We start from the raw sequence: 57,191 nt of genomic DNA on the forward strand, positions 1-57,191 counted from the left end.
CAGGAGGCACACTGAACCCATGCCCCAGGACGTGTTTCTGCCGAACGGTAAGCCGACGCTGCGGCAGGGGATGCTCACGCGGCTGATGTTCGAGGTGCTCGCCGAGGCGGCCGCGCCCATCAAGGCCGGGGCTGCCGTGAAGCGCATCGGCGCCCGTTTCGACCCCACGCCGCACGAGGCGTCGCTCAACAAGACCGGCGTCCCCCGCTGGGAGACCTACGTGCGGTGGACGAGCAGCTGGGCCAAGTCGATCGGGTGGATCGACAAGGGCACCGGTTTCTGGTCCCTCACCGACGCCGGACGTGCGGCCGCCGACGACTATCCCGGCGACGCTCTCGACACAGAGATCGGAGCGCGGTACGCCGCCCTGCGGGCCGCCGCGAAGGCCTCGGCCGCCGATGCGGGCCCGGCCCCCCTGATGGAACGCGCTCTCGACGCACTCGGCCCCGGCTCGTGGACGACGTACGGTGACCTGGCCCAGCTCACCGGCTACGCCAACCAAGGCGTCGGAACGGCAATGAAAGCCACGGCCCACGAGGCCGCCCACCGCGTGCTGCAGAGCGACGGCACACTGTCGCCGTCGTTCACCTGGTCCACCGACCGAGACGACGACCCCCGTGCCGTTCTCGAGGAGGAGGGCCTGGAGTTCGACGAGGACGGCCACGCCGACCTCGGCAGCCGCCTCACCGTCGACGACTTCCGCGAACTCCTCGGAGTCGAGACGCCTGCACGGGCCTGGCTCATCCGGGGCAGCGTCAACGGCGTCAACCTCGTCCCGACCTGGCTGAGGCACGATTTCTGCTCCCTGCCCGCGGGGCAGGCCACCCAGGTCACCGCCGACATGGACCGCACCGCGCTCAGCGCCCTCGTCGAGCGCGAGTACTCCGACAAGTCCTACGCCGCCCGTTCCGACAAGGTGACGGAACTCGACGCGTTCCTCAACCGGATGCAGATCGACGACGTCATCGCCACCGTCAACGACGGCGAGTGCTACCTGGGCCGGATCACCGGCCACCCCGACATCCACCCGGACGCCGACGACCGATCGAACCTGCGCCGGAGCGTCACCTGGGTCAACGCTGCCGAGCCGGTCGACTACGCCGACCTGCCCAAGGCCCTCACCGCCAAACTCTCGCAGCAACGCACGATCGTCGACCTCACGAGTGAGCGGCGCACGCTCGAGGGCTACTTCCCGACCCGCTCCGACGACCCCGCACCGACGCCGGCGGTCCCCCACCTGGAGGGGGTCAGCCCCGCCACCCCCGAGCTCGCGACGGCGAACCACGTGGACCAGGCCTGGCTGCAGGAAGTGATCGACCTGCTGTGGGACCGGCGGCAACTCATCTTCTACGGGCCGCCCGGCACCGGTAAGACGTACCTGGCTCGCGCGATCGCCCACCACCTCACCGACGCCCAGAACGTCAAGCTCGTGCAGTTCCACCCGTCGTACAGCTACGAGGACTTCTTCGAGGGGTATCGTCCCGGCGCGCCCACCGAGGACGGGCGGGTGTCGTTCACCCTCACCCCCGGGCCGTTCCGCCGCCTCGTCGACGTCGCCCGCGAAGACCCCGGCACGCCGTACGTGCTCATCATCGACGAGATCAACCGCGCCAACCTCGCCAAGGTGTTCGGCGAGCTCTACTTCCTCCTCGAATACCGCGACGAGAGCGTCGACCTCCTCTACGCCGCCGGCGACGACAGCGGCTTCTCCCTGCCCGACAACGTCTTCCTCATCGGCACCATGAACACCGCCGACCGGTCCATCGCCCTCGTCGACGCGGCGATGCGCCGCCGCTTCGCGTTCGTGCACCTCCACCCCGCAGAACCCCCGACCTCCGGCATCCTGCGCCGGTGGCTCTCAGCCGAAGGCAAGGACGCCGGCATCGCCGATCTGCACGACGCCCTCAACACCCGGATCGAGGACCCCGATTTCAAGATCGGCCCCTCCTACTTCATGCGACCCGAGGTGCACCGCACGCCCGCGGGCATCGAGCGCATGTGGCGCACGGCGATCCTTCCGCTGCTCGAAGAGCATCACTACGGTGAGGGCCTCGGCGTCGCCGCCTACTACGACCTCGACACCATTCGCCGAACCGTCCGCTCGGGGGCGGTCATCGCACCCGGCGAGAACGAGGGCACCACCCCGAATCACCCCACCGCGCCGCGGAAGACCGAGAACCTGCCGACCGAGACGGGTGATCCGTCGACGCCGTCCTCATGAACTCCACCCGGGACGAGCGGCTGCGGATCGAGCTCGTCGAGAACGACCCGGCGGCAGAAGTGGCGCTGACCCCCCGGCAGGCTCAGCACCTCGGAGACAGCGGGGTCATCACTGCCACCCCCACCCTCCGTCCCGGTCGATGGATGGTGGCACCGGACCGCTACGTCGGGATAGCGACACTCGGCGACGTCGAGGTGTCAATCCGACCCAAGCTGCCCATCCGACGCCTCATGTTCCTCCTCGGCTACGCCTACGACCTCACCGCGTGGCGCGACGACCCCGTCGGCGCCGCCGCCGACGACGACCTGCTGTCCGCGGTGGCCACGGCCTTCGCTCGGCAGGCCCAGCGTGCCGTGGAGCAAGGGCTCCTCCAGGGGTACCGCGACACGGAGGAAGCGGCAGTGGTCCTCCGCGGCCGGCTTCGCACCGACGACCAACTCCGCGGGCATTTCGGCCTCCCGATCCCGTTGGAGATCCGCTATGACGACTACACCGTCGACATCGCTGAGAACCGCATCCTGCGCACGGCCGCCGAACGCCTCCTGCGTCTTCCGCGACTCCACGCCACCACTCGCCGCACGCTGCTCCGACTCGTCCGCACCCTCGCCGACACGCAGCCCCTCCCCCGCGGGAGCGGAATCCCCGCCTGGCAGCCCTCTCGACTCAACGCGCGTTACCACCCGGCCCTGCGGCTCGGGGAGCTCGTCCTGCGCGGAGGGTCGTTCGAGCATGCCGACGGGCACACCATCGTCGACGGCTTCCTCGTCGACATGGCCCGACTCTTCGAGCAGTTCCTCACCGTCGCGCTCCGCGAGGCGCTCGCCGGCCGCGGCGGCACCGTCGACGGGCAGAACACGCTCCGACTCGACACCGAGGGCGCCATCACCATCCGACCGGACATCCTCTGGCGCAAGAACGGCGCGGTCGCGGCCGTCGTCGACGCCAAATACAAGGCCGGGAAGTCGAACGCGTACCCCAACGCGGACGTGTATCAGATGCTCACGTACTGCACGCGCCTTGGCCTCGCCACGGGCCACCTCGTCTACGCGAAGGGCGAATCCGTGCCCGGACGAGCCCGGATCCTCGGCACAGACCTCGTACTGGTCCGCCACGCCCTCGATCTCGACACCACCCCCGATGCTCTCCTCAGCCAGATTGTCGACCTCGCGGCAGCCATCGCAGCCGATGCACATCTCCCCAGCCGTCGCTCTCCCGCCACGGGGCCCAACCACCATCTGAGGAATTGAGTCCACGGGCATGCCCGTGCGCAGCCCCCGAGCGGGGGAAGAGCCGTCGGGGGCCGGGCCGGAAGGGACGGCGTCCCGCGACGCCTACCACTTCGACGGTCGCCCCTCGACCACCTCGAAGTTCGAGAAGCGCGAGACGGGCTCGCATCGTGCAGGTCGGTGCAGCAGCCACGCGGCGGCGAGGGTCGTGACGACTCCCCACGCCACCCACAGGGCAGGGCCGTTGCCGACACCGCACCAGAGGGTGAGGATCGTCACCGCGACGTGGAATCCGCCGTGGACGCCGATCGCCGCGCACAGCGACCCCGTGCGGAGGACGAGCGCGCCGGCGAGCAGACCGAACCCGAACGGCACCGCGAGGTAGAGCACCCGCTCGACGGCGTTCTCCTGCCCGCCCTGTGAGGAGAGGTGCAGCAGCGCGAACACTCCGGCCGACACGTACGCCGAGACGACGGGCGGAGTGCGGAGGGTCTGCATGACGTACCCGCGCCAGATCAGCTCCTCGGGGATGCCCTGCAGGAGGAACGCCCGGGCGAGGGCGACGACGATCACTGCCCACAGCGGCCACCCGCCGGTGAGCGCTTGCGGGTCGATGGGGCGGGTCGGCGCGACCGCCTCGACGAGCAGGCCCGTGACGACGACGAGCACGACGATCACCGCCATGCCGAGGAGCAGCGCGCGCGCCGACCGGTGGGTCCACGCCCACCCGGTCTCCCCCATCGGGCGTCGGTCGACCCACCGCATGAGGGCCCGGACGAGCAGCCACGCCACGAGCGTCGGCAGGGTGTACACCGTCACGATCACCGCGACGCCCGCGGGGAGGGGCCAGGCGTCGAGGCGTGCGTCCACGTCGGGCACGAGAGCGAGGACGGCGGGCGAGGACGACGCCGCGAACAGCGCCACGACGGCGAGGACGACCCGGGCCCAGCCCGGCAGGCGGCGCGGAGGACGATCGGCCTCGGACTCGGGGCCGACGCGGACCTCCCCACGTGGCACGTCGCCGAGGGTGGTCGCGCTGGTGGAGGCGGTGTCGGTGTCGTGAGACGTCATGTCCTCGACGCTACGAACGCGACTCGCACGCCGCGTGACCCGACGGTCATGTTCCCGCGGCCGCCATGGTGACCGCGGACGTGACGACCCATGACCCCGGTCACGGGCACACGCCGCGCGCCGTTCCTACGCTGGGGTCATGCCCCCAGCGAGCCGCGCGACGCCGACCGCTCTCCTGCCGACCATGCTCCTGCCTGCCCGGTTGCTCGACGCGCTCTTCGCCGTGTCCCTGGTGGGCGTTCTCCTCACCGCGGTGAGCCTCCCGCTCTACGACGCGCCCGCGGCGGGCCCGCGGGCGATGCTGTGCGTCGCGGGCACGATCGTCCTCGGCGGGCTGTGGTGGTGGCGTCGCCGCGTCACGGGGCAGGCACGGGTCGCGACGACGATCGCGTTCACCCTCGCCGCGGTCGGCGTGTCGTACGCGGGCGACGTCATCCTCGCGATGTTGCCCGTCTTCTGCGCCCTCCTCGTGCTCGCGCTCGACATCGCGCCGTTGGCCGCGACCGTGCTCGTCGTCGTCCTCGTCGCGCTGCAGGGGACCCGCATGGTGCTGGCGGGCCGCGGCGTCGAGGCGTTCGACCAGTCCGTCGGAACGGGCGCGGTGCTCGCGTTCATCCTCGCGTTCGCGTTGCTGCTGCGACGCACCGCGGGCGATGCCGCCGAACGCCTCGCGCTCCTCACCGAACGCGACGAGGCCAACGCCCGCCTCACGGAGGCCAACGCACGCCTGCAGGGCAGCATCGAGACGGAGAAGGAACTCGTCCTCGCCCGCGAACGCTCCCGCGCCGCACGGGATCTTCACGACGGTCTGGGGCACCGACTCACGCTCGTGACGATGTCGCTCGACTTCGCCCTCCGCGCCCGCGACCGCACGCCGGACCGCGCGTGGGAGGAGGTCGCCACCGCCCGCGCCACCACCGGGGAGGCGATCGACGAGATGCGCCTGTGGGTGCGGGCGCTCAGCCCCGTCGCCGTCGAAGGACTCCAGGGTGCGGCGGCGCTCGACGCCGTCGCCGAGGCGTTCCGCGGCACGGGCGTCGACGTCACGGTCTCGACGCTCGGCGAGGAACGCCCCCTCCCCGACGACGTCGTCCTCTTCCTCCACCGGTTCGTCCAGGAGGGCCTCACCAACGCCCTGCGCCACGCCCGCGCCCGACGGGTCACCATCGACCTCGCCTACGGCACCGACGACGTGACGATCACGTCGACGGACGACGGTCGCACGCACGACGACGGCAGGGACGCCGGTGGCGACACGGGATCCGCGAGCGCCGCGGGCGCCGACGGCGTCGCCGCCACCACGGACGCAACGGACATCGAGGACGCCGACGTCGTCCCCGGTTTCGGTCTGAGGTCGCTCTCGGAGCGCGCCTCGGCCCTCGGCGGGGAGGTGGCCACCCACCGTGGCGAGGACGGCCTCGTCCTCACCGCCCGGATACCGGCACCGAGAGCTGCCGACACCCCCGCCGTGCCGTCCGCCTCGGCCGTCGCCGCCCTCGTGAGCGAGGTGGCCCCGTGATCCGTCTCGTCCTCGTCGACGATCAGCAACTTATCCGCCGCGGCCTCGGGCTGCTCTTCGAGACCCTGGAGGGGGTCGAGGTCGTGGGCGAGGCGGCGAACGGGGACGAGGCGCTCGCTGTCATCGCCAAGGTCTCCCCCGACGTCGTCCTCAGCGATGCGCGGATGCCGGTGATGGACGGGGTCGCCCTCGTCGCGGCGTGCGCGGAACGGCATCCGGGCCTGCCGGTCCTCGTCCTCACGACGTTCGACGACGCCGACCTCGTGCGGGCGGCGATCGGTGCCGGCGCGGCGGGGTTCCTCCTCAAGGACTCCTCCCCCGAGGCGCTCGCCGACGCGATCGTCGCCGCCCACGACGGCGGGCTCGTCATCGACCCCCGGGTCACGCGGGCGGCGATGCGTCCCGCGCGCGGCCGCGACGAGGGCGCGAGCCCGCTCGCCGTGCTCACCCCGGCGGAGCGTGCCGTCGCCGCGCGCGTCGCCCTGGGAGAGACGAACACCGAGATCGCCGCAGCCCTCGTCCTCGCCGAGGGGACGGTGAAGAACCACGTCTCCGCGCTCCTGCGCAAGCTCGACCAGCGGGACCGCACCGGCCTCGCGCTCTTCCTCCACCGCACTCTCGACAGGTGAGGCCCGGGCGGGACGACGCCGAACGACCCGCCCCCTCGAGGGGACGGGCCGTCGAAGACGCGAAGGTCAGGAGCGAGCGATGAGCCGCTGGTCGACGTTCTTCTTCACGCCCCAGGCGTGGCGGTGTTCGCGCCACGTCCGAGCTCTCACGCGACGACGTCGGCGCTTCGTGCATGCCGACGACAGCGTGGACGTCGTCCGCACGTCACCGATGTTGTGGGCCGTCTTCGCATTGATCGCCCGCACGAGCTGCGCGTCGCCTCCCACGCGTTCGCCGCCCGGTCGTGGTTCGAAGGTCGCTTCGCCGGACGGTCCCAGGTCTCCACCTGCGGAACGCTTCGATGCCCCGACCCCTCCCGCCGGAGGCCTCACCCCACGCGGGTGGGGGCTCCGCGGCATCCTCGTGGCCGCCCCTCGCGCAGGTGCGCCGCCTCGCCCCGGGCTCGCACGCGCCCTCCGCACGACGACGACACGGCCACCTCACCCCACCCGGCCGACCGAGCCCCACTCGGGACGGTCGGTGCCCGGCCTGCCGGAACGCCACTCACGCTGCCAAGATGAACCCATGACCGACTCACGCGCAGGACAGCCCGCACAGCCCGGCGACCTCGTCGACGTCGCCCACCTCGTCACCGCGTACTACACGTTCCGACCCGATCCGGAGAACGTCGACCAGCAGGTCGTCTTCGGCACGTCGGGGCATCGCGGGTCGAGCCTCAAGACGTCGTTCAACGAGGACCACATCCTCGCCACGACGCAGGCGATCGTCGACTACCGTCGCGAGCAGGGATTCGACGGCCCCCTGTTCATCGGGCGCGACACGCACGGCCTGTCCGAGCCCGCGTGGGCGAGCGCGATCGAGGTCCTCATCGCCAACGACGTGCATGTCCTCGTCGACGCCGAGGACCGCTACACGCCCACCCCCGCGGTGAGCCACGCGATCCTCCGCGCCAACAAGGGCAAGATCTCCGGCGTCGACGACCTCCCCGCGAACGTCGGCCTCGCCGACGGCATCGTCGTCACCCCGAGCCACAACCCGCCCACCGACGGCGGATTCAAGTACAACCCGCCGCACGGCGGCCCCGCCGACACCGACGCCACGACGTGGATCGCCGACCGCGCCAACGAGTACATCCGCGGCGACCTCGAGGGCGTCACCCGCATCCCGTTCCACGAGGCCCGGCCCCGGTGCGAGAGCTACGAGTTCAAGCGCATCTACGTCGAGGACCTCAAGAACGTCATCGACATGGCGGCCATCGAGGACGCGGGCGTGAAGATCGGCGCCGACCCGCTCGGCGGCGCGTCCGTCGATTACTGGCAGGCCATCGCCGACCACTACGGCCTCGACCTCACGGTCGTGAACCCGCTCGTCGACCCGACGTGGCGGTTCATGACGTTGGACTGGGACGAGAAGATCCGCATGGACTGCTCCTCCCCCTCGGCCATGGCGAGCCTCATCGGCGAGAAGGACTCCTACGACATCGCCACCGGCAACGACGCCGACTCCGACCGGCACGGCATCGTCACGCCCGACGGCGGCCTCATGAACCCCAACCACTACCTGGCCGTCGCGATCCGGTACCTGTTCGGCGGCGCGCGCCCGCAGTGGCCGGCCGACGGGTTCATCGGCAAGACGCTCGTGAGCAGCTCGATGATCGACCGCGTCGCCGAGGACCTGGGTCGTAACCTCGTCGAGGTGCCGGTCGGCTTCAAGTGGTTCGTGCCCGGCCTGCTCGACGGGTCCGGCCCGTTCGGTGGCGAGGAGTCCGCGGGCGCGAGCTTCCTCCGCTTCGACGGCTCCGTGTGGAGCACCGACAAGGACGGCATCATCCTCGCCCTGCTCGCGAGCGAGATCCAGGCCAGGACGGGCAAGTCGCCGTCGCGGCACTACGACGAGCTCGTCGCCCAGCACGGCGACCCGGCGTACGCCCGCGTCGACGCCCCCGCCGACCGCGAGCAGAAGGCCAAGCTCAAGAAACTCTCCCCCGAGGCGGTCACGGCCGACACCCTCGCCGGCGAGCCCATCACGGCCAAGCTCACCGAGGCGCCCGGCAACGGCGCGGCCATCGGCGGCCTCAAGGTGACGACCGAGTCCGCATGGTTCGCGGCCCGCCCGTCCGGCACCGAGGACGTCTACAAGATCTATGCCGAGTCCTTCAAGGGCGCCGAGCACCTCTCCCAGGTACAGAAGGAGGCCAAGGAGGTCGTCTCCGCCGCGCTCGACGGCTGACACCCCGGACGCACCCCGCCACCCGGCCGGTGGCACACCGACGGCCGCTCCCCACCAGGGGGGGCGGCCGTCGGCCTGCGTCCGGCCCGTCCCCGGCGGTACCGCGCACCGAATCGGCCCAGGCATGCCGCGCGACCCGCCGCGCGATCCCACCCCACCGGCCCGTCCCCCACCGACGTGACGCCATCTCGACGGACTCGACACTGCGCAGACATCGAGGTTGCCGCGACACCGCAGATCAGAGGCCTGCGCCCTCCCTCCTGTGCGCGTCAGGTCGGCTCCCATGGCGTGACGCCGCGGACATCGGCCGCGCAGACGCGCGACGAGACCGCCCCATGGACTTGACCCTCACGCGACGTGACCGGTCAGGCTCGTGTCATGACCGAGACGGAGCACGAGTTCGACGAACCGATGACCGTGGGGCAGGTGGCGCAGCGGCTGGGGATCACCCGGCGCACGTTGCACCACTACGACGAGATCGGTCTCGTCACCCCGAGCGTGCGCAGTCACGCCGGGTACCGGCTCTACACCGACGGCGACCTCACGCGTCTGCAGCACGTGGTGGTCTACCGGCGGCTCGGGTTCGGGCTCGAGGAGATCGCCGATCTCCTCGACCGGCCCGACGGCCTCGTCGAGCACCTGCACCGTCAACGCGCCTCGGTCATGTCCCGCCTGGACGAGCTGCGCGGGCTCGTCACGGCACTCGACCACGCATTGGAGAACGCCATGACGGACACACCCATGACGGACGACGAGAAGCGCGAGCTGTTCGGCGACGCGTTAGGCGAGGAGTACGTCGCCGAGGCCGAGCAGCGTTGGGGTGACACCGACGCCTGGGCGCAGAGCCGCCGGCGCACCGCCGGGTTCACGAAGGCCGACTGGGAGCGGATCAAGGCCGAGGGTGACGCGGTGAACGCCGAGTTCGCGCGCCTGCTCGCGGCCGGGGCCCCGGTCGACTCGGACGAGGCCGCGGCCGCCGCCGAGGCCCACCGCCGCAGCATCGAGTCGCACTTCGACTGCACCCACGAGATGCAGGCGCAGATCGCATCGATGTACGTGGGCGACCCCCGGTTCACCGCCCAGTACGAGGCGATCGCCCCGGGGCTGGCGCAGTACGTGTACGACGCGGTGCGCGCCAACGCCGAACGGCACCGCACCTGAGCAGGAGCGGGGCCGAGCACGGCGCGTGCCCGGCCCCGCGCTCGCCTGCCCGGCTGCACGATCCTGGCGGCGGCCGATGCGTCGACGCCACCGTCGATCCCGTCGCCGAGGACGAGCGGTTCACGTGACGGACGGGCTCTTTCCACGTCTCGAGACGTGAGGCTAGTCTCCCCTGACCCGATCGCCCCGCCGGACGAGGAGATTCCCGTGCTCGACGCCACCCACCGCAGCACCGTCGCCGATGTGCTTCACCGGAGCGCGAGACGCGTCCCCGGGCGTCCCGCGCTCGTGTTCGCCGAGCGCACGTGGACGTACGCCGACCTCGACGACGCCGTCTCCCGCGTCGCCGTGCACCTCCTCGACCTCGGCCTCGCCAAGGGCGACCGCGTGGCCGCGTTCGGCAAGAACTCCGACGCCTACGTCATCGGGTTCCTCGCGTGCTGCCGGGCCGGCCTCGTCCACGTCCCGATGAACAACCAGTTCACCGCACGGGAGGCGGGCCACGTCCTCCGCCAGTCGGAGGCGCGGGTGACGCTCGTCGATCCGTCGATGCGCGCGATCGTCGAGGAGGCCGAGGGCTGCCCCGCGACGATCCTCCCGTTGCGCGACGCCGAGGGGAGCCTCCTCGACGTCGCCCGCAGCGGCGAGGTGCCCGAGGTTGCCGTCGAGGTCACCGACTCCGACCTCGCGCAGCTCCTTTACACGTCCGGGACGACGTCGGCGCCGAAGGGCGCGATGATGTCGCACCGCGCGCTCGTCCACGAGTACGTGTCGGCGGTCGTCGCCCTCGATGTGACCGAGGACGACGCGCCCCTGCACGTCATGCCGCTGTACCACTCGGCGCAGATGCACGTGTTCCTCCTGCCGTGGCTCGCGGTCGGCGCGACCAACACACTCCTCGAGACCCCGGACCCGACGGAGATCCTCCGCCGACTCGAGGCCGGCTCGCACGGCGCGTTCTTCGCCGCGCCCACCCTGTGGGTGGCGCTCGCGAACCACCCCGACCTGGAGACGCGCGACCTGTCGGCGCTGCGCAAGGCGTACTACGGGGCGGCGATCATGCCCGGCCCGGTGCTCACGCGCCTGCAGGAGACGCTGCCCGACCTGGGGTTCTACAACTGCTTCGGCCAGTCGGAGATCGCGCCGCTCGCCACCGTCCTCCGCCCGGAGGAGCATGCCGCGCGGCCGTCGTCGACGGGTCGGCCCGTCCTCTTCGTCGAGCTCCGCGTCGTCGACATCCAGGGCCGGGACGTCGCGCCGGGCGAGCGCGGGGAGGTCGTCTACCGTAGCCCGCAACTCTGCGACGGGTACTGGGGTCGCCCCGAGGAGACGGACGCGGCGTTCCGCGACGGGTGGTTCCACTCCGGCGACCTCGCGGTCCAGGACGAGGAGGGGTACCTCACGATCGTCGACCGGGTGCGCGACGTCATCAACACCGGCGGCGTCCTCGTCGCCCCGCGGGAGGTCGAGGACGTGCTCTACGCCCACCCGGCCGTCGCGGAGGTCGCCGTCGTCGGCATCCCCGACGACAAGTGGGGCGAGGCCGTGTACGCCTTCGTCGTCCCCCGCCCGGGCAGCGACGTCGACGAGGACACGCTGCGGGAGCACGCCCGCGCGAACCTCGCGACGTTCAAGATCCCCAAGCAGATCCGCCTCCTCGATGCGCTCCCCCGCAACGCCTCCGGCAAGATCCTCAAGCGGGAGCTCCGCGAGGGGTGACGGTGGTCGGCGCCCCCCGGTGGCATGGCCCGGCGAGTACCGTCGTCGTCCGTGACGAACGCACACGACCCCGCGAGCCGCGCCCCTGGCGCGTCCGACGACACCCTCACCCCGCTCACCGCGAACGAGGCGCGAGACGCCCCGCCCTCCGGGTCGGTCTCCGCCACCGGCGGATCCGCAGATCGCCCCTCGGACGACTCCGCGGGCGGCGGCAGCATCCTCACCGTGCTGGTCGCCCTCGGCGCCAACGCCCTCATCGCCGCCGCGAAGACGGCCGCGGCCGTGCTCTCCGGCTCCGCGTCGATGGTCGCGGAGGCCACGCACAGCTGGGCCGACACCGGCAACGAGCTCTTCCTCCTCGTCGCCGAACGTCGCTCGGCCGAGGCCGCCGACGAGACCCACCCCCTCGGGTACGGCCGCGCCGCGTACGTGTGGTCGATGATCGCCGCGTTCGGTCTCTTCGTCGCCGGGTCGATCCTCTCCATCACGCACGGCGTCTCCGAGCTCGGCGCCGAGGGCGAGGGTGGCGACTACCTGCTCAGCTACGTCGTCCTCGCCGTCTCGTTCGTCCTCGAGGGCATCTCGTTCCTTCAGGCGCTGCGTCAGACCCGCGCCTCCGCCCGGCAGCTGCAGCTGCGACCGATGCGGTACATCCTCGACACCTCCCAGACGACCCTGCGGGCCGTGTTCTTCGAGGACGCCGCCGCGCTCCTCGGCATCCTCCTCGCCGCGAGCGGGCTGGTCCTCCACGAAATCACCGGCAACGCCGTCTACGACGCGATCGGATCGATCCTCGTCGGTGTGCTCCTCGGCGCCGTCGCGCTCATCCTCATCCAGCGCAACATCGCCTTCCTCGTCGGCCAGCAGGTGAGCGACGACACTCGGCGACGCGTCCTCACCGCGCTGTACGACGACCCCGAGATCGACGCCGTGACGTTCCTCCACATGGAGTACGTCGGCCCGTCGAAGATCCTCCTCATCGCCGCCGTCGATCTCGCGTCCGACGACGTCGAGGCCGTTCTCCAGCCCCGTATCCAGGCCGTCGAGGACCGCCTCGAGGAGCGGCCCTTCGTCGCCCGCGCGTTCCTCACGCTCTCCGCCCCCGGCAAGACGCCCCTGCCCGACCCCGACCCGCGCTGACCCCCGCCCGGCCACGCGTCCGCCCACCGACCGGCGCCCCGAACGCACCGGCCCGAACGACCGAGGAGACCCCCGATGACCGAGACCCCCACCGCCACGGACCGCCCCGCCGAGGACGCCGAGGGGCGCCTGTTCGTCCTCACCGGCCCCGGTGCCGACGACGTCGCCCGTGCCCTCACGGCCGCACTCCCTCGTGCCGCGTCCGTCGACGGGGCCGTCGTCGAGGCCATGTTCACCGGCGAGGGGGGTGTGGCCCCCTCCGATGCACGCACCGAGCTGGAGCGCCGCTACCTGCGGTACACGGCCGGCATCGCCCTTGCCGACAGCTTCCGGTTCGCCGGGTACGACGCCGTCGTCGCCGAGGACGTGCCCGGCGAACACCTCGAGGCCTACCTCGACTTCGCCGAGCCCGCCCCCGTCCACCTCGTCCACCTGACCGGCGGGGCCGAGTCCGCTGACGACACGGGCGCGGCAGGCGACGCGGGGCCGGGCCGCGGGCTCGTCCTCGCCGGGGACGAGCCCCGAGCCCTCGCCGCACAGATCGTCGAACGCGCCGACGAGGCCCGCGTCGATCCCCCGGCCGCCGACGCCCAGGACTGAGCCGCCCCGCGACGGGGCCGGACGATCCGCAGGCACGCTCGTCGCCCGGGCACCGGACGAGCACACGCGGTGAGAACCTCGCGCGCGCCCCGCGCTCGGTGACGGGCGCCCCCGCCGCCGCGTCACCATCGAGCGGGTGAGGCGGCGGGGCCTGCACGCGGTCGGACCCGGCACCGCGGCGACGACGGAGGAGCTGCCGCAGTCGACGCCCGTCGTCGCGGACGAGCCAGACGGGGGCCGTCACCTGTCGGTGGGGGGTGTCGGTGACGGGTGACAGGGTGGGGTCATGCAGACCCATGCACCGACCCGTCCCGAGCCCGAGACCTATCTCGCCGCGATCGACGCCGACTCGGCGAGGGTCGTCGAGGCCCTGAGCGGGGTCGATCCCGCTGCGGGTGTCCCCACGTGCCCCGGATGGACGACGGTGGACCTCGCGCGCCACCTCGCCGAGGTCCAGCACGGGTGGGCCGGGATCGTGCAGGCGGGAGTCACCGACGCGGACGAGGCACGTGCCCTCCACGAGCGCTCCACCCTGCCGGAGTCCACGGATCTCCCGGGCACGCTCGACCTCCTCCGCGACGCGACGACGGAGCTCCTCGCCGCCATCCGCGGGCGTCCGACCGACGCCCCCGTGTGGACGTGGTCGCGCGAGCAGACCGCGGGGTTCGTCCTCCGGCGGCAGGCCCACGAGGCGTGTGTCCACCGCCTCGACGCCGAGCTCACCGCCGCGCCCGACGGCAGTGCCCGCACCCTCGTCGATCCCCTGCTCGCCGCCGACGGCGTCGACGAGGTGCTCCGTCTCGTCGCCGATCACGGCCCGATGCCGACCCCCGGCGGGACGACCTCCCCCGGATCCGGCGAGGGGGCGGAACCCGCGCCCCTCGTCCGGATCGTCGCCTCGGACACGGGAGCGACGTGGATCGTCGCCGTCGACGTGGCGAACGGCACCCTCGAGGTCGCCGACGCCGATCCCGCCGACGGCACGGTCCGCCCCCGCGCCATCCTCACCGGTACGGCCGAGGACCTGCTGTGCACCTTCTGGGGCCGTCCGGCGGTGACCGATCCTCACCGTGTCGGCGATCTCCTGCTCCTCGGCGAACTCGACCGCGTCCTCACGCAGCGTCCCGCACGCTGAACGTCGCGATCGAACGCCGCCTCACCCCGCGGTGTGGGGACGCCCGTCGGCGGTCGAGGGCCTCGCAACACAGCCGATGCGCCGACGACGGCGCAGGTGGGACCGGCTCATCCGCGTCGACGAGAGGTGGCCCGCTGCCGACGGCACCGTGCACCCGCGGCCGTCCTCACCGGCACCGTCGAGGACCTCGACCGCGCGCTCCGGGGCCGAGCCACCGTCGCCGACCTCCACCGCGTCGGTGACGTGCAGCCCCCGCCGAGTGCGACCGCATCCTCACCGCCCGCCGCCGGCGGGTGATCACCCGATCCGGGGCGTCGGTGATCGACCCGGAAGGATGCGGCGGGGACACCCGGCGGCGCGACCGCGCGTCGTCCGGGATCGGGCATCTCGTCGCCGCCGTCCCCCGTCGCTCGGCGGACTGCCGCGCGCCACTCGGCCTCGCCGGGCACTCCGAGCATCGGGTACACACCGTCGACGGGGTCGTGCCCCTCCCCGATGGAACGCGCATCGTCCTCCAGGCCCAGCCATCGCACGACGACGTGGTTCTTTCCCGGGCCGGCCCAGTACTCGATACGACCGGGACGACCGGTGGGCACCTCGTGGTCGAAGAGGTCGTCGGCGTCACTTCCGTACACGGCGGGAAGGGGCGGCCCGGCATGGACGACCGGGAGCCCGGCACGTACGTCGTCGACCGTCAGGGGACGCATGGATCCAGTGTCCGGCATCGCCTTTCGCACAGGGGCGGAGTGTCCTCGGCCGCCGGGGATCAACGATGGCGAGTGGACAGACGCGGGAGCTCCGGCACCACAGTGGGGACGCGCTCCCCGGGCTCCTGCGATGCCGTGGCTGCAGGCGGTTCGACGGCCGAGGCGACCGTGGTGGTGTCGTCGCCCGCCTGGACCATCGCGATGCCCGCGAGCACGACGAACCCGCCGAGGATCTGGGGCAGGGTCGGCGCCTGGCCGACGAGCAGGGCCGCGAACGTCGCGGCGAAGAGCACTTCGCTCAATCCCACGAACGAGGCCGCGCGGGCACCGAGGGCCCGGGCCGCACCGATGCCGGTCGTGTAGGCGACAGCGGCCGCGATCACACCGAGGGCGCCGACGGCGACCCACCACGGCACGGCGATCCCCGCATACACCGCGGGCGCGGTCGAGGCCGCGAACGGCAGCAGGCCGCAGGCCGCCACGGCACCGAGCATCACGGCGCCGACGAGCGTCCCGCCGCACGTGAGGACGAAAGGCGGAAGATCCTCGCCGCCACCGGCCGAGAGGAGGAAGTACACGACGAGCCCGCACAACGCGACGAGCGCGAAGCCGACGCCGACCGGGTCCAGGCCGGCGCCACCGGTGAGGCCGAGGACGGGCACGAGTCCCGCGAGCGCGACGACCGCGCCGAGCACCGTGAGGCGCGACGGGCGGCGTCCGTGCACGAGCCACGCCCACGCGAGGACGACCACGGGCGCGAGGTATTCGATGAGCAGTGCGGTCGCGACGGGCAACCGTGTCACCGCGAGGAAGAACCCCAGCTGGGTCGCCGCGATGGCGGCCACGCCGTACGCGACGATCGTCCCGCCACCGCGCCGCAGGATCCCCGGGCGCCCGCGCACGACTCGCGCCGCGGCCGGCAACATGACGAGTCCGGCGATACCGACGCGGGCGATGACGGCGGCGGTCGGCGACCACCCGGCCCGGAGGAGCCCCGCGGCCAGCGGACCCGCGAGACCGAACGACACGGCCGAGGCCAGCGCGAGCAGGGGCCCTCTCGAGACCTGCGTCGGCGGCGCCGCGGTGTCAGGTGCGAAAGTCGTCATGGGTCCTGACGGTACGGCGCGACGACGTCAGGCGTCAAAGGGGCGATGACCCATGACGGCCGGCCGATCGCCTCACTCGGGCGAGCGCGAGACCACCTGCCGCCGATCCGAACTCGGCGGCGGCGCAGGCGCGCCTGCGTTCCCCACGTCGGCATACGACGGAGCGCACCTCACCCGGCGAGAAGCACCCCGCCCAGTGCGATGAGCCCGACGACGAGGGTGACGATCGTCGCGAGGACGAAGGGGCGCCCACCGACCGTCCTGAGCGTCGCGAACCGGACCCCGCACCCGAGGGCGAACATCGCCGCGGCGAGGAGGATCGTCTGGAGGATCTTGAGGGCGTCGAGCGACGGCGTCGGCACGACGCCGAGGGTGCGCAGGACGACCGCGGCGAGGAACCCGACGACGAAGAGCGGCACGAGCGGAGGCAGCGTCTGCACCTCCTGTGCCTGACCCGCCACCGCGCGCCCCGCGGCGTTGCGCCTCATCTGCCAACCGAACCACACCGCGACCGGGGCGAGCATGAGCACCCGCGCGAGCTTGACGACGACGCCGACCTTGAGCGCCGATCCGCCGATGATGCCCGCGGCGGCCACGACCTGCGCGACCTCGTGGATCGACGCCCCCGCCCACAGGCCGCCCGTGTGCTCACCGAGGCCGAACGCGGCGACGAGCAGGGGCACGAGCGGGATCATGATCGTGCCGAACAGCACGACGAGCGCGAGCGCGGTGACGACGTCCTCCTCCTTCTTGTCGTCGATGACCCCTTCGACCCCCGCGACGGCGGCGGCACCGCAGATGGAGAACCCGGCACCGATGAGGCTGCGTTGCGCGGGCCGGATGCCGAGCATCCGCCCGGCGACCTCCGCCGTGAGGAGGCCGCCGACGACGACCGCGAGGACGACGCCGATCATCCCGACGCCGAGCCCGGCGATGTCCCTCAGCGAGACCTGCAGGCCGAGGAGCACGATGCCTGCCCGCAGGAGCTTCTTCGACGCGATCGCGAGGCCCGGCGCGGTGGACTCCGGTAGACGCACGACGTTGGTGAGGACGACGCCGACGAGGATCGCGACGAGCAACGCGCTCAGGGTGGGGACGGCGCGATTGAGGGCGTACGTGAGCAGCGCCACCCCGATCGCGAGGGCCAGGCCCGGGCCGAGACGACGCATTGGCCCGGGCTCGGCCGCCGGAGCACCCGACCCCGGGGCCACCGCGCCCGGTGACTCCGCGGTGCGTGGGTCGGCCTCCCCGGAGGCGACCGGGCGCGCACCTCCTGCCGTGTCCGCGAGCCGTCCGGCGTCGGCGCCCGTCTCCGGTGGACGGTGCTCCCCGTCGAGGTCGTCGGGGCCGTCCGTGTGGGTGAGGGGCGGATCGCCCTGGGGTTGCGGAGTCACCACGTCAGCGTCCCGCGCGACCGCCCGTCGCGCTACCGCCCTCATCCGAATGGGCTCATATCATCGAGGCATGACCTCCCGTGCGCCCGACGTCGAGGGGCTCGCCCTGCTCACCCTGGTGGGCCGCACGGGCAGCCTCGGCGCCGCCGCCCGCACCCTCGGGCTCGGGCAACCCAACGCGAGCCGCACCCTCGCCCGCCTCGAGCGAGACCTGGGCCTCACCCTCGTCGACCGCAGCCCCACCGGTTCCCGCCTCACCGCGCACGGGCGTCTCGTCGCCGACTGGGCCGAGCCGGTGCTCACCGCCCTCGACCACCTCACCGCCGGCGCGGAGTCGCTGCGGGAGGACCGCGCCTCCCACCTCGCAGTCGGCGCGAGCCTCACCATCGGCGAACACCTCGTCCCGCGATGGCTCACCCGCTTCCGCAACGCGCACCCGCAGGTGCAGGTGCGCGTGCGGGTGACGAACTCGGCCGACGTCGTCGAGGCCGTCGAGGCGGACACGATCGACGTCGGTTTCGTCGAGTCCCCGGGGGTTCCCGCCTCGTTGCAGAGCCTCGTCGTCGCCCACGACGAACTCGTCGTCGTCGTCGCGCCCGGCCACCCGTGGACACGCCGGACCTCCGTCACGCGCGCGGAGCTCGCCGAGACACCGCTCGTCTTCCGCGAACCCGGCTCGGGCACCCGCGACACCGTCGACGAGCTCCTCGCCGACCTCGACCCCGCCGACCCCGTCATGGAACTGTCGAGCATCACCGCCATCGTCCGGAGCGTCGCCGCCGGCATCGGGCCGTCCGTCGTCTCGGCGCACGCCGTGGCCGACGCGGTCCGCGACGACCGGGTGCGCATCGTCCCTCTCGCCGACGGACGGCTGCGCCGCGACCTCCGCGCGATCTGGCGCCCCACCCGGCGCCTCGGCGTCGCCTGGGACTTCGTCCTCAGCACCCGCGAGCCGCTCCCTACCTGAGCGATTCGTCCGCATCGATCGGGTAGCACCGCGATCCGATGATCCACGGCGGGCCTCGGCTTCCGGTCCGAACAGCGATCACCCACGAACCGGACACATCCACGCGGTCACGACGTCGCAGGTCATACGCTCGCGCGGTCGGGCCGGACGCTCCCCCGACACCTCGGTGATCGTCATCCGGGCCCGCTCTCCCCACACCTCATCTCCACCGCGCGCCCCTCACGGCACCCCGCGGGCCCTCTGTCCTACAGCGATGCGCCGGTCGAACGATGCCGTCGGTGGGACCGTAGGTCAGGGACTCGCTCCTGCCCGACCACACCCCACGCAGCTCATCGCTGCACGACGGAGGGCCGGAGCAGAGCTCTCATCGCCTGCTGCGGACATGCCTCGGGCCGGCGCCGAGGAGGGCACCGGCCCGATCGGCCTCCCGGACGCACCGGGTCGGACGACGACTCAGAACAGGGCGCTCATGAGCGCGCGGCGCGCCTTGACGACACGCTCGTCCTGGGCGCCGACGACCTCGAACAGCTCGACGAGGCGGCGGCGGACCTTCTCGCGGTCGTCCTCGGTGGTGCGGCGGACGAGGTCGACGAGCCGCACGAACGCGTCCTCGACGTGACCGCCGAGGACGTCGAGGTCGGCGACGGCGAGCTGGGCGTCGATGTCGTCGGGGTTCTCGGCGGCCGCGGTGCGGGCGGCGGCGAGGTCGGCACCCTGGGTGCGCTCCATGAGGGACACCTGGGCGAGGCCGGCGGTGGCGTCGGCGTCCTTCGGGTTCTTCTTGAGAGCGGCGCGGTAGGCCTCGGAGGCGGCGTGGAAGTCGCCATTCTCGATGGCGTCGTAGGCGGCCTGGTGCTCCGGAGAGAGCGGCTCGGGCTCGGCCTCGGTCCCGTCGACGGCGACGCGGCCGGTGACCCCGTTCTCCTTCGCGACCTGGAGGAGCTGCTCGAGGGCGGGGAGGAGCTGGTCGACGGGGATGACGCCGGGTGACAGCGGCACGGGCTGTGCGGCGATGACGCCGAGGGTGAACGGGAGCTGCTGCACCTGGAACGCCTGCGCGATGCGGGGGTGGGCGTCGGCGTCGGCGGCGATGACCCGTAGCCGCCCCTGGAGACGCTCGGCGGCGGCGACGGCGTTCGTCACGGCAGCCTCGGTCTCGGGGTGGGAGGCGGACCACACGACGACGAGCGCGGCGACGTCCTGCGTGCCGAGCATGAGCTCCTGGAACGACGCCTCGTCGGCGTCGACGCGGATACCCCCGGGCGCCGGGGCGCCGGAGTCGTTCTTCGGGCCCTGCCCGAGGGAGGACAGGTCGACCGCCCCGCGGAGGGCGGACGTGCTGATACCAGGCTGGTCGGTCATACCTGCATTCTTGCCGACGCACGGGGTGCGATGACAACCGGAGTCGCCTCGATGCCGACCTCCACCGACCGCGAGCAGCCCGCGGTCGCGGCACGGCCTGGACGCGACGCGGCCCGCCCACCCCCGAAGGGCGGACGGGCCGCGGACGTGGCGTGTGCGTCGCTCAGAAGCGGGCGGGTTCGCGGTAGATGCCCCACTCGTCGCGGAGGGCGTTGCAGATCTCGCCGAGGGTGCACTCGGCGCGGACGGCGTCGAGCATGGCGGGGATCATGTTCTCGCTCGTGCGGGAGACCTCGACCATGCGGGCGAGGGCGTCGGCAGCGATGTCCTCGTTGCGGGCCGCGCGGCGCTCGTCGAGCTCCTGCACCTGGTCGCGCTCGACCTCGTGGCTCACGCGGAGGATCTCGAGCTCGTTCGCGACGGAGTCGGTGTGGCAGTTGACGCCGACGACCCGCTTGTCGCCCTTCTCGAGCGCGATCTGGTGGTGGAACGCGGCGTCGGCGATCTCGGCGGAGAACCAGCCCTCCTCGATGCCGCGGAGGATGCCCGCGGTCATCGGCCACGTGGCGTCGGCACCCTTGTGGCCCGTGCTCGTGCGGACGATCTCGGCGAGGCCGGCCTTGTCGTCGGCGCCGACGGTCGAGCCGCCCAGGCGGAGGATCTTGTCGAAGATCGCCTCGGCCTCCGCCTCGATCTTGTCGGTGAGGGCCTCGACGTACCAGGAGCCGCCGAGCGGGTCGGCGACATTGGTGACGCCGGTCTCCTCCATGATGACCTGCTGCGTGCGGAGGGCGACCTCGGCGGACTGCTCGGTGGGCAGGGCGAGGGTCTCGTCGAGCGCGTTGGTGTGGAGGGAGTTCGTGCCGCCGAGGACGGCCGCGAGCGCCTCGGTGGCGGTACGGACGACGTTGTTGAGCGGCTGCTGCGCGGTGAGGGAGACACCCGCGGTCTGCGTGTGGAACCGCAGCCACTGCGCCTTCTCGCTCGTCGCACCGTAGACGTCACGCATCCACTTGGCCCAGATGCGGCGGGCGGCGCGGAACTTCGCGATCTCCTCGAAGAAGTCGACGTGGGAGTCGAAGAAGAAGCTCAGGCCGGGCGCGAACGAGTTGATGTCGAGGCCGCGCGAGAGGCCGAGCTCGACGTAACCGAACCCGTCGGCGAGGGTGAACGCGAGCTCCTGCGCGGCTGTGGAGCCGGCCTCGCGGATGTGGTAGCCGGAGACCGACAGCGGCTTGTACGCGGGGATGTTCGCGTCGCAGTACTCCATGAGGTCGCCGATGAGGCGCAGGTGCGGCTCCGGGGAGAACAGCCACTCCTTCTGGGCGATGTACTCCTTGAAGATGTCGGTCTGGAGCGTGCCGTTGAGCTTGCCGACGTCGCAGCCCTGACGCTCGGCGGCGACGAGGTACATGCAGAACACGGGGACCGCCGGGCCCGAGATCGTCATCGACGTCGTGACCTCGTCGAGGGTGATGTCGGAGAACAGGATGTCCATGTCGTTGGCGGAGTCGATGGCGACACCGCAGTGGCCGACCTCGCCGAGGCTCATCGCGTCGTCGGAATCGCGCCCCATGAGGGTCGGCATGTCGAACGCGACGGAGAGACCGCCGCCACCGCGGCCGAGGATCATCTTGTAGCGCTCGTTGGTCTGCTTGGCGTTGCCGAAGCCGGCGAACTGGCGGATCGTCCACGTGCGCCCGCGGTAGCCGGTGGCGTAGAGACCACGGGTGTAGGGGAACTCCCCCGGCCACCCGATGCGGTCGAAGTCGGGGTCGGCGGCCTCCTGCTCGGCGGTGGGGCCGTAGACGGGCTCGACCTCCATGCCGGAGAGGGTGGTGAAGTCCGCGTCGCGGACCTTCGAAGCGGCGTAGCGCTGCTGCCAGCGCTCGCGACCGGACACGGCGTTCTGGGTCTCCTGCGACGTCATCGTCATGCCCCCAAACTACTAGGACTTCCTAGTAAATGGGAAGAGGAGGGCCGATGATCTTCCTCGGGCTTCCCGGCCGCTCCGCCCAGGGGCCCTGCGGTGGCAACCGGCAGGACCCCTGACCTGGGACGACACCCCCGCCCGGCCGCCGCACATCACCCCGAGGGCTCAGTGGACCCGGGCGTAGACCGCCGTGTCGCGCAGACGGGCCGGGTCGGACGGGTCGGCCACCGAACATCGCAGGACGCCCTCGCGGACGAACCCGAGGGACTCGGCGGCATGGGCGCTGCGCACGTTGCGAGGGTCGCAGCGGATCTCCACGCGCCGCAGGACCGCCGCGAGACTCGCGTCCACGAGCGCCGCGACGGCCTCCCACATGAGGCCGCGGCCGGTGTGGGCGCTCGAGAGCCAGTAGCCGATCCCCCCGGCGGGGACGCGTCGGTCGAGGCGGAAGAGAGACGCGCCCGACGAACGCGCCGTCCTCAGTCCTGAGCCTCGGCCGGCCGCACGTCTCCGTGGCCGATGCGGACCTTCTCGAGGAGGCGGAACAGCTCGACCCGCTCCGGCCCGGTGAGCCCGGAGAGTCCGAACCCGGCGTCGACGAGGCGACGCATGCCCCGCTCGGCGGCCTCCCGCCCGGGCGGGGTGATGACGGCGAGGGTGCCGCGCCCGTCGTCGGGGTTGGGGACCCGCTCGACGTAGCCCTGCGCCTCGAGGCGGCGCACGAGGCTCGTCGCGCTCGTCGGATGCACCATGAGGCGTTCGCCGACGATGCTCATGGGCAGGCGGCCCTCACGGCTGAACGTGAGGAGGACGAGGGTCTCGAACCGCGGGAAGGTGAGGTCGAACTCGGCGAGGAGGGCGTCGAACTCGGCGAGGAGGAGCTGCTGCACCCGCATGACCGACGTCGCGGTCGCCATCGACTGAGGCGCCGACGCCGTACCCCAGGTGCGTTCCCACAGCACCGCGGCCCGTCTGATGGGGTCGAACGCGAGCCTGCGGGTCGTCTTCATGCAGGTCAGAGTACCGACACGGACTGCCCCGCTCTCCGGCCCGACCGCGCGCGGAAGCGCGGGAGTGGTGGGTCGGCGGGAGATCAGGCCTCGTCGCGTGCGGCGACGGCCTTCTCGAGGCGGTCGAGCTTGCCCTTGAGTTCGCCGGTGTGGCCGGGACGGATATCGGCCTTGAGGACGAGCGACACCCGCCCGCCGTGCTCACCGACGGCGTCGCAACACCGCTTGACGACGTCCATGCACTCCTCCCACTCCCCCTCCAAAGTCGTGAACATCGAGTCGGTGCGGTGCGGGACGCCGGAGGCGCGCACGATCGCGATCGCGTCGGCGACGGCGGCACTCACCGAGCCCGATTCGTCGGCGGCGGTGGAGGGGGCGACGGAGAAGGCGACGAGCATGACCCCAGCCTAGGGATGTCGGAGCGCGGCGTGCAGCCGTTCGGCCGGACGCGAACGGGGGCGTGGCGCCCGGACGTTCGTCGGACTCCACGCCCCCGTTCGGGCCGGACGGCCTCAGCTCAGTGCGGCGACGATGTCGTCGGCGGCGCGGTACGGGTCGGTCTCGCCTGCCACGACGGCCGCGGCGAGGTCGCCGATGCCGTGTCCGCCGCGAAGGTCACCCATGCGGGCACGCAGCTGCGCGAGGACGATCGCCTCGATCTCTTGCGCGGCGCGGGCGCGGCGGCGACGGTCGAGCTCGCCGTGCTCCGTCATCCACGCCATGTGCTTGTCGATGCCCTCGAGGACGTCCTCGACACCCTCCATGCGGTCGGCGATCGTCTTGAGGACAGGCGGACGCCAGAGGTGGGGCTCGGTGCGGTCGCCGAGGCTGATCATGTGGCGGATGTCGCGGACCGTGGAGTCGGCGCCCTCCCGGTCGGCCTTGTTGACGACGAAGACGTCACCGATCTCGAGGATGCCCGCCTTGGCCGCCTGGATGCCGTCGCCCATGCCGGGCGCGAGGAGGACGAGGGTCGTGTCGGCCATGCCGACGATCTCGACCTCGCTCTGCCCGACGCCGACGGTCTCGACGAGGATGACGTCGCAACCGGCCGCGTCGAGGACGCGCATCGCCTGCGGCGTCGCGGCGGAGAGGCCACCGAGGTGGCCGCGGCTCGCGAGCGAACGGATGTAGACCTCGGGGTCGAGCGCGTGGTCCTGCATACGCACGCGGTCGCCGAGGAGTGCGCCGCCGGAGAACGGCGAACTCGGGTCGACGGCGAGGACACCGACCCGCTTGCCCTGCTTACGCAGTGCCGTGACGAGCGCGTTCGTCGACGTGGACTTGCCGACGCCGGGGCTGCCCGTGATGCCGAGGATGTGCGCGTGACCCGTGTACGGCGCGAGCGCGGCCATGATGTCGCGCAGGGCCGGACTGCCGTCCTCGACGAGGGAGATGAGTCGCGCCACGGCGCGGGGAGCCCCCTTGCGTGCGGATTCCACGAGTGCCGGGACGTCGACCTGACGGGCCATCGGTGAGCTACCTCTTCGTAGTGGGACGGATGCGGACGAATGCGGACGGATGCGGACCGGGGTGGGTGCGACGCTTGCCGGGGACGACCGTGGCACCCGGAGGGGCGGGCCGGACCGGTGGGCGTCACCCACCGGTCCAGCATGCCCCAGCAATCAGTTCTTCGGGACGCGGACGATCAAGGCGTCGCCCTGGCCGCCGCCACCGCACAGGGAGGCGGCACCGACGCCACCGCCGCGACGACGCAGCTCCTTGGCGAGGTGGAGGAGGATGCGGGCACCCGACATGCCGATCGGGTGACCCATCGCGATGGCGCCACCGTTGACGTTGACCTTGTCGTCGGAGAGCCCGAGGGTGCGCGCGGAGGCGACGCCGACGGCGGCGAACGCCTCGTTGATCTCGACGAGGTCGAGATCGCCGGGCTCGATGCCCTCCTTGCGGCAGGCGGCGACGATCGCGTCGGACGGCTGGTTCTGCAGCGTGGAGTCGGGGCCGGCGACGACGCCGTGGGCGCCGATCTCGGCGAGCCACGGAAGGCCCAGCTCCTCGGCCTTGGCGCGGCTCATGACGACGACGGCGCAGGCGCCGTCGGAGATCTGCGAGGCGGAGCCGGCCGTGACCGTGCCGTCCTTGCGGAACGCAGGGCGCAGCTTGGCGAGCGTCTCCGGCGTCGTCTCGGGACGGATGCCCTCGTCCTCGGCGAACGTGATCGGGTCACCCTTGCGCTGCGGGATCGCGACGGGGACGACCTCGTCGTCGAAGAGGCCCTCCTCCCACGCCTTGGCGGCGCGCTGGTGGCTCGCGGCGGAGAACGCGTCCTGCTCCTCGCGGCTCACCTGCTGCGCGCCACGGTTGGCGGACTCGGTGAGGTTGCCCATGCCCTGGTCGGTGAAGGCGTCCCACAGACCGTCGTAGTCCATGTGGTCCTTCATCGTGACGTCGCCGTACTTGAAGCCGCCACGGCTGGCGGGGAGCAGGTGCGGCGCCCGGGTCATCGACTCCTGGCCGCCCGCGACGACGACGTCGAACTCGCCGGCGCGGATGAGCTGGTCGGCGAGGGCGATCGCGTCGAGGCCGGAGAGGCACACTTTGTTGATCGTGAGGGCCGGGACCTGCATCGGGATGCCGGCCTTGGAGGCGGCCTGGCGGGCGGGGATCTGCCCGGCGCCGGCGGTGAGAACCTGCCCCATGATCACATACTCGACCTGCTCGGGCTCGACGCCGGACTTCTCGAGGGCGGCCTTGATGGCGATCCCGCCGAGGTCGGCGCCGGAAAAGGAGGCGAGGGAGCCCATGAGGCGGCCGATGGGCGTGCGGGCCCCGTCGACGATGACGGTGGTGGGGCGGGACTGTTGGTCGGTCATGGATCAGGCCTTCCGGGTGGGCGGATGTCGGTGCGTCGGTGGACGATCCGCGGGACGGGGCCCGTGCGCCGTGGTGACGCCGGGATCACGCCCTGCGACGTCGGCCACGTCGTCGAGGACTCGGCCCCACTCTAGAGCGCCCCTCGGACGCCCCTTCGCCGTGAGGCCCGGGGCGTCCCCGTCCGTGCGGCCGGCGGCACTCCTCGTCGGTGACCGGCGACGGTCGGTGGCGCACCGCCCCGATCGCGACGCCCGAGGGTCATCGGTCGCGCGTCCGAGGCGCCCCCGTCGGCGGCACGAGGAGGTGCCTCCCTCGCCGCCGCGGGCGGCCCCCATGCCCACGCGAGGGCCCCCCGTCGGGCCGTTCGTCCCACCGAACCGCACCGGGCCGTTCCCTCCCGAGGTGGGGGCTCCTACGCTGGAAACATGAGCGCACAGGGACTGTTCACGCACATCGACCACGTCGGCATCGCCGTCCGGGACCTCGACGAGGCCATCTCCTTCTACGAGGAGAAGTACGGCATGAAGATGCTGCACCGCGAGGAGAACGAGGAGCAGGGCGTCGCCGAGGCCATGATGGCCGTGGGTGACTCCACCTCCTGCATCCAGCTGCTCGCGCCGCTGAACGAGAAGTCGACGATCGCCAAGTTCATCGAGAAGAACGGCGTCGGCATCCAGCAGATGGCCTACCGCGTCGAGAGCATCGACGAGGTCTGCGCCACTCTCAAGGAGCGGGGCCTCCGCCTCCTCTACCCCGAGCCCAAGCGCGGCACCGCCGGCTCCCGCATCAACTTCATCCACCCCAAGGACGCGGGTGGCGTGCTCGTCGAGCTCGTCGAGCCCAACCCCGAGGGCATGCACTGATCTCGCGGTGACGAGGGGCGGACCCGTCAGGGTCCGCCCCTCACGCGCGTCCGGGCCACGACGTCCGTCGGCAGGACGGCGCGCCCGCCAGGGCCCGTCCCGGGTCCGAGGGTCATCCCGCCGTCGGCACCGAGCCCCCCATCGGCCGTCGAGACCGATCGCGTCGACCGCCGGACGGTCCCGCCCGCGCCCTCCCATCCGTGGCGGCGCGGCACCGGACCCGTCTCGTGACGAACCTCACCCGCCGGAGTACTCCCCAGTAGTGCGGCAGCCCGCAATGGTGAGGGGGATCAGCGTCGCCCGCCCGTGGTCGACGCCGCGCACGACTCGACGACGAGCCAAGGAGACGCCATGCAGGAGATTCTCGACGCCATCATGTCCGGTGACCGGACGGAGGAGACCTACTCCGAGCTGTCGGTGCCCGAGTCCTTCGAGGCGGTCGTCGTCCGCAAGGACGAGGTCGACATGTTCGAGGGCCGGGCCAGCAAGGACAAGGACCCGCGCGAAAGCCTCCACATCGACGAGGTGCCCCTCCCCGAGCTCGCCCCCGGCGAGGCGCTCGTCGCCGTCATGGCGAGCTCGGTCAACTACAACACCGTGTGGACCTCGATCTTCGAGCCGGTCTCGACGTTCGGGTTCCTCGAGCGGTACGGCCGCACCTCCGAGGCCGCCAAGCGCCACGACCTGCCCTACCACATCGTCGGTTCCGACCTCTCGGGCGTCGTGCTGCGCACGGGCCCCGGCGTGCACCTGTGGAAGCCCGGCCAGGAGTGCGTCGCGCACTGCCTCAGCGTCGAGCTCGAGCACCACGACGGCCACAACGACACGATGCTCGACCCCGAGCAGCGCATCTGGGGCTTCGAGACGAACTTCGGTGGTCTCGCCCAGCTCGCGATCGTCAAGGCCAACCAGCTCATGCCCAAGCCCGAGCACCTCACGTGGGAGGAGGCGGCGAGCCCCGGCCTCGTCAACTCCACGGCCTACCGCCAGCTCATCAGCAAGAACGGTGCGGCGATGAAGCTCGGCGACCGCGTCCTCATCTGGGGCGCGAGCGGAGGCCTCGGCTCGTACGCCACGCAGATGGCCCTCGCCGGCGGCGCCACCCCGATCTGCATCGTCTCCTCCCCGGAGAAGGCCGAGATCTGCCGCAAGATGGGCGCCGAGCTCGTCCTCGACCGCCGCGAGAAGGACTACAGGTTCTGGAACGACGACTACACCCAGCAGAACCCGCGCGAGTGGAAGCGGTTCGGCAAGGACATCCGTGAGCTCACGAACGGCCACGACGTCGACATCGTCTTCGAGCACCCGGGCCGTGAGACGTTCGGTGCGTCCGTCTACGTCACCCGCAAGGGCGGCACGATCACGACGTGCGCGTCGACCTCGGGCTACATGCACGAGTACGACAACCGCTACCTCTGGATGAACCTCAAGAAGATCGTCTCGAGCCACTTCGCGAACTACCGCGAGGCGTGGGAGGCCAACAGCCTCATCCGCCGCGGCCTCATCCAGCCGACGCTGAGCAAGACGTACTCGATGAAGGATGTGGGCCAGGCCGCCTACGACGTCCACAAGAACGCACACCAGGGCAAGGTCGGCGTCCTCTGCCTCGCCCCCGAGGAGGGTCTCGGTGTGACGAACCCCGAGCGTCGTGAGCCGCTCGTCGACAGGATCAACCGCTTCCGCAACGTCTGACGCGGATCCCCCGCCGGCCCGCCCGGCTCGGCCACCGGCCCGTCGCCCCTCCCGGAGGGATGGCGGGCCGCGCCGCGTCCATAGGCGAGATCCGTTGCGCGACAGGCCCATTCGTCCCCATGTGGGGTCACGCGGACGCCCGTCCCACGTCCGGCCCGGCCACCGGAGCGGTCGTAGTAGGCTCACCGGAGCCGCCGGGGTTCGGTGCCCGCCATACGCCGCACCACCCGCCGCCACATGCGTGGCCGGGTCTCGCGTTCCGCGACCGATCCACGGCCACGTCCGCGCAACTCGGCATCACTGCCACGATCCGTCGGGGGGAATCAGGTGCGTCCTGGCACGTCAGCGGTAGGAGCCCCGAGGCGGGCGCTGATTGCGGGCGCGCCAGCACGCCGTGTGCCAGTGACGCCGTTCCTCCACCCCGCTCATGAGGCCCGTCTCGGGCCAGGCCACCACGTGGGTGAGGCCGCCGCGGAAGGTCTGCAGGCATCCCGGGCAGACGTACCGACGGGAGGGGTCCCGCCCCGTCACCTCACGCACCGTCCACATCCCACCGTCGAACACCTCCCGGGTCTGCCGGACGAACAGGGCGGGGGGCAGGCCGCGTTCCTCACGGCGGCGGCGGTTGGATCGGGGCACGGCCCCATTGTCGCAACACCGACGCACCCCCGCGTCACCACCCGGACCCCCTCGAGGAGAACCCGATGAGCGAGGCCCCCTGCCCCTCCCGACGCCAGATCCTGACCGCCGGTCTCCTCACGGCCGGTTCGGCCGGCGTCCTCGCGGCCTGTTCCTCCTCCGCGGCCCCCTCGCCGGGCGCGACCGCCACGACGACGCGACCGGCCTCGGCCCTCGCCACGACCTCCGGCCCGCCCGAGGTCGACTCCTGGGCCCCTGCGCCCCGGCACGTCGGTGGCCTCTCCGTCGTCGCCTCCCAGAAGGACGAGCAGCTCCTCCTCCACACGGCGGGCGGTGACCGCACGTTCTGGGCCGGGGTGGGGCTCGCCCCGACGCTGCCCGGGAAGCTCGCCTCCGAGCACGCCCCCGCGGTGAAGGACTACCGCCGGTGGTTCGCGGAGATGACCCGACTCGGCATCCGCGTCGTCCGCCTCGACTCCCTCCAGGCCCCCGCCCTCTACGAGGCGCTGCACGCCCACAACACGGCCGAGGCCGAGGCCCCGCTGTACCTCCTCCAGGGCGTCACGATCCCCGCTCTCTCCTCCCCCACCGGCAAGGCGCGGCCACTCGGATCCGAGGCGCGGACGGCGATGCGCGCGGAGATCTCCGACACGAGCGCCGCCGTCCACGGCGACCTCAGGCGCCCGGGCTCGGCACGCACCCCGCGCGCCACGTGGAAGGCGGACGTCTCGCCGTGGGTCGCCGGATGGCTCGTCGGCTCGCCGTGGGATCCCGCGACCGTCCTCGCCACCGACCGTGCGGGTTCGGCCACACCGTTCTCCGGCACGTACTTCCGCACCACGGCGAAGGCGACGGTCACGGAGGCGTGGATCGCCGCCCGGATGGACGAACTCGCCACCCACGAGGCGAAGCGCGGCTCCTGCGCACCGATCGGGGCCGCGAACCACGCCGCGACAGATCCCCTCTCCCACCCCGAGGAGCCCGTCGCCGACGACGACCGCGTAGGTGTCGACGTCAACCGCATCGGGGTGCTCACCGCCTGGCCGGCCGGCACGTTCGCCGCCTACCGGGCCTACCCGAACGCCCCCAAGTTCCTGCGGTTCCAGCCCTCCTACACCGGCACCGCCGACCCCTTCCGCGCCTACCTCGGGGAGCTCCGCGCCCACCACGCCGGCCGCCCCCTGCTCGTCACCGAGACGGGCGTCCCCGCCTCCCTCGGGCGGAGCCACACCGGCGCCCAGGACCGACACGAAGGTTTCCTCACCGAGCAGCAGGCGATGAAGGTCGACGCCGATCTCCTCGTCCTCGCCCGCGACCTCGGCCTCGCCGGCGGCCTCCTCCGGTCGTGGACCGACGACTGGTCCGCCGTCTCGGCCCCCACCGCCCCGCGCACCCGCGACGTCCCCGCGGATCGACGCGTTCTCACCCACGACCCCCTCACGAGCGCCCAGTGGTTCGGCCTCCTCGCCCACGACCAGGTGCGCGCGGGGGAACGGGTCGTCCACGCCGCGCCCGAGGACGAGATGGCCCGTGTCGTCGCCGACCACGACGCCTCGTACCTCTACCTCACCTTCTTCTTCACGCGGCGGGTCACCTCCCCGGTCGACCTCGGGTTCGACCTCTACGGCGCCGACGGTCTGCGCCTCCCGGGCGGCTCGGGCGAGCCGGTCCACGACGTCAGCCTCCACTTCGTCCCCACGATGAGCACGGTGACGATGTCCGTGCGGCGCACGCTCGACCCCACGCGCCTCGACGGGCTCCCCTCGCTCTTCCTCCCGCGCCCGACGAGGCGCGGATGGGTCGAGCAGCAGCTCACGCTGGCGCCCCCGCTCCAGGTCCCCGGGCGCAAGGACCTCGTGCCCGCCGAGATGCAGAAGATCGGCGACCTCGTCCTCGGCTCGTGGGATCCCGCGGCCCCCGACTACACCTCGCTCGCGACCTGGCAGCTCGTGCGTCCCGCCCCCACGTCCCCGATGGAGTGGCGCCTGCGTCTGCCGTGGTCGATGCTCACGTTCGCCGACCCCTCCCGCCGTCTCGGCCTCGTACCGGAGGCGGGCGAGCCCACGCTGGTTCCGGTGCGCAACATGGACGTGACGATCGAGTCGAGCACCCCGGGCAGCCCCGCGTCGTTCACGCTCGCCGTGCCCACGTGGAACGAGGCGCCTCGCACGACCGAGCGTCTGCGCGCCGGGTCCGACGCCCTGCGCGCCGCTCTCACCGCCACGACGAGCGGACGCCCCACCGAGTGATCCTCGCACCCTCGGACCCGCATGGGGCCGAGGGTGTGATCGCCTGGCACCTGGCCTCGGGGAACGACCGCCGGGGGCTCCGTCGACGGCTCGGCCGGGAACTCAGGACGCCCCGCACCGCCGGATAGGCGGTACGGGGCGTCCTGCGTGAACGGGGTCAGGCGTACGTGCGGAACCCGCGCTTGGTCTTGCGGCCGAGGTACCCGGCCTTGACGAGGTGCTCGAGCAGCGGCGCCGGCGCGAACCCGCGCTCACGGAACTCGAGGTAGAGCTCCTTCTCGATGGCGAGCGACACGTCGAGGCCGACGGTGTCGAGCAGCTCGAACGGACCCATCGGGTAGCCGCACCCGGCCTTCATCGCGAGGTCGATGTCGTCGGTGCTCGCGTAGTGCGCCTCGAGCATTTTGATCGCGTCGTTGAGGTACGGGAACAGCAGCGAGTTGACGATGAACCCGGAACGGTCGGTGCAGTTGACGGCGCGCTTGCCGATCTTGCCGCACAGCTCCGTGACGGTCGCGACGACGTCGGCCGACGTCGACACCGTGGCGACGACCTCGACGAGCTTCATCACCTGCGCCGGGTTGAAGAAGTGCATGCCGACGACGTCACCGGGGCGCCGGGTCGCCATCGCGACCTCGATGACCGACAGCGAGGACGTCGTCGTCGCGAGGATCGCGCCCGGCTTGCAGATCTCGTCGAGGTTCTCGAACATCGCCCGCTTGACCGCGAGCTCCTCCGCGATGGCCTCGACGACGAGGTCGACGTCGGCGAGGTCCTCGAGTCGGTGGCTCGCCGTGACGTGGCCGAGGGCCTCGTCCCGGGCCTCCTCGGTGAGCTTGCCGCGCTGCACGCCCTTCTCGAGGCTCGTCTCGAGCTTGGAGCGGGCCGCCTGGGCCTTGGCCTCGCTGCGGGCGACGAACGTCACGTCGTACCCGGCCTTGGCGAACACCTCGACGATGCCCATCGCCATCGTGCCGCTGCCCGCGACGCCGACCGTGGAGACGGGACGGGTGGACGCGCCGTCGAGGGAGTCGGTGGGCGTGATCGCGTCGTCGACGACCGTGCCCGAGCCCGGCTTCTCGTACGTGTAGAACCCGCGGCCCGTCTTCCGGCCGAGCAGGCCCGCCGAGATCATGTGCTTGAGCATGGGGGCCGGCGCGTGGAGCTTGTCGCGGCCCTCCTTGTAGATCGTGTCGAGGACGGCGTAGGCGACGTCGAGGCCGATGAGGTCGAGGAGGGCGAGGGGCCCCATGGGGAGCCCGCAGCCGAGCACCATCGCCGCGTCGATGTCCTCACGGCTCGCGTACTTGTTCTCGTACATGACGACGGCGCGGTTGAGGTAGGCGAGGAGCAGACGGTTGGCGATGAAGCCGGCCTGGTCGCCGACGATGACGGGCTCCTTGCCGAGCCTCGCCGCGATCGCGCGGACGTCGTCCAGGACGTCGGGCGCCGTGATGACGGTCGCGATGATCTCGACGAGCTTCTGGACGGGGGCCGGGTTGAAGAAGTGGAACCCGACGACGCGGCTCGGGTAGCGCGTCGCGGTGGCGATGTCGGTGACCGAGAGGCTCGAGGTGTTCGTCGCGAGGATCGCGTCCTCGGCGACGATGTCGTCGAGCTTGCCGAATACGTCGCGCTTGATGTCGAGACGCTCGGGGACGGCCTCGATGACGAGCCCGCAGTCGGCGAGGGCCGACATGTCGTCGGTCGTCGTGACGCGTCCGAGCAGCGTCTTCTGGTCCTCCTCGGTCATCTTGCCGCGCGAGACCGCGCGTCCCGTGGAGTTCTCGAGGTGTCCCCGTCCGCGTTCGACGGCCTCGGCGTTCATCTCGATGCCGACGACCTCGAACCCGCTTCGGGCACAGACCTCGACGATGCCGGCACCCATGGTGCCGAGTCCGATCACACCGATCTTCGTGATTTCGCGAGCCATGCGGGGAGTCTCGCAGACACTCGGCGTCGCCGCTCCCACACGTCCTTGTGGCGCGTCCCACGTCACCGCCGGGAGGTGCACGAGGCGACGCCGGTGCACGTCGCGCGGTGCGTCTCCCCTGCCCTAGGGTGTGGCGGGTGCGTCTGGTCATCGCGAAGTGCAGCGTCGATTACGAGGGTCGTCTCGCGGCCCACCTCCCTCTCGCCACGCGGCTGTTGATGGTGAAGGCCGACGGGTCGGTCCTCATCCACAGCGACGGCGGCTCGTACAAGCCGCTCAACTGGATGTCTCCGCCGTGCTCGATGGCGGAGATCACCCCCGACGAGTTCGAGGTCGCCGACGGGGTGACGTCGGTGTGGGTCGTGCGGCACGCGAAGAACGACGACCGGTTGCGGATCCGGCTCCACGAGGTGCTCGACGATTCCGCCCACGAGCTCGGCGCCGACCCGGGTCTCGTCAAGGACGGCGTCGAGGCGCACCTGCAGAAGCTCCTCGCCGAGCACATCACGACCCTCGGGGCGGGCTACCACCTCGTGCGGCGGGAGTACATGACGCCGATCGGCCCGGTCGACATCCTCTGCCGGGACGCCGACGGCGCCCACGTCGCCGTCGAGATCAAACGGCGTGGCGAGATCGACGGGGTCGAACAGCTCACGCGCTACCTCGAACTCATGAACCGCGACCCGCACCTCGTCACGGGCGGGCCGGTGCGGGGCGTCTTCGCCGCGCAGGAGATCAAGCCCCAGGCACGTACGCTCGCCACCGACCGCGGCATCCGCTGCGTCACCCTCGACTACGACGCGCTCCGCGGCGCCGACGACGCCACCGGCCGGCTCTTCTGACGCCCGGCCTCCTCTCCCCCCGGACCGCGCGCACCGCAACGGCGGTCGTGGCCGTCGCGGGTGCCAGACTGAACGCCCGACCCGTTCGGCACCGCGAGGAAGTACCCGCGACGACGCGCGGATCGGCCGTCGCCACCCGCGAACCCGAGGGAGCATCATGACCCGCCGCCACGTCGCCGTCGCAGGCCCCGACACCGAGGCCGTCGAGGCCGCCACCGCCGTCGTCGAGGCCGGGGGCAACGCCGTCGACGCGGCCGTCGCGGCGGTCCTCGTCGCCTCCATCACCGAGGTCGGCATCGTCAGCCCGATGGGAGGCGCGTTCATCAACGTGTGGGCCCCCGGCGAAGAGCCCGTCGTCCTCGACGGCAACGTCGAGATGCCCGGTCGGGGCCGCCCGGAGTCGTGGTTCGGCGGCGGCGTCCGCGAGATCCGCATGGGGTACTACGGCGGCATCACCGTCTACGGCGGGCACGGCTCCGTCGCGACCCCGGGCATGTTCGCCGCCCTCGACGAGGCGTCGCTGCGATGGGGGTCGTTGCCGTGGGCCGAACTCGTCGCGCCTGCTGCCGACCTCGCCCGACGAGGCTGGCCGCTCGGGCGGGCCTCCGAGTACTACCTCCGGTACAGCGGTGACAACCTCTTCGCCTGGGACCCGCAGACCCACGAGTTCATGACCCAGGGCGGGCACGACGGCCCGCCACGCCTCGGCGAGATCATGCGGTCCCCCGACCTCGCGAATTCCCTCGACGCTCTGGCCCGCGACGGCGTGCGGACCCTCTACGGCGGCGAGCTCGGCCGCGCCGTCGCCGAGGACATGGACGCCCACGGCGGGCTGCTCTCGTTCGAGGACCTCGCGGCGTACCGCACGGCGATCCGTCCCGTGCTCCGCACCGACCTCGGCAGGTGGGACGTCGGCGTCAACCCGCCCCCGTCGATCGGCGGGCCCGTCCTCACGACGCTGCTTCGCCTCCTCGCCGATCGGCGGGAGAAGCAGGGCCACACCGACGCGGCCGACGTCATCGAGATCCAGCACACGGTGCTCGAGTACCGTCGCCGCGCCATCGACGCCGCCGACGACCTCGAGACGGCGGGCCGGGAGCTCATCGCGGCACTGGAGGAGATCGGCCCGGAGGGGCTCGCGGCACTGTCCTCCTCCCCCGAGACGATCCACGTCTCCGCGGTCGACGACACGGGCCTCGCGTGCGCGATCACGACGTCGGCGGGTTACGGCTCCGGTCTCACGACGCCCGGCACGGGCCTCATGATGAACAACGCGCTCGGCGAGCCGGAGCTCAACCGGCGGGGCCTGCACGCGCTCCGCCCCGGAACGCGCCTCGCCTCGAACATGGCGCCGGCGACGGCCCGGCGCGACGACGGCACGGTCCTCGCGATCGGGAGTCCCGGCGCGGACCGGATCACGAGTGCGCTCATGCAGGTGATCGGGGGCATCTGCCTCGACGGTCACCCGATCCAGAACGCGATCGACGCACCGCGGGTCCATGTGGCGTTCGACGACGCCGGCGCGCCGCGCGTCGAGTACGAGCCGGGCCCCGGACTCACCGAGGCCCTCGCCCGTTGCCCCTTCCCGACGGTCGGACACGAGGGCCTCGCGATGTACTTCGGCGGCGTCGGCGCGGCGATGCGCCACCCCGACGGCCACCTCGAGGCCGCCGGTGACCCGCGTCGCGCCGCCGCGACGTGGGTCGGGCCGGCCTGAGCCGCCGCTCCGCACCTCCCGCCCGCTCGGTAGGGCCGTCTCCCGCCGCAGGCAGACGCTCCGCCGGGTCGCCGGGCGGGCTCACGCCGGCCGGCCGGCCGGGTGGGCCCCCTCCTCGAGGCGGCCGTCCCGATCCACGAGGGTCGCTGCGGCGCGTCCCACCCAGGTGAGCTTCGCGGGTTCCCGGTCCACCGCGTCCGCGTACACCTCTGCCCGGGTCCGGGACGCCATCACGTCGGCCACCGCGAGAACCTGTCGATCGACCGTCGGGGGGACCTTGCGCGCGAACGGCGCCACCCAGCGCCGCCGCAGGTCGGCAAGGAGTTCGGGGGTGAGCCAATCGGGGTTGGGCGAGCCGGGGGCAAAGCGTCGCGCCGTCGTCGCGCCCAGGCCGATCCGGAGCCCCGGGTCCGCCGCGAGGAGCGACGACACGTACCACTCGTCGGGGGTTCGCACCGATCGGAACCACCGTCGCATCTCCGGGGTGTCGGCCCGCAGGAGGGAGTCGACGGCCCTCTCCCCCAGCACGGCCCACAATGCCGCCTTGACGGGCCGGACCGGCGCCCGCCGCGGCCACCTCACCCCGAACCACATCCGCGGCTCACCAGGTCTGACGAGCACCGACAGCCGCCCCGGAGCGAACGTCCCCACCCTCCCCACCGCACGCCGGAGCACGTCCTCGTCGCGGCGCATCCGGCCCGGTGGTGTCCAGATCCCCCACCTCATGCGGTGGTCGTCGGGTTGGTCGGTGAGGGGGTCGAGGAGGGCGTCGACCCCGAGGGACCTCACCTCCTCTTCCCAATCGGCGAGGTCCCGGACGGGGAAATCCTGCCCCGAGACGAGCACGACGAACTCCGCACCGGTCAGGTCGCGGGCCGCACGGTAGGCGTCGACGGCCATCTCCGCGAGGGAGAAATCACCCCACCGCGCCTCGACGGGACTCACGTAGTCGATCCCTCCGGCCGCCTCGACCTCGACGGCCGACACGAGGTCCGGATCGCCGTGGCGGACGACGACGTGGGCGTCCGGGCTCGACCCACGGATACGTCGCACGAGACGCAGCACCCCGTCGCGGTCGGTGTGGCTGAGCACGACGTAGCAGAACGACATGGATCCCCCTCGCTCCCTCGCCACCGTCATGGCGACACCCCGGACCCGGACGTGGGTCGGCGCGGGATCACGCTAGTACGAGAGACATCCGCGTGGGGACGGACGGTCCCCGTCCACGTCTTCCGACATCGTCGGCCGCCGATGCGGTCGCGCGCCGACGGCACGTCCTCGGGGCCGTGCCGCGCGATCCGTGACCGCGCAGGACGTCCGGCCGTGCGCCTCGGGCACCCGTCCCGTGGACACGACGAGGGCGGCCCCGGTCGTCGCGACCGGGGCCGCCCTCGTCGGATCTCGCGTCGGATCTCACGTCGGGTCTCGCGTCGGGTCTCACCCGGTGAGGCCGTGGCGCTCCCGGATGATGCGGACGATGTGCCCCATCGACTCGGTGAGGTCGTGGTGCCTGGGCGTGAAGACTTCGTCGACGCCCAGCGCCCGCAGCTTGGCCGCGTCGGACTCGGGGATGATGCCGCCGACGATGAGCGGCACGTCGCCCGCGCCGGCCTCCTTCAGGCCCTCGATGATCGAGGGCACGAGCTCCATGTGGGAACCGGACAGGATCGAGACGCCGATCGCATGGACGTCCTCGTCGACCGCGGCCTTGACGATCTGGGCGGGGGTGAGGCGGATGCCCTGGTAGACGACCTCGAAGCCGGCGTCACGCGCACGGACGGCGACCTGCTCGGCGCCGTTGGAGTGCCCGTCGAGACCGGGCTTGCCGACGAGGAACCGCAGGTGCGTCCCCATCTCCTCACCCGTGCGGTGCACGAGGTCGCGAACCTCGGCAAGCTTGCTGCCCGAGGGCGCCTCACCGACGCCGACGCTCCCGGAGACACCGGTGGCGGCGCGGTACTCGCCGAACACCTCGCGGAGCGCGTGGGCCCACTCACCCGTCGTCACGCCCGCGCGGGCGCAGCGGAGCGAGGCCTCCATGAGGTTGACGCTCTCGTTCGCCGCGGCTTCCTTGAGCTTCGCGAGCGCGGCCTCGACCTCGGCCTTCTTCGCCGGGTCGGCGTCGCGCGCGTCGCGCCACATCTTCACGGCGTCGCTCGCGGCCTTCTCGACGGCGGGATCGACCGTCTGGATCGCAGTGTCGAGGTCGGCCGTGAGCGGGCTCGGCTCGGTGGAGGTGAACTTGTTGATGCCGACGACGACGTCCTCACCGGACTCGATGCGCTGCCGGCGCCGCGCGTGGGAGGCGACGAGCTCCTGCTTCATGTAACCCGACTCGATCGCGGCGACCGCACCGCCCATGTCGGCGATGCGGGCCATCTCGGCCTTCGCACCCTCGACGATCTCGGCGACCTTCGCCTCGACGACGGGCGAGCCGTCGAAGAGGTCCTCGTACTCGAGGAGGTCGGACTCGTAGGCGAGGACCTGCTGCAGGCGGAGGCTCCACTGCTGGTCCCACGGCCGCGGCAGGCCGAGGGCCTCGTTCCACGCCGGGAGCTGCACCGCGCGGGCACGGGCGTTCTTGCTCAGCGTGACGGCGAGCATCTCGAGGACGATGCGCTGCACGTTGTTCTCGGGCTGGGACTCGGTGAGGCCGAGGCTGTTGACCTGCACGCCGTACCGGAACCGGCGCTGTCTGGGGTCTTCCACCCCGTACCGCTCACGCGTGAGCTCGTCCCACAGTTGGACGAACGCGCGCATCTTGCACATCTCCTCGACGAAGCGCACACCCGCGTTGACGAAGAAGCTGATGCGGGCGACGACCTCGCCGAACTTCTCCTGCGGCACCTCGCCGCGTTCCCGCACGGTGTCGAGGACCTCGATGGCCGTCGCCATCGCGAACGCGACCTCCTGCACCGGCGTCGCACCGGCCTCCTGGAGGTGGTAACTGCAGATGTTGACCGGGTTCCACCTGGGCATCCGGGCCACGGTGTAGGCGATCGTGTCGGCCGTGAGCCGCAGGGACGGGCCGGGCGGGAAGACGTGCGTCCCGCGCGACAGGTACTCCTTGATGATGTCGTTCTGCGTCGTACCCGCGAGCTTGGCGACGTCGGACTGCGGATCGTGCCCCGCGGCGAGCGCCTGCTGCTCGGCGACGACCTCGTACATCGACAGCAGCCACATCGCGGTGGCGTTGATCGTCATCGACGTGTTCATCTCCACGAGCGGGATGCCGTCGAACAACGCGGCCATGTCGCCGATGTGGGAGATCGGCACGCCGACCTTGCCCACCTCACCGCGGGAGAGTTCGTGGTCGGGGTCGTACCCCGTCTGCGTCGGCAGGTCGAAGGCCACCGACAGGCCGGTCTGCCCCTTCTCGAGGTTGCGGCGGTAGAGCGCGTTGCTCGCGGCGGCACTGCTGTGCCCCGCATACGTGCGCATGACCCACGGCCGGTCCCGTTCTCCGTTTGCACCCATGCAGTGAAGGTAGCCGCGGGGGCGAAGCGAGCGGGACCAACGGCACCTTCGCATCCGGTGACGCGCCTCACGTCGTCGCGGGCGAACGCGATGGCACGCGGACGATCAGGGGCAGCGGCGACTGCGACGAGCCGCCCCCGTGCCCTCCCCCAGAGCCGCGTCGTCTGAGACGATCCCGCCATGGTCAACATCACGCGGGTCTACACACGCACGGGCGACGACGGCACGACGCACCTCGGCGACTTCAGCCGGACGCACAAGACGGACCCCCGCCTGTCCGCCTACGCCGACACGAACGAGGCGAACGCGGCCATCGGCATCGCGGTGGCCTGCGGCGACCTGCCCGAGGAGGTCCGCACGACGCTGCTGCGCGTCCAGAACGACCTCTTCGACGTGGGCGCCGACCTCTGCAACCCCCTCGTCGTCGGCGAGGAGGACGCAGAGTACCCGCCACTGCGTGTCCACGGCGAGTGGATCGACGAGCTCGAGGCCGACTGCGACCGTTACAACGAGCAGGTCGAGAAGCTCCGCTCGTTCATCCTTCCCGGCGGCACTGCCGGTTCGGCCCACCTCCACCTCGCCTGCACGATCACCCGGCGGGCGGAACGGTCGACGTGGGCCGCGATCGAGACGTACGGCACCGGGCCTGCGGCGAAGGCCAAGGATTCCGAGCACCCCGGCGGTGTGAACGTCCTCACCGCCAAGTACCTCAACCGGCTCTCCGACCTGCTCTTCATCCTCGCGCGCGTCGCGAACGTCGGCCGGGGCGGCGACGTCCTGTGGCAGCCCGGCGGCGGCCGTGACTCGGGGACGGCCCCCTCCACGGACGACTCCACGGAGACGACCGAGGAGTGAGTCGGCGCGTCCGCGGGCGGAGGCCGGGGCCCCGCCCGCGGACGCCGGGCTCGCAGGACGCGCGAGGTCCGGACGAGACACGGTCGGGGGGGCACCGCCGACGCTCCGCTGCGGCGAGGACGCCCGTCGGCGGTCACGGGGGCGGGAACGTGCGGTCGTGAGCCGCCCCGGCGTCTGGGACCGGGGCCGGACAGGACCCCGGCGGCCGAGGGGGCGGTGGGTCCCGGTGTCAGACACCCCAGGCGGGCGTCGGGGGCGAGGACTCCACCCAGTACCGGAGCGCCGTGTAGGGCAGGGGGCCGACGGCGAGGTCGAACTCCATCGGGGTTCCCGACTCGGTGACACCCGCCGCGGCGACCTTGCGTCCGCGGCCCTGGGTGTCGAAGGCGTTGGCGAACGAGGAGTCGTCCTCGAGCGTGGTGACGTCGCCGAGGTCGAGAGAACGGCGGCCCCACGTGTAGGAGGCACGCAGCGACCACCCGAAAAGGGGGAACACCTGCAACGAGGTCGCGCTCATCCGGAGGAGCGAGGGTCGCCAACGCCCGCTCCGGCCAGGGCGGAAGCCGCACACCACGACGTCGCTGTCGTGCGAGATGAGCCGTCGGCGGAGATAGACGGAGACGATGACCGCGACGGCGCCGAGAGCCAGCAGGAGCGGGATGATCTCGACGATCACCACGGCCCGGCTGGTCATGGCGGCGTCAGTTGCGGGAGACGGTCTCGGAGACGATCGTGACGACGTCGCTGTCGACGGAGAGGAACCCGCCGTCGACCGTGAAGGACGAGGAGCCGGCACCTCCACCCTCGATGCGGACTTCACCCTCGCCGAGCGCGGCCATCAGCGGCGCGTGCTGCGGCAAGATCCCGAGGTCCCCCTCGATGGTGCGGGCGATGACGCGATCGGCGTCGCCCTCCCAGACCTTGCCGTCGGCGGCGACGAATTCGACGTGCAGCTGACCCACGTGGAGACCCCTTCGATGCTCGGTATTGCCGCGAGTGTACCCGTCGGCCGCGCGGGAGCGGCCCGGAAGGGCGGGACACCACGACGCAGGAGGGCGAACCTTCCCCGTCCCGCACGGGTACCCGACGGCCCACCCCCTCCGTCGCGGCCCCTCCACGCGAGGGCGACACCGGGCCGACGCCGAGATCCCCCACCGCCCCCTCACTCCTCGGCCCCGCCGCCGGCGCCGGACCGCAGCCGCGCCGACAACACCCCACTTCGTGTCGTTGACCTGCGACGACGCCGATGCGGTCCCCACCCGGCCGCGGTGGTACCTTCCCGCACGTGAAGCTCTGGACCCTGCACTCCGACGGCGCGCTCGACGGCCCCGACGACGTCGTCTCCCCCTCCGAACGTCTCTCCTGGGGACGCACCGTCGGCCTCGGCATGCAGCACGTCGTCGCGATGTTCGGGGCGACGTTCGTCTTCCCGCTCCTCATGGGACTGTCGCCGCAGCTCGCGATCATGATGTCGGGCGTCGCGACGCTCCTCTTCCTCGTCCTCACCGCCGGGAAGGTGCCGAGCTACCTCGGTTCGTCGGCCTCGTTCGTCGGCGTCACGGGCATCATCGCCGCACACGGCGGCACCGCCTCGGACAAGACCGGCGCCCTGTTCTTCATCGGCGTGACGCTGCTCGCCGTCGGCGTCGTCATCCACGCCCTCGGCCCGACGTTCATGCACCGGCTCATGCCGCCCGCGGTCACCGGCGCCGTCATCATGCTCATCGGGTTCAACCTCGCGCCCGTCGTCGCGAAGACGTACTGGCCGCAGGACCAGTGGATCGCCCTGGTCGTCATGCTCTTCGTCGTCACCGTGAGCGTCGCCTCGCGCGGGTTCCTCTCGCGCATCTCGATCTTCGCGGCCGTCGTCGTCGGCTACCTCCTGTCATGGCTCGCCGACGTCGGCCTCGGCCCCATCACGGGCCCCACGGCCTCCGGCGACGTGACGACCCACCTCCGCATCGACTGGGCCCCCGTCGCGGCCGCCCCGTGGTTCGGTCTGCCGCACGCGACGACGGCGGCCTCCCCGGGCTGGCACCTGCCCACCTTCCACCTCGGGTTCACCCTCACGGTCCTGCCCATCGTCGTCGCCCTCGTCGCCGAGAACATCGGGCACGTCAAGGCCGTCGGGGAGATGACCGGCGAGAACCTCGACCCCTACATCGGCCGCGCCGTCGGCGCCGACGGGTTCGCGACCATCCTCTCGACCGCCGTCGGCGGCGCCCCCACGACGACGTACGCCGAGAACATCGGCGTCATGGCCGCGACCCGCGTCTATTCGACGGCGGCATACGTCGTCGCCGCCCTCACCGCGATCGCCTTCGGCTTCTCCCCCAAGTTCGGCGCCGTCGTCTCGGCGATCCCCGGCGGCGTCCTCGGCGGCATCACCGTCGTCCTCTACGGCATGATCGGCCTGCTCGGCGCCAAGATCTGGGTCGAGCACGACGTGCAGTTCGGCCACCCCGTTACCCTCGTCCCCCTCGCCGCGGGCATCATCATGGGCGTCGGCAACGTGAGCCTCCACCTCACCGACGACTTCGAGCTCGCCGGGATCGCCCTCGGCACGATCACCGTCATCGTCGGCTACCACCTCGCGCACGCCCTCGCCGCCCGCGCCCGCACCGCGCCGGCCGTGCCCGATCTCTCCGGCACGGATCTGAGTGAACCCGAGGACCTCACCCGGGAGCTCGGGTGGGACGGGTCACACCACTCCTGAGCCGCTACGGCGTGTGAGCGGCCGCGCGATCCGATACCTGCGATCCTGTTCTGACGTACGGTTTCTGCCGTACCGACCGGGCCGGGACCCGGTACCGCAGTCGCCGTCACGCCGGGGGTCGCATGAATCCGATGGAGTCCGTCGTCATCGCCGTCCCCACCTATCGGCGTCCCGAGCTTCTGGCTCGCCTCCTCCGCTCCCTCCGCCACGAGGTGGCCGACACCGGGGTCCTGCTCGTGCTCGGTGACAACGATCCCGACCGCGGGGACGCCGAACGCGTCGTCGATTCGAGCGACCTCCGTGACGCCTGTGAGGTGGCGTGCATCCCGGTCCGGCAGCCGGGCGTCGCCGAGGTTCGCAATGCTCTCGTCCGCGCGGCGACGCGTCTCCGTCCAGGATGGGAATGGCTCGTCATGCTCGACGACGACGGACACGTCCCGCCCGGCTGGCTCACGACGATCACCACGGCCGCTCGCGAGGGCGGCGCCGACGTCACCGCAGGCCCCGTCCTCGGAGATCTCCCGGCAGGGGCGTCGCGTCTCGCACACAACAGCCTCTACGCAGGACGCACGCGGCACCCCTCGGGCCCCGTCGCGATGCTCAACGGCGCCCAGAACATCGTCGTGCGCCGTCGCATCCTCGAACGCATCGGTGATCCCTGGTTCCCCACCCACCTGGGACGCGCCGGCGGGGAGGACCACTTCTTCTTCCGCGCCGTCCTCGACCAGGGCGGGACGCTCGCCTGGTGCGACGAGGCGCCGGTGACGGAACCGACCCCCGCCGACCGGCTCACCGCAGGCGCCCTCCTGCGGCGTGCCTACCGGAGCAATCTCGTCGGCACCCAGACCGACCTCGCGTTCCACGGCCCCGTCCTCACCTCGCGCCGCCTCGCCGTGGATGCCGGGTGGCTGCTCCGGAAGACGGCATCCGCTGCCGTGCGCCGCGACCGCGACGGCCTCGCCGAGGCGCTCCTCGGCTCGGCCTCGATCGCCGGTCGGGCTGCCGGTTTCGTCCGCCGGACGCCGCCGGACGCCTCCCACACAGGCTGCTGAGGCCGATGGGGGCTTCCACCGGGAAGGCCCCATGGACGGGATCAGACGTGGAGGTGCACTGGCCTGCCACGCCCGACGATCGACACCTGCCACGTCGGCACCCTGCGGTGCGGGACGACGTCCGGGATCCGCGCGGCAGCTGTCACGAGCCTCTCCCGTGCGCGCGCCACGGCATCCCCGTCGGCCGGGCACGCACGCGTGACGAGTTCGGCGAGGCTGCCCACGTCGCGCGAGTCGCACCCGCGGTCCCGCGCAGGTCGGACCACGCTCTCGTGGTCCCGGAACTTGAAGTCCCCGCCGTAGAGCGCTCTGGGCATCCGGACCCACGCGGCCGGGATCCCGAAGGAGTCGGCGGTGATGACCCCGTGCAACGACGTCGAGACGATCGCGCGACACGACGCGACCTGGCGGGCCACGGCCCGCGGGCTCTGGGCGACGTCGATGAAGAGCACTCCGTCACCGGAACCGGGGTGGGCGGCCACGAGATCGAGCAACCACGGGTCCTCGGCGTGGACGTAATGGGCGACGACCCCGACGTCGTACGTGACGCTCCGACGACGCACGCGGCGCGAGAGGAGGAGGCCGGGATCGCCGAGAGCCTCGACGGTCGGGGAGCCCAGGCGATCCCGGGTGAGATGGCCGCGCAGCGCGAGGCACGTCGCGCCGGGCAGGTCCATGCGACGGTCGTCGACGAGCCCGCTCCCCCAGATCGCGCCCTGGAATCCGGGGTCGAGGTGCTGGAGGAGAGAGCCGACGCCGACGAGATCCGCCTCGGCGGGAGGGGCGAGGACGGGGACGACGCCGAGACGTGGGAGGAGGTACGGGGTGAGGAGGTCACCGAAGTTCTCGACCTTCTCCCACCAGAACGTCGAGACGAGCAGGGCCTCCGGTCGGCAGGCGGGGGTCATGACGGCGCGGGCGACACGACGGGCCTCCCGCCCCTGGCTGCGCACCCGTCCGTTGTACCCGAGCTTCCGTCCGCCGAGTCCGCGTTCGACCCGGCCGGCCACCTGTGACACGACGTCCATGCTTCCCACCGTAGGGAATTCGGCGCGCAGGACCGACGTGCCGAGCTCGTGTCGGCGTCAGGATCCGGTCACGATCGATCCGGGTCCCGGCGGAGGCCGATCGCGTCGAGGAGCACGTCGTCCTTGTAGATGTCCGAGGTGGCATGGGTGAGCACCCAGGCTCGTGCGCGCCGCCCCATCTCGTCGTAGTGCGCAGCCCGAGCGGGATCCAGGACGTCACGGATCGCCGCCCTCAAGGCCTCGGGCTCGGGCGGGACGACGACGCCGGTGACCCCGTCCTCGATGTAGTCCCGCACTCCCGGAGCATCCGTGACGACGACGGGCTTCCGAAGGAGCATTGCGTTGAGGTAGGACTGCTGCCCGGCCGACCGGTGGCGGTCCTGCAGCGGGACGACGGCGACACGACACCCCGCGAGGAGTCGGACGAACTCCTCGTGGGGGACGAGTCCCGCAGTGATCCGGGGGTGGGGTCGGCGGGGCTGCCAGTCGGCGGCGATGCGACACGGGACGTCGAGCGGTCGGACGGCCTCTTCGAGCAGGTCGTAGTCGCGGTAGGACGTCCCGCCGGCGAAGAGATAATCCCCGGTCGTGGTCGGGGTCGCCGGGTCGATCGTCGCAGGGAAGGGGGTGAAGACGACGCGTTCGGGGTCGACCGACCACAGGTCGGGGAACGTCTCCCGCTCCTGTCTGCTGAGGACCGCGTAGTGGACGTGAGGCCCGTCGATCGCCCGGATCATGAGCTTCTGTGGGAGCGCGAACCATCGACTCGGCACGCCGGTGAGGCGGGACAACGACCGGCTCTCCGGTTCCCACGTGGCGTCGGTGAGAAGGATGCGCGGACGCCGGGAGGGCCGTCGCGTCATCTTGACGAGGAGCGCGAGGACGAAGTCCCGGTAACGGTGACGACGGGACACGGAGCCGAGGAGGATGAGACCCCGCTTGCCCGGCGCGAGGCGGAGGAGGCGGAGGAGGTCACGAGGAGTGCCGATCGCCTCCGGGGTCTCGGGGACGTAGAAGTCGACGTGCGATCGCCAGCCGGGAGACGACCCCCACATCGTGCTCATCACGACGGGGTCGCCGACATGCGACGCGTCGCGGGCGAACTGCTCGTGGGCGTCCTCGGATGCGTGACGGGAGGTGGTGGTCATGCTCGTGAGGTCTCCTCTCGGCGGACGCGTTCCCGCCATCGGTACAGGGCACCCGTCGGGGGCACGTGGCGGAGCATGCCTGCCTTGAGTCGAAGCCTGCGGTCCCACGGGACGAGGGAGGCCGCGGCCGAGTAGTCGGCGGCCGCCTCCGTACGTCGGCCCTCGCGGAGGGCCGCATCGGCGCGCTGGAGGTAGACGTCCTGGGTCTCCATGTCGAGGACCCGGTCGAGGTAGGCACGTTCGTCGTCGGTGAGTCGGTCGTCGTACCGCTCTCGGACGGCCCGGCGCAGGCGCTGCTCGTACTCCGCCATCCGCGCGGTCCGTGCCGACAGGCTCGAACCCGTACGGCGGTACAGGGCGGTCGGAGTCGTCTCGTAGAGGGTGGTCCACCCCGCGAACGCGGCCCGGACCCAGAAGTCGTAGTCCTCGAGGACGCGCATCTCGGGGTCGAACCCGCCGATCTCCTCGTGCATCGCGCGGGGATAGACGGAGAGGACGGAGACGATGTTGCGCTGGAGGAGAGCGAGACGGTGTCCCTGCGAACGCGGCGTGGTTCGCGGGAGGACGGTGCGGCGGGGCACGATCCCGGAGACACCCATCGTGTAGGCGTTGCAGGTGACGTACGCCTTCTCCGTCTCGCGTGCCTGCCACCGCGCCACGGCGCGCTCGACGTGGGGCGGCAGGAGCACGTCGTCGGCGTCGAGGAGGGCGATGAGTTCACCGGACGCGGCGGCCACGGCGGAGTTCCTCGCCTCGGCGAGACCCCTGTTCTCCTGACGGACGACCGTGAGCAGGTCACCGTAGGCGTCGACGATGGCGCCGCTGCGGTCGGTCGCACCGTCGAGGCAGACGACGACCTCGACGTCGGGATACGTCTGCATGAGGGCGCTCGAGATCGCCTCCCCCACCGTCCGCTCGGACTGATAGCACGGGATGACGACGCTCACGCGCGGGCCGTGGGGCATGAATCCCCTTTCGGAGGACGGGAGTTCACGAAGAGAGAACGGGACCACCCTAACGACGTGGACCCGAACGTGGACCGCCCGGCTCGGGCGACCCTGCATCGCTCGAGCCGGGCCATCCCCCCGCACCACCCCGTGTCACCGCCACGAGTATTGTTCCCCTGCCAGGCTATTGGGGGATGGCGCCGATCCGACGCAGGAGTCCGACCCGATGACCGATACCCGTCCCCCTCTCGTCTCCGTCCTCGTCCCCGCCTACAAGCGGGCGGACACGATCGTCGCGGCCGTCCGCAGCGCTCTCGACCAGACGTGGACGAACCTCGAGGTCGTCGTCGTGGACGACCATTCCGAGGACGGGACCGAGCGTGCCCTGGCCGAGATCGACGACGACCGTGTCACCCTCCTCACCCACGAGACCAACCGGGGCGGCAACGCGGCCCGACGCACCGCGATCGAGGCGAGCCGCGGGGAATTCCTCGCCTTCCTCGACGCCGACGATCTGTGGCTGCCGACGAAGGTCGAGAAGCAGGTCGCCGCGTTGGAGGCGGGCGGCCCCACGGCCGGTCTCTCCTACACGTGGTACGACCTCCGCTACCCCGACGGCCGGCTGGAGGCAGGGCGACGCCCCACCGCCTCCGGGGTGCGCGCCCTCGAGCTCCTCCAGGCGAACGTCATCGGCACCTTCTCCTGCGTCATGGTGCGCCGCGAGGTCGTGGACACGGTCGGCACGCCCGACCCCGGGCTCCCCTCGTGCCAGGACTGGGAGTTCTACCTCCGCGTCAACGAGGAGTGGTCGATCGAATGCGTCCCCGAGGTCCTCGTCCACTACTGGCGTGACGACTCCGACGTCCACCGCATCTCTGCGAGCGCCGCCAAGGTGAGCGCGGGGCACAGGGAGGTCTACGCCCGGATCGTCGACCGACTCTCCACCCTTCCCCCCAGCGAGGCCACGGCCGGCCACCGGTACTTCCTCGAGATCTTCGGCAACCACGCGGACGTCGGGGGCGTGGCACGGGTGATGACCCACCTGCCCGTGCGCCACCTCACGGCGGCGGACGTGCGGTTCGCCGCACACATGGCGGTGCGCGCCGCCCGGAAGTCGGCCGCGGCGGCGCACGCCCGTCGACGCGCCGGACGCTGAGTCCCCCCTCCGGGACGGCGCGCACGGTGCCGTCGCCCCCGTCGGGGAGCGTCAGCGACGGCGGACGAGGGCCAGTGCGTCCTTGGCGCCGCGGACGCCGAGCGTCGTCATGACGAGGAGGACGAAGCCGGGCCCGGCGAGGAGCCCGCAGGTGAGCAGACCGAGCGGCCCGTGCGGCGCCCAGGGGGCCACGAGTAGTTCCAACACCAACGTGAGGCCGGCCGCGGCGGCGGCCTGCCAGAGCGGCACCTGCCGCAGGAACCATCGGATGCGCACCTCGACGACACGACTCACGTCCCAGGACATGAAGAGGGTGCCTGCCATCGTGCCGATCGCCGTACCCGCGACGACTCCGAGGAGCCCGAAGGGGAACCACAGCGCGACGCTTGCGACGACGTTCGCGAGGAGTGAGACGACGCTCTGCCGCATGGCGATCGAGGCGTGACCGAGGGAGAGCGCCCAGGTGCGGTCGACGATGCAGACGAGACCGAAGAAGTGCCCTGCCAGCAGGATCGAGGCGATGTCACCGGCGATCGCGTATCCCGGGGGGAGCCACGCCTTGACGCCCCAGTAGGTCGACGGGACGCCGACGGCACACCACCCGGTGACGAGGACGACCCAGACACGCTGCAGTCGTTCGATCTTCGGGCGTGCCCCCGTGGCCCCGACGGCCCCGACCTCCGCGCCGACGAGTGCCTGGATGGGTGCGAGGGCGTTGAGGGGGACGAGGCGTAGCTGATTGGCGAAGTTCGTGCCCTGACCGAACGGGCCCGACTGCTGCGCGGAGATGATGCGGGCGGCGACGAGCTGGTCCTTCTGGGAGGCGAGGATCGCCGCGATGCCGCCGATCTGGATCCGCCACGCGTAGGCGAAGAACTCCCCCGCCTCGGCGCGGGTGACGAATCCGAGGCCCTGCTGCGTGAGGAACCGCACTCCCACCGGCACGCTGATGAGGGTGCCCACGACCTGCTGGAGGATCATCGTCCCGGCGACCCCGTAGAGGCCCCACCCGTTCTCGATGGTCGCCCAGAGCCCGAGAGCGTAGACGACGTGGCCGGCGATGATCGCCGCCGACAGCACCTGGAACCGGTTCCGCGCCGAGACCACCGCGTTGTACAGATTGCGCAGCAGCAGGACCGCGACGACGGCGGTGAGCGTGACGAGGAGGAATCTCGCCTCCGGGACGTACTCGGGCGCGAGGTGGAAGAACTGGAGGATCCGTTCGGAGAAGAGGACCACCGCGGTCGTGATGAACACGCCGAATGCCGCGATGACCGCGGAGACGGAGAAGAGGAGCCGTGTCGTCGCGGTGCGGTCGTCGCGACCCGCATAGATGGTGAAGAACCGCATGGCGGCCTGGCCGATACCACCGTCGAACTGACTGAGCAGCATCGTGATCGTCGTGATGAGGAGGAAGATCCCGTACCGGGCGTCCCCCAACCCGCGGATGATGTACGGGGTCATCCCGAGGTTGATGACGAGCGGCACGAACTGCGACGCCGCGCTCCACGAGGTGCCACTGACGAGCGTCCGTGCCGAACCGCGGGCGCCGCCGGCGGGTGGGACGGGAGGCGGCGCCGCCTCGATCGGGGTGGTCCCGACGTCGGTGCGGTCGGCGGGTGTGGGCTGTTCAGGGATCACGGGCGTCCCGGGCACGAGGAGGGGGAGAGGCCAGACACGGGTGACATCGTACGGCTCGAGCAGCGCCGGGCGATCGTTCCCCCGCCGCCTCGAGACGTCCTCCGGAGGCGCGAATGATCTTGGGGCGACGGGGAACTCCCCACCCTGGACGTCCGACTGCGCAGGGTAGGGTCGGAGCCGCACCCGTCCTGCCCCGCCCTCCACCCGAGGAGATCTCGTTGTCGTCGACCTTCCCGAGCGAACGCGTCCACGACCACGACGACGTCCGTGAGGACGCCGTCGGCCCGCTCACCTCCGTCCTCCGCCATCCGGCTCTCATGGCGGTCTGTCTCGTCCTGGGGTTGTTGCTCGGAGTGGGCGCCGCCCTGGTGATGCCGCGGACCTACGGCGCCGAGGCGCGAGTCGCCGTCGTGCCTGCGGACACGAGTGCGTACACGATCGCCGGGTACCCGGTCGGTGCGCGGGAGCTCGCCGCCGACTACTCCCGATGGATCCGCAACGAGGTCGCGGCCGGGTCCTGGAAGGTCGGGGACGGCGCCACCGTGGCCGCATCCCCCATCCCGGAGTCCGCGGTGATCCGCATCGAGGCCCAGGCGGGTTCTGCCGAGGAGGCCACCCGCGCGGCGACGCAGGCCGCGGACACCCTCATGACCAAGGTCGGCGAGGCTCGAAAGGGCCACGACCCGCAGTCCGCGTACGCCGCGTTCACCTCCATCGCACCCAAGGTCGCGGCGGCCCGGGCGGCGGCGTCGGAGGCGGAGACCGAGTACTCCCGTGCCGTCGGTGGCGAGAAGAGCGCGGCGAGCGTGAAGAGCGCCCGGGCGCGATGGCAGAAGGCGCAGACCGAGCTCGCCGAACTGCAGCTCAAGCAGGAGGCGGCGGGCGAGCTCTACCGCCGCCAGTACGTCGACACCCAAGGCAACAGCACCCTCGAGGTCATCTCTCCCGCAGCATCCACGGGTGACGGTCTCCGGTCCGCATTGCTGCGGTACGGCCTGCTGGGCCTCGGAGCCGGTGGCCTGCTCGGCCTGCTCCTCTCGGTGATGCGGGACCGGCGCCGGCCCCGGTCGAAGGTCGAGCCCTCCGCGTGAGTCGGTCGTGAACCCGAGTCCCGCCACACCCGCCGCAGGCCCGGTCGCCACGGCCGCGTCCGAGTCCGTCGCTCCCGTTCCCCGGCCGGAGTCGTGGCGGACGGCCCCCGCGTTCTTCTGGGTGCTTCTCGCCGCTCTCGTCCTCAACGTCTTCTCCGGGCGCTGGGGCGAGATGGGCATCCCGCTCGGCCCCGACCGCCTCCTCTTCGCCGGGGGCCTGCTGCTCCTCCTCCTCGACCGTCGCTTCTCCCCGACACGCCGGCCCCGTGGCACGACCGCCCTGTTCGTCGCGATGGTCGCGTACTCGGTCTGGACCCTCGCCTCGATCGTGTGGCACGCACAGTTCACGACGCTCGCGTTGTACGCGGCCCTCGACCGGGTCGTCCTCCCCCTACTCCTGTTCGCGATTGCGCCGGCGTTCCTCCGGACGCCGTTCCGTCGCCGGGTGTTCCTCCGCGCCCTCACGCTCCTCGGGCTCTATCTCGTGGCGATCACCCTCGCCGAGACGGCGGGGGCTCTCGGCTTCCTTTTCCCCCGCTACATCGCCACCTACGAGGTGTTGCCCGAGGCCGTCGCGAGCGGCGAGGCCGCCCGTGCCGGCGGCCCGTTCCTCATGGGCGAGGCGAACGGGATGTCGCTGCTCCTCTGCGGGATCTGCGCGTTCCTGCTCGCGCGGGTCGACCGCGGCGCGTGGCGTGCGCTCGGCCTCGCGGTGGGCGCCCTGTCGCTCGGCGCGAGCGTCCTCTCCCTCACCCGGTCGGTCTGGCTGGGTGGCCTCCTCGCCGTGATCGTCGTCGTCGCCTCCCGACGTTCGTTGTGGCGATGGGTGCCCGTCATGGCCGCTCTCGGAGTCGCACTCGCGCTCGTCGGGCTCGCCGCCGCCCCCGACGTCGCCACGCGGATCACCGAACGAGGATCGACGTCCCGCTCCCTCCACGACCGCGCCAACTCGAACGCGGCCGCCCTGCGGGTCGTCGAGGAGACGCCCGTCACCGGGGTCGGGTGGGGTCGGTTCATCGACGTGGCGCCGGAATGGGTACGGCAGGCCGACACCTACCCGGTGACGACGGTGAACATCGAGATCCACAACGTCTTCCTGTCACGTGCGGCCGAACTCGGCATTCCGGCCGCACTGCTGTTCGTCGCGATCCTCGCCTTCGGGCCCGGCGCGGCGATGGCGCGCCGCCGCGACGACCCCGTCACCGACGACTGGCGTATCGCCTGCCTCGCGGCCGGAATGGCGTGGATCGTGCCCGCGATGACGAGCCCCGTCCCCTACCCGTTCCCGACGTTCGTCTTCTTCCTCCTCACCGGGCTCGTGCAGTCCTGGCCCGACCCCCGAAAGGACCCGACGTGCCGCTGAAGGACTTCGTCCGCTCCGCTCGTGACGGCGTCATCGCCCGCGAGCGGCTCCGTCGCGCGAACAGGGAGGCCTTCGTCGCCGCGGACGTCAAGTTCGCCGGCGACCCACGGCGGGCACATCTCGCCAAGGACGTGTCCGTCCACGGGCCCACGGCGCTCTACGTGACGGACGGTGCTGGACTCACGGGCGCACGTCTCGAGATCGGAGAGCGCACCTACGTCGGCGAGTTCAACAACATCCGCTGCGCGGGCGCCTCCATCCGCATCGGGCGGGACTGCCTCGTCAGCCAGCTCGTCACCATCGTCGGCAGCAACCACGGCACCGCGCCGGGCACACCGATCGTCGACCAACCCTGGCACGGTGACGGGGTCGTCATCGGGGACGACGTCTGGATCGGAGCGGGCGCCGTGATCCTCCCCGGCGCGCGGATCGGGGACGGATGCGTCGTCGCGGCGAACTCCGTGGTGCGGGGCGAGGTGCCCGCAGGCTCCATCGTCGCGGGGGCTCCGGCGACGGTCCTGCGGCAGCGCTGACGACGTCGCTCCCGGCCGGGGCGGGACCCGGCCACGTCGGCATGTCACCCGCCGGGTTTGCCGTAGGACTCCTCCACCACCTGGACACGGTCCCAGGGGAAGTTCTCGAGCTGCTTGTAGTGCGGCACCCCGCCGAGGATCTCCTCCCACGGGTCGGTACCGGTCGCCTTCTGCTCCGGCAGGGACGACTCCGCCATGACCGCGACGGCACCGGCGGTGTCCACGACGACGAACCCGTACGTCTGTGCGGCACGGGCGACGGCCTTGCCGAGGGGGGTGAGGTCGAGGGACTCGACGTCGACGGCGGGATCGAGACGCAGCCGCGCCCCCTCGGGGATCGCATGCGGAGAGGGATCGGTGCCGTCGCTACGCTGCGCGGGGTACCAGACGCGGTCCCACCGCGCGGGGCGGAGCAGCGCCATCCCCATCGCGTGGTCGATGCGTCCCTCCCGGGCCTCCTTCAGCGTGATCATCGACCCCGTCGTGACGAGACCCGACGCGCTGACGCCGAACGGGTTCGGGAAGTAGCCGGGTGAGCTCGACACGTCGTCGATGCGACCGCCCCAGCAGGCCGACCATCCGCCGGACTTCGTCCGCTTCATCACCCAGAACTCCCAGAGTTGGTCGGTGCTCGGCGACCACAGCGTGATCGTCGAATCCGTCCCGACGGAGGTCTGCGCATCGGCGGGCACCGGCACGTCGACGAACTGCTTGCGACCGTCGAAGAGGTCGGTGGGCGTGTAACCCTTCTTCTGGCAGTCGTCGAACTCGACCCGAACTCGAGGGGTCGTCTCGTCGACGACGTACAGCACCGGGTTGTAGTGCGTCGTGTTGAGGCCGACGACGCCCCCGTAGTTGGGGTCGATCTGCCCACGCAGGTTGCGGTTCATCGCCGCGGAGTCCGGGTGGACGGGGGCGTTCCGCACGTCGACGGAGAACACGTCGTCGTCACCGAAACTGGGGTACACGCCACGCTGGCCCGCCGTGGGGGTGGGCGAGGCCGTGGGCGCCGGGCCGGGCTCCGGGGAATCGGGGACGAGGATGCTGATCCCGACCAGGGTGGCGACGAGGACGACGACGAGCGTGGCGAGGCCGACGGCGACGTGTCGGCGGGGCGGCGGGGTCACGAGCCGAGCGGCCGGGCGGGGATGCCGACGTACGTGCGCCCCGGCTCGGTGTCCTTCGTCACGACGGCGTTCGCGCCGACCTTGCCGCCGTCGCCGACGCGGATCGGGCCGAGGACCGCCGCCCCCGCACCGATCTCCACGTCGTCACCGATCGTCGGGCCGGGCCGTCCGTCGCGGACGCCGAGGGAGACGTGGTGGTAGATCGTCACACCGTCACCGATGCGACACGTCGAGTGGATCATGAGTCCACGGCCGGCGTGCGGGAGTCGGAGGGCCGGGCCGAACCACACCATCGTCGGGATCTCCGAACCCATGAGACCGCGGGTCCAGACGCTGTCGGCGACGCTCACGATCCTCCGCAGCACGAACGCGACCGGCCCCTTGCAGCGGTAGAGCACCTGGCCGGCGCGGAGGACGCGGATCGTCGTCCGCCACGGGAGGTAGGGGTTGCGGGGCAGGTCGGAGGCGACGAGCTCGCGGTAGTGGGCGCGACCCTCCGCGAGGGTCCATCCCTGTCTGCCGGGATCGTCCAGGCGGAGGCGGGTCGTCGGGTCGGAGTCGGTGCCGGTCGAGGGGCGAGGGGCGCGACGTCGGATCACCCGATCACTCTAGTGGCGACCCCCAGTAGGCTGAACCCGCCCAGGCCGCAAAGGAGTTCGCACATGAAGCAGTTCTGCGACGCCTCCGTCGTCGTGCCCGCGTACAACGAGGAACGCGTCATCGCGGCCTGCCTCGAGTCGCTCGCCCCCTACACGCAGGAGGGCTCCCACCCGCGCCTCGAGGTCGTCGTCGCCGCGAACGGCTGCCACGACCGCACCGTGGAGATCGCCCGCGAGTACGACGTCGAGGTGCTCGACATTCCCACCGGGTCGAAGTCGCTCGCCCTCAACGCGGGCGACGCGGCGGCGACGGCGCTCCCGCGCATCTACCTCGACGCCGACATCGTCCTCTCGAACGAGGCGATCCCGGCACTCGTGGAAGCCCTCTCCGGGCCCGAACCGCTCGTCGCCGCACCCCACGTGCAGTTCGATCTGCGAGGCGCCTCGTGGCCCGTGCGGGCGTACTACCGCGTGTTCCGCGAGATCCCCTACGTCACGGACGGCCTCGTCGGTCTCGGGGTCTACGCCGTCTCGGCCGCGGGCCGGGCGCGCTTCGACCGCTTTCCGGACGTCCACGCCGACGACCTCTTCATCCAGCGGCTCTTCGCCCCACACGAACGACTCACCACCGCAGGCACGTTCACCGTCACGACACCCCGCACCCTGCGGAGTCTCATCGACGTCCGCGTCCGGGTGGCTCGAGGGAACACCACCCTCGCAGACACCGACGCGGACCGCTTCGCAGCGACGACGGGATCGACCGGACGAGCCCTCCTCGACCTCCTCCGACGACGCCCCACCGAGCTCCCCTCGGTGCTCGTCTTCCTCGCCGTCACCCTCACCGCCCGTCGCCGCGCCGCACGACCCGCCCGGGAGGCCGCCGCCTGGGAACGCGACGAGTCGAGCCGTCTCACCCCCCGCCGGAAGGACCCGTCGTCATGACCGTCGCCTACCTCACCAGCCAATACCCCGCCCTCTCGCACACGTTCATCGAACGTGAGGTGCGAGCCGTCCGTGCGGCCGGCGTCGACGTCGCCACCTTCAGCGTCCGCCCCTGCCCGCCGGGAGAGCTCCGCTCCGAGGCCATGCGGGAGGACGCCGCCGCGACCCCCGCCCTGCACGGCACTCCCCCGGCCGAGATCGCCGGGGCCCACGCCCGACTGGTCCGACGCGCCCCGGGCGCCTTCGCCTCGACCCTGCGCCGCGCGCTCTCCTCCGGTCCGCGCACGGCGAAGGGCCGCACGTGGCAGCTCTTCTACCTCGGCGAGGCGGTCCTCCTGCACGACCGTCTCCGCGAACGCGGCATCACCCACGTCCACGCCCACTTCGCCAACGTCTCCACCGACGTGGCCCGCCTCGTCACCCACCTCGGACGCGCCGAGGACGGCCCCGATGCAGGGTGGCGGTGGTCGTTCACGATGCACGGACCCACGGAGTTCGAGGCCGTGGAGGCGCACGACCTGCCCGCCAAGGTGCGGGACGCCGACGGCGTCGCCTGCATCTCGGACTTCTGCCGCAGTCAACTCATGCGGTTCGTCGAGCCCGAGCACTGGGGCAAGCTCGACGTCGTCCGCATGAGCGTCGACGCCGGCCGCTACCGCCCGAGTGAGTCCCCCTCGACCGCGACGGGCACGGCGACGGACCCGGTGCGCTTGCTCTACGTGGGCCGTCTCGTCCCCGAGAAGGGAGCGCCCATCCTGCTGGAGGCGTTGCGCCTCCTCCGCGAGCGGGGCGTCCACACCCGCACCCGCATCGTCGGTGCCGGCGGCCTCGACGATCTGCTCTCCCGCACGATCCAGGCATCGGGACTGTCGGACGAGGTCGATCTCGTCGGTCCCGTCGGCCAGGACGACCTGCCCGCGCTCTACCGCGACAGCGACGTCTTCGTCCTCCCCAGCTTCTCCGAGGGTCTTCCCGTCGTCCTCATGGAGGCGATGGCGACCGGCCTCCCCGTCGTGACGACCCAGATCGCCGCCGTCACCGAGATGGTCCACGACGGCGAGCACGGCCGGGTCGTCCCCGCGGGCCGTGCCGACCTCCTCGCCGACGCGCTCGCCGGGCTCGCCCCGGACCCCGAGCGACGTCGACGCATGGGGGCCGCAGGCCGCGAGGTCATCACCCGAGGGTTCGTCCCCGAGGTCACGGGCCCCGCGATGGCGGACGTCCTTCGGCGGGTCCCTGCCCGGCCCTGACCCCCGCACCGGCCACGTTCTCGCCGAGGGCGGCCGAGACGCCGGAGGGTGCCGTCCCCGTCACCGATCCGCGTCGGGGCTACCGTGATCGACGGGCAGGACCTCCACCCTCTCCCAGGGGAACTTCGCGAGAGCGTCGTAGGAGGGGCCACCGAGCAGCACGTCCCACGGGTTGAGGCCCGTCCGACGTTCGTCCTGACGCCCCGCCTCCGTGGCGATCGCCGGGTGGCCGGCGAGATCGGAGACGATGAACCCGTACGTCTGCGCGGCCCGCGCGACCATCTCCCCGAACGGGGTGAGACCCAGGGCGGTCACATCGATCGACGGGTCGAGACGCATCCGTTGCCCCTCGCGCAGGAGGTCGGG

At 71.9% G+C, this 57,191-nt stretch carries 49 protein-coding genes (1 of these 49 running past the window's edge); 25 read left to right on the forward strand and 24 right to left on the reverse strand.

Annotated features, from left to right (window positions below; translation table 11 throughout):
• Window positions 1–19 precede the first annotated feature (19 nt).
• Window positions 20–2,221 carry an AAA family ATPase gene (locus MOPEL_RS15495; protein ID WP_009480876.1) on the forward strand — a complete coding sequence of 734 codons (2,202 nt, stop codon included), beginning with the start codon at window positions 20–22 and terminating at the stop codon, window positions 2,219–2,221.
• Window positions 2,218–3,468, forward strand: a complete 1,251-nt coding sequence (locus MOPEL_RS00485) for an McrC family protein (protein ID WP_009480877.1) — start codon at window positions 2,218–2,220, stop codon at window positions 3,466–3,468. The genes MOPEL_RS15495 and MOPEL_RS00485 overlap by 4 nt, the downstream gene beginning before the upstream one ends.
• An 84-nt stretch (window positions 3,469–3,552) precedes the next feature.
• Here MOPEL_RS00485 and MOPEL_RS15500 read toward each other — a convergent pair whose 3' ends face one another.
• Window positions 3,553–4,518, reverse strand: coding sequence for a CPBP family intramembrane glutamic endopeptidase (locus MOPEL_RS15500; protein ID WP_009480878.1), 966 nt, complete (start codon window positions 4,516–4,518; stop codon window positions 3,553–3,555).
• 139 nt (window positions 4,519–4,657) lie between these two features.
• Here MOPEL_RS15500 and MOPEL_RS15505 point away from each other — a divergent pair, with 139 nt between their 5' ends.
• Both MOPEL_RS15505 and MOPEL_RS00500 read left to right on the forward strand, forming a co-directional pair.
• Entirely contained in the window at window positions 4,658–6,037 is a 1,380-nt protein-coding gene (locus MOPEL_RS15505) for a sensor histidine kinase (protein ID WP_083841660.1), read from the forward strand.
• Window positions 6,034–6,666: a response regulator transcription factor gene (locus tag MOPEL_RS00500; protein WP_009480880.1), complete on the forward strand. Its 633-nt coding sequence runs from the start codon at window positions 6,034–6,036 to the stop codon at window positions 6,664–6,666. The genes MOPEL_RS15505 and MOPEL_RS00500 overlap by 4 nt, the downstream gene beginning before the upstream one ends.
• A gap of 66 nt (window positions 6,667–6,732) precedes the next feature.
• On the opposite strand, the gene MOPEL_RS00505 is transcribed toward MOPEL_RS00500, so the two are convergent.
• Complete coding sequence (locus MOPEL_RS00505; RefSeq protein ID WP_040632204.1) at window positions 6,733–6,933, reverse strand: hypothetical protein; 201 nt, start codon at window positions 6,931–6,933, stop codon at window positions 6,733–6,735.
• A 298-nt stretch (window positions 6,934–7,231) separates the two neighbouring features.
• On the opposite strand from MOPEL_RS00505, the gene pgm reads away from it, so the two are divergent.
• The 6 genes from pgm (at window position 7,232) to MOPEL_RS15510 (ending at window position 14,651) form a co-directional block, all read left to right on the forward strand.
• The gene (gene pgm, locus MOPEL_RS00510; RefSeq protein WP_009480881.1) at window positions 7,232–8,896 is read left to right on the forward strand and encodes a phosphoglucomutase (alpha-D-glucose-1,6-bisphosphate-dependent); all 1,665 of its coding nucleotides are present in this window, start codon (window positions 7,232–7,234) and stop codon (window positions 8,894–8,896) included.
• Window positions 8,897–9,274: 378 nt separating this feature from the next.
• Window positions 9,275–10,057: a MerR family transcriptional regulator gene (locus tag MOPEL_RS00515; RefSeq protein ID WP_009480882.1), complete on the forward strand. Its 783-nt coding sequence runs from the start codon at window positions 9,275–9,277 to the stop codon at window positions 10,055–10,057.
• Window positions 10,058–10,264: 207 nt separating this feature from the next.
• The gene (locus MOPEL_RS00520) at window positions 10,265–11,776 is read left to right on the forward strand and encodes a fatty acyl-CoA synthetase (RefSeq protein ID WP_009480883.1); all 1,512 of its coding nucleotides are present in this window, start codon (window positions 10,265–10,267) and stop codon (window positions 11,774–11,776) included.
• Between the two features lie 51 nt (window positions 11,777–11,827).
• Window positions 11,828–12,916 (forward strand): cation diffusion facilitator family transporter, encoded by a 1,089-nt coding sequence (locus tag MOPEL_RS00525; protein WP_009480884.1) that lies wholly within the window; start codon window positions 11,828–11,830, stop codon window positions 12,914–12,916.
• Between the two features lie 75 nt (window positions 12,917–12,991).
• Window positions 12,992–13,516, forward strand: coding sequence for a hypothetical protein (locus tag MOPEL_RS00530; protein ID WP_009480885.1), 525 nt, complete (start codon window positions 12,992–12,994; stop codon window positions 13,514–13,516).
• Between the two features lie 286 nt (window positions 13,517–13,802).
• Entirely contained in the window at window positions 13,803–14,651 is an 849-nt protein-coding gene (locus MOPEL_RS15510; RefSeq protein WP_009480886.1) for a maleylpyruvate isomerase N-terminal domain-containing protein, read from the forward strand.
• Window positions 14,652–15,417: 766 nt separating this feature from the next.
• Here MOPEL_RS15510 and MOPEL_RS00540 read toward each other — a convergent pair.
• Entirely contained in the window at window positions 15,418–16,464 is a 1,047-nt protein-coding gene (locus tag MOPEL_RS00540; RefSeq protein WP_009480887.1) for an EamA family transporter, read from the reverse strand.
• A 170-nt stretch (window positions 16,465–16,634) separates the two neighbouring features.
• Window positions 16,635–17,858, reverse strand: a complete 1,224-nt coding sequence (locus MOPEL_RS00545) for a YeiH family protein (protein ID WP_009480888.1) — start codon at window positions 17,856–17,858, stop codon at window positions 16,635–16,637.
• A 70-nt stretch (window positions 17,859–17,928) separates the two neighbouring features.
• On the opposite strand from MOPEL_RS00545, the gene MOPEL_RS00550 reads away from it, so the two are divergent.
• Window positions 17,929–18,825: a LysR family transcriptional regulator gene (locus tag MOPEL_RS00550; RefSeq protein WP_009480889.1), complete on the forward strand. Its 897-nt coding sequence runs from the start codon at window positions 17,929–17,931 to the stop codon at window positions 18,823–18,825.
• Window positions 18,826–19,278: 453 nt separating this feature from the next.
• Here MOPEL_RS00550 and MOPEL_RS00555 read toward each other — a convergent pair whose 3' ends face one another.
• The 7 genes from MOPEL_RS00555 to MOPEL_RS00585 form a co-directional block, all read right to left on the reverse strand.
• Window positions 19,279–20,187, reverse strand: a complete 909-nt coding sequence (locus MOPEL_RS00555; RefSeq protein ID WP_009480890.1) for a tetratricopeptide repeat protein — start codon at window positions 20,185–20,187, stop codon at window positions 19,279–19,281.
• Between the two features lie 163 nt (window positions 20,188–20,350).
• A complete protein-coding gene (gene icmA, locus MOPEL_RS00560; protein ID WP_009480891.1) occupies window positions 20,351–22,123 on the reverse strand; it encodes a coenzyme B12-dependent isobutyryl-CoA mutase large subunit in 1,773 nt (590 codons plus the stop codon).
• Window positions 22,124–22,285: 162 nt separating this feature from the next.
• Window positions 22,286–22,603 (reverse strand): GNAT family N-acetyltransferase, encoded by a 318-nt coding sequence (locus MOPEL_RS18670; protein ID WP_083841663.1) that lies wholly within the window; start codon window positions 22,601–22,603, stop codon window positions 22,286–22,288.
• Window positions 22,600–23,130: a MarR family winged helix-turn-helix transcriptional regulator gene (locus MOPEL_RS00570; protein ID WP_009480893.1), complete on the reverse strand. Its 531-nt coding sequence runs from the start codon at window positions 23,128–23,130 to the stop codon at window positions 22,600–22,602. The genes MOPEL_RS18670 and MOPEL_RS00570 overlap by 4 nt, the downstream gene beginning before the upstream one ends.
• An 83-nt stretch (window positions 23,131–23,213) precedes the next feature.
• Window positions 23,214–23,528 (reverse strand): thiamine-binding protein, encoded by a 315-nt coding sequence (locus MOPEL_RS00575; protein ID WP_009480894.1) that lies wholly within the window; start codon window positions 23,526–23,528, stop codon window positions 23,214–23,216.
• 114 nt (window positions 23,529–23,642) lie between these two features.
• Window positions 23,643–24,602 (reverse strand): methylmalonyl Co-A mutase-associated GTPase MeaB, encoded by a 960-nt coding sequence (gene meaB, locus MOPEL_RS00580; protein WP_009480895.1) that lies wholly within the window; start codon window positions 24,600–24,602, stop codon window positions 23,643–23,645.
• 153 nt (window positions 24,603–24,755) lie between these two features.
• A complete protein-coding gene (locus MOPEL_RS00585; RefSeq protein WP_009480896.1) occupies window positions 24,756–25,964 on the reverse strand; it encodes an acetyl-CoA C-acetyltransferase in 1,209 nt (402 codons plus the stop codon).
• A gap of 426 nt (window positions 25,965–26,390) precedes the next feature.
• Between MOPEL_RS00585 and mce the strand changes: the two genes are divergently transcribed.
• Window positions 26,391–26,828 carry a methylmalonyl-CoA epimerase gene (gene mce / locus MOPEL_RS00590; RefSeq protein ID WP_009480897.1) on the forward strand — a complete coding sequence of 146 codons (438 nt, stop codon included), beginning with the start codon at window positions 26,391–26,393 and terminating at the stop codon, window positions 26,826–26,828.
• Window positions 26,829–27,179: 351 nt separating this feature from the next.
• Window positions 27,180–28,520, forward strand: coding sequence for a crotonyl-CoA carboxylase/reductase (ccrA, locus tag MOPEL_RS00595; protein WP_009480898.1), 1,341 nt, complete (start codon window positions 27,180–27,182; stop codon window positions 28,518–28,520).
• Between the two features lie 342 nt (window positions 28,521–28,862).
• Here ccrA and MOPEL_RS00600 read toward each other — a convergent pair whose 3' ends face one another.
• Window positions 28,863–29,159: an Rv1322 family protein gene (locus tag MOPEL_RS00600; RefSeq protein ID WP_009480899.1), complete on the reverse strand. Its 297-nt coding sequence runs from the start codon at window positions 29,157–29,159 to the stop codon at window positions 28,863–28,865.
• 65 nt (window positions 29,160–29,224) lie between these two features.
• On the opposite strand from MOPEL_RS00600, the gene MOPEL_RS16935 reads away from it, so the two are divergent.
• The gene (locus MOPEL_RS16935) at window positions 29,225–31,408 is read left to right on the forward strand and encodes a hypothetical protein (protein WP_009480900.1); all 2,184 of its coding nucleotides are present in this window, start codon (window positions 29,225–29,227) and stop codon (window positions 31,406–31,408) included.
• Window positions 31,409–31,565: 157 nt separating this feature from the next.
• Here MOPEL_RS16935 and MOPEL_RS00610 read toward each other — a convergent pair whose 3' ends face one another.
• Window positions 31,566–33,341 (reverse strand): 3-hydroxyacyl-CoA dehydrogenase family protein, encoded by a 1,776-nt coding sequence (locus tag MOPEL_RS00610; protein ID WP_040632209.1) that lies wholly within the window; start codon window positions 33,339–33,341, stop codon window positions 31,566–31,568.
• A 137-nt stretch (window positions 33,342–33,478) separates the two neighbouring features.
• On the opposite strand from MOPEL_RS00610, the gene nucS reads away from it, so the two are divergent.
• Together nucS and MOPEL_RS00620 are read left to right on the forward strand one after the other, a co-directional pair.
• The gene (gene nucS / locus MOPEL_RS00615; RefSeq protein WP_009480902.1) at window positions 33,479–34,183 is read left to right on the forward strand and encodes an endonuclease NucS; all 705 of its coding nucleotides are present in this window, start codon (window positions 33,479–33,481) and stop codon (window positions 34,181–34,183) included.
• Window positions 34,184–34,340: 157 nt separating this feature from the next.
• Window positions 34,341–35,900 (forward strand): gamma-glutamyltransferase, encoded by a 1,560-nt coding sequence (locus MOPEL_RS00620; RefSeq protein WP_009480903.1) that lies wholly within the window; start codon window positions 34,341–34,343, stop codon window positions 35,898–35,900.
• An 81-nt stretch (window positions 35,901–35,981) separates the two neighbouring features.
• Here the strand turns inward: MOPEL_RS00620 and MOPEL_RS00625 are convergent, their stop codons facing one another.
• Both MOPEL_RS00625 and MOPEL_RS00630 read right to left on the reverse strand, forming a co-directional pair.
• The gene (locus tag MOPEL_RS00625; protein ID WP_009480904.1) at window positions 35,982–37,010 is read right to left on the reverse strand and encodes a hypothetical protein; all 1,029 of its coding nucleotides are present in this window, start codon (window positions 37,008–37,010) and stop codon (window positions 35,982–35,984) included.
• A 327-nt stretch (window positions 37,011–37,337) separates the two neighbouring features.
• Window positions 37,338–39,377, reverse strand: coding sequence for an ethylmalonyl-CoA mutase (locus MOPEL_RS00630; RefSeq protein ID WP_009480905.1), 2,040 nt, complete (start codon window positions 39,375–39,377; stop codon window positions 37,338–37,340).
• A gap of 180 nt (window positions 39,378–39,557) precedes the next feature.
• On the opposite strand from MOPEL_RS00630, the gene MOPEL_RS00635 reads away from it, so the two are divergent.
• Window positions 39,558–40,232, forward strand: a complete 675-nt coding sequence (locus tag MOPEL_RS00635) for a cob(I)yrinic acid a,c-diamide adenosyltransferase (RefSeq protein ID WP_009480906.1) — start codon at window positions 39,558–39,560, stop codon at window positions 40,230–40,232.
• Window positions 40,233–40,461: 229 nt separating this feature from the next.
• On the opposite strand, the gene MOPEL_RS00640 is transcribed toward MOPEL_RS00635, so the two are convergent.
• Window positions 40,462–40,926 carry a DUF2550 family protein gene (locus MOPEL_RS00640; protein WP_009480907.1) on the reverse strand — a complete coding sequence of 155 codons (465 nt, stop codon included), beginning with the start codon at window positions 40,924–40,926 and terminating at the stop codon, window positions 40,462–40,464.
• 7 nt (window positions 40,927–40,933) lie between these two features.
• Complete coding sequence (locus MOPEL_RS00645) at window positions 40,934–41,194, reverse strand: F0F1 ATP synthase subunit epsilon (protein WP_009480908.1); 261 nt, start codon at window positions 41,192–41,194, stop codon at window positions 40,934–40,936.
• A 284-nt stretch (window positions 41,195–41,478) separates the two neighbouring features.
• Between MOPEL_RS00645 and MOPEL_RS00650 the strand changes: the two genes are divergently transcribed.
• Window positions 41,479–42,948, forward strand: coding sequence for a uracil-xanthine permease family protein (locus MOPEL_RS00650; RefSeq protein WP_174270575.1), 1,470 nt, complete (start codon window positions 41,479–41,481; stop codon window positions 42,946–42,948).
• A 131-nt stretch (window positions 42,949–43,079) separates the two neighbouring features.
• Complete coding sequence (locus MOPEL_RS15515; RefSeq protein ID WP_051992153.1) at window positions 43,080–44,000, forward strand: glycosyltransferase family 2 protein; 921 nt, start codon at window positions 43,080–43,082, stop codon at window positions 43,998–44,000.
• A gap of 41 nt (window positions 44,001–44,041) precedes the next feature.
• Here the strand turns inward: MOPEL_RS15515 and MOPEL_RS15520 are convergent, their stop codons facing one another.
• From MOPEL_RS15520 to MOPEL_RS00670, 3 genes are all read right to left on the reverse strand, one after another.
• Window positions 44,042–45,028, reverse strand: a complete 987-nt coding sequence (locus tag MOPEL_RS15520; protein WP_009480911.1) for a polysaccharide pyruvyl transferase family protein — start codon at window positions 45,026–45,028, stop codon at window positions 44,042–44,044.
• Between the two features lie 68 nt (window positions 45,029–45,096).
• Window positions 45,097–46,176 carry a glycosyltransferase gene (locus MOPEL_RS00665; RefSeq protein ID WP_009480912.1) on the reverse strand — a complete coding sequence of 360 codons (1,080 nt, stop codon included), beginning with the start codon at window positions 46,174–46,176 and terminating at the stop codon, window positions 45,097–45,099.
• The gene (locus MOPEL_RS00670) at window positions 46,173–47,141 is read right to left on the reverse strand and encodes a glycosyltransferase family 2 protein (RefSeq protein ID WP_009480913.1); all 969 of its coding nucleotides are present in this window, start codon (window positions 47,139–47,141) and stop codon (window positions 46,173–46,175) included. Before MOPEL_RS00670 ends, MOPEL_RS00665 begins: the two co-directional genes overlap by 4 nt.
• Before the next feature lie 208 nt (window positions 47,142–47,349).
• Here MOPEL_RS00670 and MOPEL_RS00675 point away from each other — a divergent pair, with 208 nt between their 5' ends.
• Window positions 47,350–48,279 (forward strand): glycosyltransferase family 2 protein, encoded by a 930-nt coding sequence (locus MOPEL_RS00675; protein WP_009480914.1) that lies wholly within the window; start codon window positions 47,350–47,352, stop codon window positions 48,277–48,279.
• A gap of 51 nt (window positions 48,280–48,330) precedes the next feature.
• On the opposite strand, the gene MOPEL_RS00680 is transcribed toward MOPEL_RS00675, so the two are convergent.
• A complete protein-coding gene (locus MOPEL_RS00680; protein WP_169316257.1) occupies window positions 48,331–49,920 on the reverse strand; it encodes an oligosaccharide flippase family protein in 1,590 nt (529 codons plus the stop codon).
• A 218-nt stretch (window positions 49,921–50,138) separates the two neighbouring features.
• On the opposite strand from MOPEL_RS00680, the gene MOPEL_RS00685 reads away from it, so the two are divergent.
• The 3 genes from MOPEL_RS00685 to MOPEL_RS18675 are packed head-to-tail and all read left to right on the forward strand — an operon-like array spanning window position 50,139 to window position 52,907.
• Window positions 50,139–51,011: a hypothetical protein gene (locus MOPEL_RS00685; RefSeq protein WP_009480916.1), complete on the forward strand. Its 873-nt coding sequence runs from the start codon at window positions 50,139–50,141 to the stop codon at window positions 51,009–51,011.
• Window positions 51,012–51,018: 7 nt separating this feature from the next.
• Window positions 51,019–52,374 carry an O-antigen ligase family protein gene (locus MOPEL_RS18220; protein ID WP_009480917.1) on the forward strand — a complete coding sequence of 452 codons (1,356 nt, stop codon included), beginning with the start codon at window positions 51,019–51,021 and terminating at the stop codon, window positions 52,372–52,374.
• Complete coding sequence (locus MOPEL_RS18675; RefSeq protein WP_009480918.1) at window positions 52,365–52,907, forward strand: acyltransferase; 543 nt, start codon at window positions 52,365–52,367, stop codon at window positions 52,905–52,907. Before MOPEL_RS18220 ends, MOPEL_RS18675 begins: the two co-directional genes overlap by 10 nt.
• Window positions 52,908–52,951: 44 nt before the next feature.
• Here MOPEL_RS18675 and MOPEL_RS00700 read toward each other — a convergent pair whose 3' ends face one another.
• Both MOPEL_RS00700 and MOPEL_RS15525 read right to left on the reverse strand, forming a co-directional pair.
• Window positions 52,952–54,034, reverse strand: a complete 1,083-nt coding sequence (locus MOPEL_RS00700; RefSeq protein ID WP_009480919.1) for a hypothetical protein — start codon at window positions 54,032–54,034, stop codon at window positions 52,952–52,954.
• Window positions 54,031–54,633, reverse strand: coding sequence for a serine O-acetyltransferase (locus MOPEL_RS15525; protein ID WP_009480920.1), 603 nt, complete (start codon window positions 54,631–54,633; stop codon window positions 54,031–54,033). The genes MOPEL_RS00700 and MOPEL_RS15525 overlap by 4 nt, the downstream gene beginning before the upstream one ends.
• Window positions 54,634–54,696: 63 nt before the next feature.
• Here MOPEL_RS15525 and MOPEL_RS00710 point away from each other — a divergent pair, with 63 nt between their 5' ends.
• Both MOPEL_RS00710 and MOPEL_RS00715 read left to right on the forward strand, forming a co-directional pair.
• Complete coding sequence (locus tag MOPEL_RS00710) at window positions 54,697–55,575, forward strand: glycosyltransferase family 2 protein (protein WP_009480921.1); 879 nt, start codon at window positions 54,697–54,699, stop codon at window positions 55,573–55,575.
• Window positions 55,572–56,825 carry a glycosyltransferase gene (locus MOPEL_RS00715; protein ID WP_009480922.1) on the forward strand — a complete coding sequence of 418 codons (1,254 nt, stop codon included), beginning with the start codon at window positions 55,572–55,574 and terminating at the stop codon, window positions 56,823–56,825. Before MOPEL_RS00710 ends, MOPEL_RS00715 begins: the two co-directional genes overlap by 4 nt.
• 60 nt (window positions 56,826–56,885) lie before the next feature.
• Here the strand turns inward: MOPEL_RS00715 and MOPEL_RS15530 are convergent, their stop codons facing one another.
• A protein-coding gene (locus MOPEL_RS15530; protein ID WP_051992154.1) for a malectin domain-containing carbohydrate-binding protein crosses the window boundary here: on the reverse strand, window positions 56,886–57,191 show its end. Its footprint extends 1,947 nt past the window's final position; 306 of the gene's 2,253 nt are visible here — the last part of the coding sequence; the start codon falls outside the window, past its right edge; it ends in the stop codon at window positions 56,886–56,888.

The organism is Mobilicoccus pelagius NBRC 104925 (assembly GCF_000247995.1).
GTDB lineage: Bacteria > Actinomycetota > Actinomycetes > Actinomycetales > Dermatophilaceae > Mobilicoccus > Mobilicoccus pelagius.

What these genes read in the sequence shown, in the direction of transcription:
- MOPEL_RS15495 (WP_009480876.1), top strand. Translation starts at nt 20, where the DNA reads ATGCCCCAGGACGTGTTTCTGCCGAACGGTAAGCCGACGCTGCGGCAG.
- MOPEL_RS00515 (WP_009480882.1), top strand. Translation starts at nt 9,275, where the DNA reads ATGACCGAGACGGAGCACGAGTTCGACGAACCGATGACCGTGGGGCAG.
- MOPEL_RS00640 (WP_009480907.1), bottom strand. Translation starts at nt 40,926, where the DNA reads ATGACCAGCCGGGCCGTGGTGATCGTCGAGATCATCCCGCTCCTGCTG.
- MOPEL_RS15505 (WP_083841660.1), top strand. Translation starts at nt 4,658, where the DNA reads ATGCCCCCAGCGAGCCGCGCGACGCCGACCGCTCTCCTGCCGACCATG.
- ccrA (WP_009480898.1), top strand. Translation starts at nt 27,180, where the DNA reads ATGCAGGAGATTCTCGACGCCATCATGTCCGGTGACCGGACGGAGGAG.
- mce (WP_009480897.1), top strand. Translation starts at nt 26,391, where the DNA reads ATGAGCGCACAGGGACTGTTCACGCACATCGACCACGTCGGCATCGCC.
- meaB (WP_009480895.1), bottom strand. Translation starts at nt 24,602, where the DNA reads ATGGCCCGTCAGGTCGACGTCCCGGCACTCGTGGAATCCGCACGCAAG.
- MOPEL_RS00550 (WP_009480889.1), top strand. Translation starts at nt 17,929, where the DNA reads ATGACCTCCCGTGCGCCCGACGTCGAGGGGCTCGCCCTGCTCACCCTG.
- icmA (WP_009480891.1), bottom strand. Translation starts at nt 22,123, where the DNA reads ATGACGATGACGTCGCAGGAGACCCAGAACGCCGTGTCCGGTCGCGAG.
- MOPEL_RS00675 (WP_009480914.1), top strand. Translation starts at nt 47,350, where the DNA reads ATGACCGATACCCGTCCCCCTCTCGTCTCCGTCCTCGTCCCCGCCTAC.
- MOPEL_RS00635 (WP_009480906.1), top strand. Translation starts at nt 39,558, where the DNA reads ATGGTCAACATCACGCGGGTCTACACACGCACGGGCGACGACGGCACG.
- MOPEL_RS00630 (WP_009480905.1), bottom strand. Translation starts at nt 39,377, where the DNA reads ATGGGTGCAAACGGAGAACGGGACCGGCCGTGGGTCATGCGCACGTAT.
- pgm (WP_009480881.1), top strand. Translation starts at nt 7,232, where the DNA reads ATGACCGACTCACGCGCAGGACAGCCCGCACAGCCCGGCGACCTCGTC.
- MOPEL_RS00710 (WP_009480921.1), top strand. Translation starts at nt 54,697, where the DNA reads ATGAAGCAGTTCTGCGACGCCTCCGTCGTCGTGCCCGCGTACAACGAG.
- MOPEL_RS00540 (WP_009480887.1), bottom strand. Translation starts at nt 16,464, where the DNA reads ATGACGACTTTCGCACCTGACACCGCGGCGCCGCCGACGCAGGTCTCG.
- MOPEL_RS00650 (WP_174270575.1), top strand. Translation starts at nt 41,479, where the DNA reads ATGCGGTCCCCACCCGGCCGCGGTGGTACCTTCCCGCACGTGAAGCTC.
- MOPEL_RS00665 (WP_009480912.1), bottom strand. Translation starts at nt 46,176, where the DNA reads ATGACCACCACCTCCCGTCACGCATCCGAGGACGCCCACGAGCAGTTC.
- MOPEL_RS15500 (WP_009480878.1), bottom strand. Translation starts at nt 4,518, where the DNA reads ATGACGTCTCACGACACCGACACCGCCTCCACCAGCGCGACCACCCTC.
- MOPEL_RS00610 (WP_040632209.1), bottom strand. Translation starts at nt 33,341, where the DNA reads ATGGCTCGCGAAATCACGAAGATCGGTGTGATCGGACTCGGCACCATG.
- MOPEL_RS00625 (WP_009480904.1), bottom strand. Translation starts at nt 37,010, where the DNA reads ATGTCGTTCTGCTACGTCGTGCTCAGCCACACCGACCGCGACGGGGTG.
- MOPEL_RS15510 (WP_009480886.1), top strand. Translation starts at nt 13,803, where the DNA reads ATGCAGACCCATGCACCGACCCGTCCCGAGCCCGAGACCTATCTCGCC.
- MOPEL_RS16935 (WP_009480900.1), top strand. Translation starts at nt 29,225, where the DNA reads ATGAGCGAGGCCCCCTGCCCCTCCCGACGCCAGATCCTGACCGCCGGT.
- MOPEL_RS15520 (WP_009480911.1), bottom strand. Translation starts at nt 45,028, where the DNA reads ATGGACGTCGTGTCACAGGTGGCCGGCCGGGTCGAACGCGGACTCGGC.
- MOPEL_RS00555 (WP_009480890.1), bottom strand. Translation starts at nt 20,187, where the DNA reads ATGACCGACCAGCCTGGTATCAGCACGTCCGCCCTCCGCGGGGCGGTC.
- MOPEL_RS00620 (WP_009480903.1), top strand. Translation starts at nt 34,341, where the DNA reads ATGACCCGCCGCCACGTCGCCGTCGCAGGCCCCGACACCGAGGCCGTC.
- MOPEL_RS00585 (WP_009480896.1), bottom strand. Translation starts at nt 25,964, where the DNA reads ATGACCGACCAACAGTCCCGCCCCACCACCGTCATCGTCGACGGGGCC.
- MOPEL_RS15515 (WP_051992153.1), top strand. Translation starts at nt 43,080, where the DNA reads ATGGAGTCCGTCGTCATCGCCGTCCCCACCTATCGGCGTCCCGAGCTT.
- MOPEL_RS00570 (WP_009480893.1), bottom strand. Translation starts at nt 23,130, where the DNA reads ATGAAGACGACCCGCAGGCTCGCGTTCGACCCCATCAGACGGGCCGCG.
- MOPEL_RS00575 (WP_009480894.1), bottom strand. Translation starts at nt 23,528, where the DNA reads ATGCTCGTCGCCTTCTCCGTCGCCCCCTCCACCGCCGCCGACGAATCG.
- MOPEL_RS00485 (WP_009480877.1), top strand. Translation starts at nt 2,218, where the DNA reads ATGAACTCCACCCGGGACGAGCGGCTGCGGATCGAGCTCGTCGAGAAC.
- MOPEL_RS00715 (WP_009480922.1), top strand. Translation starts at nt 55,572, where the DNA reads ATGACCGTCGCCTACCTCACCAGCCAATACCCCGCCCTCTCGCACACG.
- MOPEL_RS00530 (WP_009480885.1), top strand. Translation starts at nt 12,992, where the DNA reads ATGACCGAGACCCCCACCGCCACGGACCGCCCCGCCGAGGACGCCGAG.
- MOPEL_RS00670 (WP_009480913.1), bottom strand. Translation starts at nt 47,141, where the DNA reads ATGCCCCACGGCCCGCGCGTGAGCGTCGTCATCCCGTGCTATCAGTCC.